Origin of the sequence: Gilliamella sp. B3023 (genome assembly GCF_026536845.1) — a bacterium.
Lineage (GTDB): Bacteria > Pseudomonadota > Gammaproteobacteria > Enterobacterales > Orbaceae > Gilliamella > Gilliamella apicola_E.
On the sequence record NZ_JAFNNH010000008.1, the window covers coordinates 1 to 53960 of the forward strand.

General features: G+C 32.8%; 77 protein-coding genes, 1 tRNA gene and 1 pseudogene (1 of these 79 running past the window's edge). 29 read left to right on the plus strand and 50 right to left on the minus strand.

What is annotated here, in order from left to right:
• Positions 1–39: 39 nt before the first annotated feature.
• The 4 genes from J3U16_RS06205 to J3U16_RS06220 all read right to left on the minus strand — a co-directional run bounded on the left by J3U16_RS06205 (position 40) and on the right by J3U16_RS06220 (position 2690).
• Complete coding sequence (locus tag J3U16_RS06205; protein ID WP_267330257.1) at positions 40–348, minus strand: phage holin family protein; 309 nt, start codon at positions 346–348, stop codon at positions 40–42.
• 363 nt (positions 349–711) lie between these two features.
• Positions 712–1122 (minus strand): antiterminator Q family protein, encoded by a 411-nt coding sequence (locus J3U16_RS06210; RefSeq protein ID WP_141677482.1) that lies wholly within the window; start codon positions 1120–1122, stop codon positions 712–714.
• Between the two features lie 162 nt (positions 1123–1284).
• Positions 1285–1938 (minus strand): hypothetical protein, encoded by a 654-nt coding sequence (locus J3U16_RS06215; protein WP_065563240.1) that lies wholly within the window; start codon positions 1936–1938, stop codon positions 1285–1287.
• A gap of 2 nt (positions 1939–1940) precedes the next feature.
• The gene (locus J3U16_RS06220; RefSeq protein WP_267342645.1) at positions 1941–2690 is read right to left on the minus strand and encodes a hypothetical protein; all 750 of its coding nucleotides are present in this window, start codon (positions 2688–2690) and stop codon (positions 1941–1943) included.
• A 423-nt stretch (positions 2691–3113) separates the two neighbouring features.
• On the opposite strand from J3U16_RS06220, the gene J3U16_RS06225 reads away from it, so the two are divergent.
• The 3 genes from J3U16_RS06225 (at position 3114) to J3U16_RS06235 (ending at position 6604) form a co-directional block, all read left to right on the plus strand.
• On the plus strand, positions 3114–3809 hold the full coding sequence (locus J3U16_RS06225; protein ID WP_065734440.1) for an XRE family transcriptional regulator: 696 nt from the start codon (positions 3114–3116) through the stop codon (positions 3807–3809).
• A gap of 562 nt (positions 3810–4371) precedes the next feature.
• Complete coding sequence (locus J3U16_RS06230) at positions 4372–4644, plus strand: hypothetical protein (RefSeq protein WP_065734446.1); 273 nt, start codon at positions 4372–4374, stop codon at positions 4642–4644.
• A gap of 1234 nt (positions 4645–5878) precedes the next feature.
• A complete protein-coding gene (locus J3U16_RS06235; RefSeq protein ID WP_267330255.1) occupies positions 5879–6604 on the plus strand; it encodes a hypothetical protein in 726 nt (241 codons plus the stop codon).
• A 230-nt stretch (positions 6605–6834) separates the two neighbouring features.
• Here the strand turns inward: J3U16_RS06235 and J3U16_RS06240 are convergent, their stop codons facing one another.
• The 10 genes from J3U16_RS06240 to J3U16_RS06285 form a co-directional block, all read right to left on the minus strand.
• A complete protein-coding gene (locus J3U16_RS06240; protein ID WP_267330254.1) occupies positions 6835–7629 on the minus strand; it encodes a hypothetical protein in 795 nt (264 codons plus the stop codon).
• A 31-nt stretch (positions 7630–7660) separates the two neighbouring features.
• Positions 7661–7837 carry a hypothetical protein gene (locus J3U16_RS06245; RefSeq protein ID WP_267330253.1) on the minus strand — a complete coding sequence of 59 codons (177 nt, stop codon included), beginning with the start codon at positions 7835–7837 and terminating at the stop codon, positions 7661–7663.
• A gap of 83 nt (positions 7838–7920) precedes the next feature.
• Positions 7921–8211, minus strand: a complete 291-nt coding sequence (locus J3U16_RS06250) for a GrlR family regulatory protein (protein ID WP_267330252.1) — start codon at positions 8209–8211, stop codon at positions 7921–7923.
• A 109-nt stretch (positions 8212–8320) separates the two neighbouring features.
• Positions 8321–9022 (minus strand): KilA-N domain-containing protein, encoded by a 702-nt coding sequence (locus J3U16_RS06255; protein ID WP_267330251.1) that lies wholly within the window; start codon positions 9020–9022, stop codon positions 8321–8323.
• Between the two features lie 303 nt (positions 9023–9325).
• The gene (locus J3U16_RS06260; RefSeq protein WP_267338478.1) at positions 9326–9742 is read right to left on the minus strand and encodes a hypothetical protein; all 417 of its coding nucleotides are present in this window, start codon (positions 9740–9742) and stop codon (positions 9326–9328) included.
• A 134-nt stretch (positions 9743–9876) separates the two neighbouring features.
• Positions 9877–10113, minus strand: coding sequence for a hypothetical protein (locus J3U16_RS06265; protein WP_267342647.1), 237 nt, complete (start codon positions 10111–10113; stop codon positions 9877–9879).
• A 122-nt stretch (positions 10114–10235) separates the two neighbouring features.
• The gene (locus J3U16_RS06270) at positions 10236–10589 is read right to left on the minus strand and encodes a hypothetical protein (protein ID WP_065734427.1); all 354 of its coding nucleotides are present in this window, start codon (positions 10587–10589) and stop codon (positions 10236–10238) included.
• Positions 10586–11026, minus strand: a complete 441-nt coding sequence (locus J3U16_RS06275) for a D-Ala-D-Ala carboxypeptidase family metallohydrolase (RefSeq protein ID WP_267342648.1) — start codon at positions 11024–11026, stop codon at positions 10586–10588. The genes J3U16_RS06270 and J3U16_RS06275 overlap by 4 nt, the downstream gene beginning before the upstream one ends.
• Positions 11026–11334 carry a phage holin family protein gene (locus J3U16_RS06280; protein WP_065563004.1) on the minus strand — a complete coding sequence of 103 codons (309 nt, stop codon included), beginning with the start codon at positions 11332–11334 and terminating at the stop codon, positions 11026–11028. Before J3U16_RS06280 ends, J3U16_RS06275 begins: the two co-directional genes overlap by 1 nt.
• A 197-nt stretch (positions 11335–11531) precedes the next feature.
• The gene (locus J3U16_RS06285; RefSeq protein WP_267342649.1) at positions 11532–12374 is read right to left on the minus strand and encodes an endonuclease; all 843 of its coding nucleotides are present in this window, start codon (positions 12372–12374) and stop codon (positions 11532–11534) included.
• A gap of 287 nt (positions 12375–12661) precedes the next feature.
• On the opposite strand from J3U16_RS06285, the gene J3U16_RS06290 reads away from it, so the two are divergent.
• Entirely contained in the window at positions 12662–12868 is a 207-nt protein-coding gene (locus tag J3U16_RS06290) for a hypothetical protein (RefSeq protein ID WP_267342651.1), read from the plus strand.
• Between the two features lie 92 nt (positions 12869–12960).
• On the opposite strand, the gene J3U16_RS06295 is transcribed toward J3U16_RS06290, so the two are convergent.
• The 16 genes and pseudogenes from J3U16_RS06295 to J3U16_RS06370 all read right to left on the minus strand — a co-directional run bounded on the left by J3U16_RS06295 (position 12961) and on the right by J3U16_RS06370 (position 20089).
• A complete protein-coding gene (locus J3U16_RS06295) occupies positions 12961–13506 on the minus strand; it encodes an antiterminator Q family protein (protein ID WP_267342652.1) in 546 nt (181 codons plus the stop codon).
• A gap of 8 nt (positions 13507–13514) precedes the next feature.
• A complete protein-coding gene (locus J3U16_RS06300) occupies positions 13515–13865 on the minus strand; it encodes a RusA family crossover junction endodeoxyribonuclease (protein WP_267342653.1) in 351 nt (116 codons plus the stop codon).
• Positions 13862–14157, minus strand: a pseudogene (locus tag J3U16_RS12105) (hypothetical protein). The gene J3U16_RS06300 and the pseudogene J3U16_RS12105 overlap by 4 nt, the downstream one beginning before the upstream one ends.
• Before the next feature lie 366 nt (positions 14158–14523).
• Positions 14524–14691, minus strand: coding sequence for a hypothetical protein (locus J3U16_RS06310; protein ID WP_267342657.1), 168 nt, complete (start codon positions 14689–14691; stop codon positions 14524–14526).
• Positions 14681–14995 carry a hypothetical protein gene (locus tag J3U16_RS06315; RefSeq protein ID WP_267342658.1) on the minus strand — a complete coding sequence of 105 codons (315 nt, stop codon included), beginning with the start codon at positions 14993–14995 and terminating at the stop codon, positions 14681–14683. Before J3U16_RS06315 ends, J3U16_RS06310 begins: the two co-directional genes overlap by 11 nt.
• The gene (locus tag J3U16_RS06320) at positions 14995–15447 is read right to left on the minus strand and encodes a recombination protein NinB (RefSeq protein ID WP_267342659.1); all 453 of its coding nucleotides are present in this window, start codon (positions 15445–15447) and stop codon (positions 14995–14997) included. The genes J3U16_RS06315 and J3U16_RS06320 overlap by 1 nt, the downstream gene beginning before the upstream one ends.
• Before the next feature lie 66 nt (positions 15448–15513).
• Positions 15514–15873, minus strand: coding sequence for a hypothetical protein (locus tag J3U16_RS06325; protein ID WP_267342660.1), 360 nt, complete (start codon positions 15871–15873; stop codon positions 15514–15516).
• Complete coding sequence (locus J3U16_RS06330; protein ID WP_267342662.1) at positions 15870–16112, minus strand: DUF3310 domain-containing protein; 243 nt, start codon at positions 16110–16112, stop codon at positions 15870–15872. Before J3U16_RS06330 ends, J3U16_RS06325 begins: the two co-directional genes overlap by 4 nt.
• A 2-nt stretch (positions 16113–16114) precedes the next feature.
• Complete coding sequence (locus J3U16_RS06335) at positions 16115–16438, minus strand: helix-turn-helix domain-containing protein (RefSeq protein ID WP_267342663.1); 324 nt, start codon at positions 16436–16438, stop codon at positions 16115–16117.
• 2 nt (positions 16439–16440) lie between these two features.
• The gene (locus tag J3U16_RS06340) at positions 16441–16623 is read right to left on the minus strand and encodes a DUF1187 family protein (protein WP_267342664.1); all 183 of its coding nucleotides are present in this window, start codon (positions 16621–16623) and stop codon (positions 16441–16443) included.
• Positions 16608–16766 (minus strand): hypothetical protein, encoded by a 159-nt coding sequence (locus J3U16_RS06345; protein ID WP_267342666.1) that lies wholly within the window; start codon positions 16764–16766, stop codon positions 16608–16610. Before J3U16_RS06345 ends, J3U16_RS06340 begins: the two co-directional genes overlap by 16 nt.
• A gap of 25 nt (positions 16767–16791) precedes the next feature.
• The gene (locus J3U16_RS06350; RefSeq protein ID WP_267342667.1) at positions 16792–18138 is read right to left on the minus strand and encodes a replicative DNA helicase; all 1347 of its coding nucleotides are present in this window, start codon (positions 18136–18138) and stop codon (positions 16792–16794) included.
• Positions 18138–19283 (minus strand): replication protein, encoded by a 1146-nt coding sequence (locus tag J3U16_RS06355; RefSeq protein WP_267342668.1) that lies wholly within the window; start codon positions 19281–19283, stop codon positions 18138–18140. Before J3U16_RS06355 ends, J3U16_RS06350 begins: the two co-directional genes overlap by 1 nt.
• On the minus strand, positions 19265–19420 hold the full coding sequence (locus J3U16_RS06360) for a hypothetical protein (protein ID WP_267342669.1): 156 nt from the start codon (positions 19418–19420) through the stop codon (positions 19265–19267). The genes J3U16_RS06355 and J3U16_RS06360 overlap by 19 nt, the downstream gene beginning before the upstream one ends.
• Positions 19421–19457: 37 nt before the next feature.
• The gene (locus J3U16_RS06365) at positions 19458–19664 is read right to left on the minus strand and encodes a hypothetical protein (protein WP_267342670.1); all 207 of its coding nucleotides are present in this window, start codon (positions 19662–19664) and stop codon (positions 19458–19460) included.
• Positions 19665–19873: 209 nt separating this feature from the next.
• Positions 19874–20089 carry a hypothetical protein gene (locus J3U16_RS06370; protein WP_187755144.1) on the minus strand — a complete coding sequence of 72 codons (216 nt, stop codon included), beginning with the start codon at positions 20087–20089 and terminating at the stop codon, positions 19874–19876.
• A gap of 148 nt (positions 20090–20237) precedes the next feature.
• Between J3U16_RS06370 and J3U16_RS06375 the strand changes: the two genes are divergently transcribed.
• The 15 genes from J3U16_RS06375 (at position 20238) to J3U16_RS06445 (ending at position 29244) form a co-directional block, all read left to right on the plus strand.
• The gene (locus J3U16_RS06375; protein ID WP_267342671.1) at positions 20238–20930 is read left to right on the plus strand and encodes an XRE family transcriptional regulator; all 693 of its coding nucleotides are present in this window, start codon (positions 20238–20240) and stop codon (positions 20928–20930) included.
• 527 nt (positions 20931–21457) lie between these two features.
• Positions 21458–21673 (plus strand): hypothetical protein, encoded by a 216-nt coding sequence (locus tag J3U16_RS06380; RefSeq protein ID WP_267342673.1) that lies wholly within the window; start codon positions 21458–21460, stop codon positions 21671–21673.
• Positions 21674–21753: 80 nt separating this feature from the next.
• Entirely contained in the window at positions 21754–22770 is a 1017-nt protein-coding gene (locus J3U16_RS06385; protein WP_267342675.1) for a pentapeptide repeat-containing protein, read from the plus strand.
• The gene (locus J3U16_RS06390) at positions 22763–23152 is read left to right on the plus strand and encodes a hypothetical protein (RefSeq protein ID WP_267342676.1); all 390 of its coding nucleotides are present in this window, start codon (positions 22763–22765) and stop codon (positions 23150–23152) included. The genes J3U16_RS06385 and J3U16_RS06390 overlap by 8 nt, the downstream gene beginning before the upstream one ends.
• A gap of 190 nt (positions 23153–23342) precedes the next feature.
• Positions 23343–24038, plus strand: a complete 696-nt coding sequence (locus J3U16_RS06395) for an ERF family protein (RefSeq protein WP_267342678.1) — start codon at positions 23343–23345, stop codon at positions 24036–24038.
• Positions 24022–24627, plus strand: a complete 606-nt coding sequence (locus J3U16_RS06400) for a lambda exonuclease family protein (protein WP_267342680.1) — start codon at positions 24022–24024, stop codon at positions 24625–24627. The genes J3U16_RS06395 and J3U16_RS06400 overlap by 17 nt, the downstream gene beginning before the upstream one ends.
• A 33-nt stretch (positions 24628–24660) precedes the next feature.
• On the plus strand, positions 24661–25191 hold the full coding sequence (locus J3U16_RS06405; RefSeq protein WP_267342682.1) for a DNA N-6-adenine-methyltransferase: 531 nt from the start codon (positions 24661–24663) through the stop codon (positions 25189–25191).
• Positions 25184–25528, plus strand: coding sequence for a hypothetical protein (locus J3U16_RS06410; RefSeq protein ID WP_267342683.1), 345 nt, complete (start codon positions 25184–25186; stop codon positions 25526–25528). Before J3U16_RS06405 ends, J3U16_RS06410 begins: the two co-directional genes overlap by 8 nt.
• Entirely contained in the window at positions 25518–25922 is a 405-nt protein-coding gene (locus J3U16_RS06415) for a single-stranded DNA-binding protein (RefSeq protein WP_267342684.1), read from the plus strand. Before J3U16_RS06410 ends, J3U16_RS06415 begins: the two co-directional genes overlap by 11 nt.
• A 62-nt stretch (positions 25923–25984) precedes the next feature.
• Positions 25985–26350: a hypothetical protein gene (locus J3U16_RS06420; protein WP_267342685.1), complete on the plus strand. Its 366-nt coding sequence runs from the start codon at positions 25985–25987 to the stop codon at positions 26348–26350.
• Between the two features lie 91 nt (positions 26351–26441).
• Entirely contained in the window at positions 26442–27329 is an 888-nt protein-coding gene (locus tag J3U16_RS06425; protein WP_267342686.1) for a DNA cytosine methyltransferase, read from the plus strand.
• 11 nt (positions 27330–27340) lie between these two features.
• Positions 27341–27706 carry a hypothetical protein gene (locus J3U16_RS06430; RefSeq protein WP_267342687.1) on the plus strand — a complete coding sequence of 122 codons (366 nt, stop codon included), beginning with the start codon at positions 27341–27343 and terminating at the stop codon, positions 27704–27706.
• 19 nt (positions 27707–27725) lie between these two features.
• Positions 27726–27977 carry a hypothetical protein gene (locus J3U16_RS06435; protein ID WP_267342689.1) on the plus strand — a complete coding sequence of 84 codons (252 nt, stop codon included), beginning with the start codon at positions 27726–27728 and terminating at the stop codon, positions 27975–27977.
• 39 nt (positions 27978–28016) lie between these two features.
• Positions 28017–28238, plus strand: coding sequence for a DUF4224 domain-containing protein (locus J3U16_RS06440; protein WP_267342691.1), 222 nt, complete (start codon positions 28017–28019; stop codon positions 28236–28238).
• Positions 28222–29244: a tyrosine-type recombinase/integrase gene (locus tag J3U16_RS06445; RefSeq protein WP_267342693.1), complete on the plus strand. Its 1023-nt coding sequence runs from the start codon at positions 28222–28224 to the stop codon at positions 29242–29244. Before J3U16_RS06440 ends, J3U16_RS06445 begins: the two co-directional genes overlap by 17 nt.
• A 93-nt stretch (positions 29245–29337) precedes the next feature.
• On the opposite strand, the gene J3U16_RS06450 is transcribed toward J3U16_RS06445, so the two are convergent.
• From J3U16_RS06450 to hemA, 4 genes are all read right to left on the minus strand, one after another.
• A tRNA-Leu gene (locus J3U16_RS06450) sits at positions 29338–29424 on the minus strand.
• Between the two features lie 99 nt (positions 29425–29523).
• Complete coding sequence (locus tag J3U16_RS06455; protein WP_065563429.1) at positions 29524–29766, minus strand: zinc ribbon domain-containing protein; 243 nt, start codon at positions 29764–29766, stop codon at positions 29524–29526.
• 113 nt (positions 29767–29879) lie between these two features.
• Positions 29880–30128 (minus strand): DUF1289 domain-containing protein, encoded by a 249-nt coding sequence (locus J3U16_RS12110; RefSeq protein ID WP_065563430.1) that lies wholly within the window; start codon positions 30126–30128, stop codon positions 29880–29882.
• A 30-nt stretch (positions 30129–30158) separates the two neighbouring features.
• On the minus strand, positions 30159–31430 hold the full coding sequence (gene hemA / locus J3U16_RS06460) for a glutamyl-tRNA reductase (RefSeq protein WP_267342694.1): 1272 nt from the start codon (positions 31428–31430) through the stop codon (positions 30159–30161).
• Between the two features lie 156 nt (positions 31431–31586).
• On the opposite strand from hemA, the gene lolB reads away from it, so the two are divergent.
• Together lolB and ispE are read left to right on the plus strand one after the other, a co-directional pair.
• On the plus strand, positions 31587–32207 hold the full coding sequence (gene lolB, locus J3U16_RS06465) for a lipoprotein insertase outer membrane protein LolB (RefSeq protein ID WP_267342695.1): 621 nt from the start codon (positions 31587–31589) through the stop codon (positions 32205–32207).
• An 11-nt stretch (positions 32208–32218) separates the two neighbouring features.
• Positions 32219–33058 (plus strand): 4-(cytidine 5'-diphospho)-2-C-methyl-D-erythritol kinase, encoded by an 840-nt coding sequence (gene ispE, locus J3U16_RS06470; RefSeq protein ID WP_267342696.1) that lies wholly within the window; start codon positions 32219–32221, stop codon positions 33056–33058.
• A gap of 75 nt (positions 33059–33133) precedes the next feature.
• Here ispE and J3U16_RS06475 read toward each other — a convergent pair whose 3' ends face one another.
• Complete coding sequence (locus tag J3U16_RS06475; RefSeq protein WP_081299555.1) at positions 33134–33784, minus strand: DUF421 domain-containing protein; 651 nt, start codon at positions 33782–33784, stop codon at positions 33134–33136.
• Positions 33785–34085: 301 nt separating this feature from the next.
• Here J3U16_RS06475 and J3U16_RS06480 point away from each other — a divergent pair, with 301 nt between their 5' ends.
• The gene (locus J3U16_RS06480) at positions 34086–35093 is read left to right on the plus strand and encodes a bifunctional transcriptional activator/DNA repair enzyme AdaA (protein ID WP_267342697.1); all 1008 of its coding nucleotides are present in this window, start codon (positions 34086–34088) and stop codon (positions 35091–35093) included.
• Positions 35094–35362: 269 nt separating this feature from the next.
• On the opposite strand, the gene J3U16_RS06485 is transcribed toward J3U16_RS06480, so the two are convergent.
• The 9 genes from J3U16_RS06485 to J3U16_RS06520 all read right to left on the minus strand — a co-directional run bounded on the left by J3U16_RS06485 (position 35363) and on the right by J3U16_RS06520 (position 40434).
• Positions 35363–35713, minus strand: coding sequence for a hypothetical protein (locus J3U16_RS06485; RefSeq protein WP_267330336.1), 351 nt, complete (start codon positions 35711–35713; stop codon positions 35363–35365).
• Positions 35714–36286: 573 nt separating this feature from the next.
• Positions 36287–36964 carry a hypothetical protein gene (locus J3U16_RS06490; RefSeq protein ID WP_267330335.1) on the minus strand — a complete coding sequence of 226 codons (678 nt, stop codon included), beginning with the start codon at positions 36962–36964 and terminating at the stop codon, positions 36287–36289.
• Positions 36965–37020: 56 nt separating this feature from the next.
• Positions 37021–37257 (minus strand): RHS repeat-associated core domain-containing protein, encoded by a 237-nt coding sequence (locus J3U16_RS06495; protein WP_267338774.1) that lies wholly within the window; start codon positions 37255–37257, stop codon positions 37021–37023.
• 289 nt (positions 37258–37546) lie between these two features.
• Entirely contained in the window at positions 37547–37780 is a 234-nt protein-coding gene (locus J3U16_RS06500) for a hypothetical protein (RefSeq protein ID WP_267342698.1), read from the minus strand.
• Between the two features lie 38 nt (positions 37781–37818).
• Positions 37819–37950 (minus strand): hypothetical protein, encoded by a 132-nt coding sequence (locus tag J3U16_RS06505; protein WP_267330334.1) that lies wholly within the window; start codon positions 37948–37950, stop codon positions 37819–37821.
• Between the two features lie 108 nt (positions 37951–38058).
• Complete coding sequence (locus J3U16_RS06510) at positions 38059–38598, minus strand: hypothetical protein (protein WP_267330333.1); 540 nt, start codon at positions 38596–38598, stop codon at positions 38059–38061.
• On the minus strand, positions 38588–38749 hold the full coding sequence (locus J3U16_RS06515; RefSeq protein ID WP_267330332.1) for a hypothetical protein: 162 nt from the start codon (positions 38747–38749) through the stop codon (positions 38588–38590). The genes J3U16_RS06510 and J3U16_RS06515 overlap by 11 nt, the downstream gene beginning before the upstream one ends.
• 216 nt (positions 38750–38965) lie before the next feature.
• The gene (locus tag J3U16_RS12115) at positions 38966–39121 is read right to left on the minus strand and encodes an RHS repeat-associated core domain-containing protein (protein WP_416379933.1); all 156 of its coding nucleotides are present in this window, start codon (positions 39119–39121) and stop codon (positions 38966–38968) included.
• A 125-nt stretch (positions 39122–39246) separates the two neighbouring features.
• Positions 39247–40434, minus strand: coding sequence for a CHC2 zinc finger domain-containing protein (locus tag J3U16_RS06520; RefSeq protein WP_267330331.1), 1188 nt, complete (start codon positions 40432–40434; stop codon positions 39247–39249).
• Between the two features lie 209 nt (positions 40435–40643).
• Between J3U16_RS06520 and J3U16_RS06525 the strand changes: the two genes are divergently transcribed.
• A complete protein-coding gene (locus J3U16_RS06525) occupies positions 40644–40940 on the plus strand; it encodes a helix-turn-helix domain-containing protein (protein ID WP_267330330.1) in 297 nt (98 codons plus the stop codon).
• A gap of 36 nt (positions 40941–40976) precedes the next feature.
• On the opposite strand, the gene J3U16_RS06530 is transcribed toward J3U16_RS06525, so the two are convergent.
• The 5 genes from J3U16_RS06530 to J3U16_RS06550 form a co-directional block, all read right to left on the minus strand.
• Positions 40977–41504, minus strand: coding sequence for a hypothetical protein (locus J3U16_RS06530; RefSeq protein WP_220215120.1), 528 nt, complete (start codon positions 41502–41504; stop codon positions 40977–40979).
• On the minus strand, positions 41504–42172 hold the full coding sequence (locus J3U16_RS12085; RefSeq protein WP_324169838.1) for an RHS repeat-associated core domain-containing protein: 669 nt from the start codon (positions 42170–42172) through the stop codon (positions 41504–41506). Before J3U16_RS12085 ends, J3U16_RS06530 begins: the two co-directional genes overlap by 1 nt.
• Positions 42173–42321: 149 nt before the next feature.
• The gene (locus J3U16_RS06540; protein ID WP_065734844.1) at positions 42322–43005 is read right to left on the minus strand and encodes a response regulator transcription factor; all 684 of its coding nucleotides are present in this window, start codon (positions 43003–43005) and stop codon (positions 42322–42324) included.
• Positions 42986–44452, minus strand: coding sequence for a sensor histidine kinase (locus J3U16_RS06545; protein WP_267342699.1), 1467 nt, complete (start codon positions 44450–44452; stop codon positions 42986–42988). Before J3U16_RS06545 ends, J3U16_RS06540 begins: the two co-directional genes overlap by 20 nt.
• A 2-nt stretch (positions 44453–44454) precedes the next feature.
• Positions 44455–45807 (minus strand): vWA domain-containing protein, encoded by a 1353-nt coding sequence (locus tag J3U16_RS06550; protein ID WP_267342700.1) that lies wholly within the window; start codon positions 45805–45807, stop codon positions 44455–44457.
• Between the two features lie 250 nt (positions 45808–46057).
• Here J3U16_RS06550 and apt point away from each other — a divergent pair, with 250 nt between their 5' ends.
• From apt to J3U16_RS06580, 6 genes are all read left to right on the plus strand, one after another.
• Positions 46058–46603 (plus strand): adenine phosphoribosyltransferase, encoded by a 546-nt coding sequence (gene apt, locus J3U16_RS06555; protein ID WP_267342701.1) that lies wholly within the window; start codon positions 46058–46060, stop codon positions 46601–46603.
• Positions 46604–46771: 168 nt separating this feature from the next.
• Entirely contained in the window at positions 46772–47605 is an 834-nt protein-coding gene (locus tag J3U16_RS06560; RefSeq protein WP_267330327.1) for a PRD domain-containing protein, read from the plus strand.
• A gap of 329 nt (positions 47606–47934) precedes the next feature.
• A complete protein-coding gene (locus J3U16_RS06565) occupies positions 47935–49383 on the plus strand; it encodes a glycoside hydrolase family 1 protein (RefSeq protein ID WP_267342702.1) in 1449 nt (482 codons plus the stop codon).
• A 4-nt stretch (positions 49384–49387) separates the two neighbouring features.
• Complete coding sequence (locus J3U16_RS06570; RefSeq protein WP_267330325.1) at positions 49388–51259, plus strand: beta-glucoside-specific PTS transporter subunit IIABC; 1872 nt, start codon at positions 49388–49390, stop codon at positions 51257–51259.
• Positions 51260–51515: 256 nt separating this feature from the next.
• A complete protein-coding gene (ddaH, locus tag J3U16_RS06575) occupies positions 51516–52286 on the plus strand; it encodes a dimethylargininase (protein ID WP_267330324.1) in 771 nt (256 codons plus the stop codon).
• Between the two features lie 37 nt (positions 52287–52323).
• A complete protein-coding gene (locus tag J3U16_RS06580) occupies positions 52324–53733 on the plus strand; it encodes a basic amino acid/polyamine antiporter (RefSeq protein ID WP_267342703.1) in 1410 nt (469 codons plus the stop codon).
• Between the two features lie 11 nt (positions 53734–53744).
• Here the strand turns inward: J3U16_RS06580 and J3U16_RS06585 are convergent, their stop codons facing one another.
• Positions 53745–53960, minus strand: partial view of a tRNA1(Val) (adenine(37)-N6)-methyltransferase gene (locus tag J3U16_RS06585; protein WP_267342704.1) — the 3' portion only. 531 nt of this gene lie beyond the right edge of the window; only the last 216 of its 747 coding nucleotides appear in the window; its start codon lies beyond the right edge, outside the window; it ends in the stop codon at positions 53745–53747.

Here is a 53960-nt window from a genome sequence, read left to right on the forward strand (position 1 = left end):
GTGTAAATTCTTCTAGCGTGAAATGTTCAGTTAATTTCATTAATCATCTCCTTTGGCTTTTCTTATTAATCGTTCTTCTAACGCCTTGATTAACGCTGCACCTGACCATCCAGCTAAGCCAGCTATACCTCCTGCTAACTCAAAGTCCCAATTAAAATAACTTGCGGCTAATACAACAAGCGTTCCAGCAAATATCGATATAAATATTTGCGCAAATAGCACCCCAATATTAAATTTATTACCATTTAGGAACTGATAACAATAACTTGATAGAGAACCAAGCAAAGTAACAAAAAATAAATACACAACAACAGTCCAATTGACGTTGTTAGGGTCTTTTATCGGCATATTTAAATCTTCTTATTAGTTATGAGTGGCAGCATACTAGCTGGATGTGAGTTATGGCTGAGTCTAGCGTTGCTATCGATTCAGTGATGAGCAAATAGTCAAAATATTGATATAAAAAATATAGTAAACGGAAATAAATTGAAATAGCTACAACAGAAATAAAATCACAGTTAGTATTTCATTAAATGAGGTTGGCAAAAAAGGAATCAAGCTAATAGCTAGCGTATTGATTATTATTTTTTCTAGAAAAAACAGAATAATATAGATATAAAAAAACCCAACTAATTAGCTGGGTTTAACTATGTGCGTTCTAAACCGCATTTTTACCTTATTATATATGCGCATTTGCGCAAAGTCAAGCGGTTATGCAACTTTTTTAAAATATTGATAAATATTTCCTCTTATAAACATCTCGGCTTGATTCAATAAATTAATGATATCGTGTGGACGCTTCCCAATTGCTTTTGCCTGCGAGTTACACGAAATACCTCGCAGATAATATGCGGTCAATACAATCCATTGAGAATAATTGTCATTTTTTAAAATCAGTACCGCATTATCAACAATTTCAGCTTCATCTTCTGTTAAATATTGGCGATAATCAACATCTGTTGGCGCTCCCAAAAAAACAGCCGATTTTGAAGGATATTCAGTTCCAATTCTTTTCAATATACGCGTATTTTTCCAGGCAGTTAAAATATCTTTAGTTTCTCTCATTACTCTCTCCCTACTTTGCCAATCTTCATTCACTTTTGCCGTTGTTTTGTAATTCATTTCAATATTAACCCCTTCGATTTGCTTACATTGTTCCGAATATTTCGTTTATTGACTTGCTTTACAGATTTATATTTATTTTTTGCTACATTTGCTGTTAATCCTAATACACAGCCTATTACTATTTTGTTAAACATCTAATAAAGTCGCTATTAACAAAGGCTAATCAGTTTTAATACAAGTTCTGCTTTTTTTTAACATCTCTTTAATGTTAGCGATATGCTCCATACTCTTTGCTGAAACTTGATCATCTTTAAACTCAAGCATTGCGATCGTGTTTTCTGGTTTAGGCAAATAGCAATTAGCTTTTTCTGGTGTTAATAAACCAATGAAAACAGCACGATTAATTGCATCAGCACGTTTTGTTTTATCGCTACCAAGTGATACAAACACCTCTACATTTTTGCCATTCATCATTGATGAGTTAACTAAACGTCCATAAGCTTCGATAAAAGTTCTTCTTGCTCCAATTTTGTCGCCATTACGATAAACAAGTTCAGCTTGTGCCCATGCCTTTGCTATTTCCTTAGTCCAAACTAAAGTATTAGTTTCATCACTAGCAAGTATTGCTATTGCCCATGCCTCATCGGGTGATAAATGGTTATTAGGACCACCCATTAAATTAATTAAATCAGCAGGCTTCGGCATAAATTCACTTTTACGCACCCATACATTGGCTGCTCTGCGCAATGAATCAATTGGGTATTGACTAAGTGTTGACCAATAAATATTGATTTTAGTTGTACTCGCTTGCTGTCCGTAGAGTTCAAGAAGTCCACCAATAATTGCTAAAAAACCATCTGAGATTTTTGCCATAATCAGCTCCTCATACTCTCTAAGACAGCTCGATTACGTTCTGCAAGAGTCATAAATCTTGATTGAGAGTGATTCGATTTTTTATAGTTCCCTGCATTACGTAGCCAATTATTAAATGCAGCGTTCCAATCAATATATTTTTTCCCATTAGCCAAGCAATAATCTTTAAACTTAATAAATTCAGTATCCAAATTGACATTTTCATTTAGTGCTATGTTTCGATGATGATCGTTGGGTTTAAAATCATTAGGCAAGTCTCGTTTTTGGGGTTGAGGTTTATCCGCAATAATATTTGTAGTATTCTCTGTAATAGTCTTTGTTGTAATCTCTTGAAATAACGAACTCGACTTTGTAGTCTCCCCGGAATCTACAATGTCTACTTCGGGGTGATTACTTTCTTCATTTCGCGGTAAATGATTAATAGTTTTGGCGAAATTAGCTAAAATTTCATTGACCTTTTTATTGTCAATTTTGTAAAAAGTTTTATGATCTAATCGCTTTTCAGTAATTATCAAAACGCCTTTATCTTGTAGTTTTTTTATAGCTGTTCTTTGTTCGTTGTGAGATAAACCAGTTTCTTCCTCAAGTTCATCGCGCGTTTTATACACCCCTAAATCAGATATAGCTTTATCTTGCCAATAAAATAATTGAGAAAATAAAACAGCTGCATTAACACCACCTAACGGCTTAGCCATTTTTGGATAATAGGCGTTGGGTCTTCCTTTCAATTTCAATATTTCAACTATATTCATTGTTTTACCTCAAAAATATTCAGCAAAATTGCTATCATTTTTATAAATAATTTCAGTCACTATTTGGTAATTTATTAAATCGTGGATACATGCCTTTAATCTAACAATCGGATAAATTTTATGTTTGTGCTGAATTGATTGTTTTATCACTTGCAAGTGTTGTAAGGTTTCGAACGCATTGACTTTAGTTTTTAATGTGTCCATACCCCCTTTTGTGTAATCTAATAGTGATTTTTTATCTCCTTTAACTTCCTAAAATATGGATAGCTTTTGCAGCAGTCTCAATTATTATTCCTTAAATCTAACGATAATATTTATTATCAATAATAACCAAAGTTATTGGATAAATCAATAACTATTGTTATTTGATGAGTGATAACTTGAGTTATATAATTAAAAAATTAACAACCCCGAGAAAAAAGCATGACTACATTTACAGATAGATTAAATTTGGCATTAAAAGAATCTGGGATGTCTCAGCATCAACTAGCCGAAAAAGTAAAAATTAGCCAACCAGCTATTCAAAAATTGCTTTCAGGAAAATCCAGTACATCACGAAAAATATTAGAAATCGCTAACGCATTAAACGTTGATCCTATATGGCTAACAAAAGGTGTTGGTAAAGCCAAAGTAAACAAAAATAAGTCTAATGCGACAGTATTAGGATCTATCGAAGATTGGGATAGTAAAACACCGCTAGATGATGATGAAATTGAAGTTCCATTTTATAAGGATGTACGGCTAGCAGCTGGTGATGGTTTCACTGATGATATTGAAGATTATAACGGATATAAATTACGCCTATCCAAATCAACAATGCGGAAATATGGCATTGATAAAGAATGCACTGTATGTCTAACTGTCTATGGAGACAGCATGGAACCTGTATTTAGAGATGGTTCTACAGTAGCAATCGATCAAGCTGATACATATGTTAGAGATGGCAAAATCTATGCAATCAATCACGATGGATTATTAAGAATAAAAATTTTAGAAAAAATGCCTGGCAATCAAATAAAAATCAAAAGTTATAACATTGGCTATGATGATGAAATAGTGTCTCAAGATGAAATAACTATTTTAGGCCGTGTTTGGTGGCAATCGTCTATATTGGATTGATAATAAAGATATAACAATAACCGCTTCGGCGGTTTTTTCATACCTAAGACTAGTATTAACCTATCAAGATCCCCTCACCCAACAACCTTTGATAACTTTATTTTAGGGTTGATAACTTTTATTATTGACATAACTAATAACCTAAGTTATCATTTATCACATCAAAACCAATCAACTTAACAACAAAGTTAAACAAGACTACGAGTTATTTAACTAGTTAACGAGATTCAAGTAGCTAGCTGGGGCATATGAAAGTACAGCGGTTTTGATAACAATCAATTTGCCGCCTAATATTTCTAGACAATTTTATAAAGAGTGTCTACTAGTATTCAAAGCTCGGAAAGGCGACATTTCAGCTCCTTTGCCTTCTTTTTAGGGCTTTCTCGAGGGAAATATGACTGATAAAGATTTTGTGAATATAAAAATCAAAGATAGATTTCACAAGGATTATGAGTTAACAGACAGCGAAATTAAGTTTGCCCTATTTTGCACATACTTTGTGATTTTAGGTGGATTATTTGGCTTGTTCTACTGGATGCTACAAATTGCTACGAGGTGAGTTATGCAGTTACATAAATTGGTTGAAAATGGTTACGAAAGCGCTTACTGCAATATGTTAAACAATATTGAAATGCAAGATGCCAAGGAAGAATGGATTGAAAGCCGAGCCGAAGAACTAATTAAAAACTTTGGTAACGACAATGACTGGCAAATCATCGAACTACTCAAAATCAAACTGGAAAGTAAAAGTATTGATGATGATATTTATAACCAATTTATCGTTGACATCTGTTATTCGCAAGCTCGCTTTGAATATAATAATCAATCATATTAAGAAATTTAATAAAGATTAATTATCCCATATAAAAAAGTTAAAGCTCCTAAATATTATGCTAATAATTCCGTCGTTAAGGAATTAAATTTGCAATATTTAAATATTAAATAGGGTTAATAAAAAGCGTAAAAAAATCGAACCAAAATTAATAACCAGGCAAATTCAGAACGACGATTTTATAGATGACGGACTTTTATATTAGATTCTTTTTTTATTTTGTTGTATCAATAGGTTTTACGCCTGAACAATCACTTTCTTTTAAGGTAATCATAAACAAATATTTATTCTCTTCGGTGGAGTATAGATATTGAAAAATTGCGCCTCTTTTTAATAATTGTTTTATTTGATCATTAGTACAACCATCATTTTTTATTTGAGAAAACAAAAAATCACGGAATTTATCAAATTCACTTTTATCTATCTAATTAAAATTAATTTTTTCAATAATATATCTATAAGTTAACGTATTGTTTTCTGCATAAGATGTGGTCAACACAGTAAATTGATCTAGACGAATTGGAGTGCGTTCATTCAGTGACTAAGAAATCTTAAAGAGTTGGCCACGAATAGACCTTTTATTAAATAGATCAAACTGGTTAACAAAAAAATAGCAAACAACTGAAACAATAATACTTAAGATAATGTTTCGAATTTTTTTAATACTCAATTAATACTCACTCATAAATTCTAATAATTTTGAAAATGATAATATGGATAAACGAATATTATAGAATTATCAATACCGTTTATAACATTCATTTTATAATATTGATTTAATTAAATTAATGCAATTATTAGTTATTACAATTTATTATGATATAAACACTTTGAATAGTGTGATTAAGTATGAGAGATATTAAGGATTAAACTTATGACTCGTTGATTATATATAGCTTCAATGGCGTCCCCTACAGGATTCGCGATAATTACAAATTCAATTGATTTATAATGATTTATTAAAAACAAATTAAATAAGTAAAGTCACATATACCGTTAAAGTATATTGTAGACAATATTTATAATTTGATTTGATATGAATTAATCATTCTAACTCTTTTGCTTCCCACATCCCAACTTTTACTTCAATTTTAGCTTTTAAAAAAATTGATAACATTAATACTAATAATAGTGTTTTTGATAACTTGATACATTTAACGAAATGATGGATTTTAATCTATTATTTTCGTAAAAATTGGCATATTATAAAATTAAAAAAACTAGGAATATAGCATGTATGACATGGACTATTATAAGAATTGATTTTACTGAGAAATGCATATGTATTTTTGGTAATAAAAAACATTATATTACTTGCGGCAAAGGCTATGTTGTTGTCAATAATGAAGGAAATGAAGCTTTCTGCGGTCCTCAATGTGCAAAGAACCCTAAGTATGTTGTAAATCCCAATGAAAGAGTTCCTGACCTTACGAAAGGTTGTTTAGAGATTGATGTGAAAGAACAAACCACATCAAAGCATATTACTACAAGTAATAATCAATTGCCTTCACAAATAAATAACCAAGAACTCGATCGTGAGAAAGCTATTGCATATCTATTATTACGAGTTGAAAAATTAAATCATTATCCCAAAATTAAATATAATAAACTTAATGATATTTATAAAAGATATCTCTCTAATACGCTCACAAGCACCGATATTCGATTTTTATCAAAATTAGTAATATCGCCAGATTACCCTGAATATTCATACCAAAATTTACAAGCTATTTATGCTTGTGATTTCTGGATAAACCAATTTTTAAATCAAAATATCAACAAAGATTTATTATTTATGAAAAATATTAAAAACTATTTGCGCAAAAAATTGGCATTAACAACGGAACAAATAAAGGGGTTAAATAGCTGGTTTGACAATACAAAAGGCAACAAAATAGTAAATATTAAACTAAATGCATTTGCTATAGACCCGAAGACGTACTGGTTAAAAAAACTAACATAAATACTATATCCCTAAGTTATGATCACAGTAAAATACGCAATATTAATTTATATTAGAATGACGCCTGAAGACCTAGAAATATAGCTACGTCTGGATTGAAATACCATAGACTGCGACGAAGATCATAACTATGTTTCGTATCAAACGCAAACTACTATCTAAGATATAGCTGATTTTGTGATGCTAGATAATTCTGTAGAGCCTGTAAAGTTGAAGATTGATAATATGAATTAGATAAAATTTTTTATAGCCAAGAGAAAAATAAGCAAAATTACTAATATCTCAACTATTCTTACAAAACTATATTTTATATTACGAACAAGATACTGAAATATATTTTCTTTTAAATAATATTCAACACTTTCTGAAAGCAATTTATTACCCTTAGATAAATCTCTAATTTCACTTCTTTGATCCTTAATTGTTTCGGCCATATCAGTAATGCAATCAATTATCATTTCTTCCCTTATGTTCTTCTTCCATGTTTCCACTGTATTAAGTCGATTTATTTTAATTGGACAAGATATTCCTTCTTCTTTTTTATCATTACTGTAATTGAATTTTATTCCGAATTGCTCATAAAAATGATTTCTTCGTTCTTTGTTTTCTGGGGTAGCTTGTGGTTGATAAAGAAATATAGTTTCAAGTTTTGCGCTTGAATAATTGTGTTTAGCCCATGATATTATCTGGTTCATAATATATGTTCCAATTCTATATCCTCTTATATTTTGTGGATCTAGGAATATTGCTCCTTCAAACGAAGATTCAGAAGTAATAGAAACACGATCTGTTCGTTTATTGTAACTAGCTCCGAACCTTCCACTACCATACATATTTAATACAGAATAAGAAATTGTTAATGTATCTAATGTAAAATTATCTAAAGTTTTAACTTCTTTTTTTTCAAGAAGAATCATAAAAGACGGGTCTTCATCTGTTATTTCATCTTTGTATACGTTTAAAAGCAATATGTTGGGGCTTAGGATATTTTCATTTTTATTTATTGAAGGTAATAATTTACTCATTTTTTTGCCATTATATTTTTTATTACAATATTTATCTCTCATCATTACACAAAATAAAGAGCTTATAAAGATAACAAGCTAACCTTGCAACGCTTAGAACTACATCGCCAAATGTTTCATAGTCTCCAAGCAAATACTCTTCGACCTTATCAAGACAATCAGCAAGCTCACCTAGGCAAGCTATTTTTTTCTTTTCGCCCTTTATCATATAATTTCCTTTAGACAGAAAAAAGCCACTTAATTTCGGTCTTTATACAACCGATTGATATCAAAATAAATCAGATAAAAATTTTAATTGAATTTGAATTTTAACTGTGGCTGACCAACCACTTTACCATCTGCCTCCAAATTTGACCCGATTTCTTTGATATCCAAATCAAACTCTTTTAAATCACCAAATACTGAAGTATTTTGTACACTATGCTGGGTTAAATGAAGAATTATCTTAGACTCTTTAATTTCACCTCGATAGAAACAACCAAAATCACCACCATTCACTTTATTCTCTCGAATTGTGATAATCCCATTCCCCCAATCAGACATATTGCTATCAAATTTCGCAAAATAAATGCCATTTTTCATACTTCACATCCTGTTTTTATGCACATACATGTAATTACATACAGTGTTCTGTTTTTAATCAATATTTTTAAGTTAAATGGAATTTTTTGATTTTGATATTAAAGCCGCACTAGGCGGCTATATGATGCTGTTCATCAAACAATGAAATAATATGGTTTCGTTTGAATAGCTCCATTAGCTTAACTTTTCGATCTTCAAACTCCATACATAATTGAATAAATGCTGTATTAGCTCTTTGAAGGTCAGTAATGCATTTAATTTGGCACGGAGTTAAATAATCTCGAATTGATTCTGTTTTTCCTATTTCGTGAAATACTTTAAATTTCGCTGATGTCATCCCTAAAGCTATACGGTTGATTAAATCAGCTTCATTACTAAAGTGGTAATACTTAACTTCTTTGCCTTGATGCTCCTTCTCAAATTTTATTGCATCAGTCATTGGCTTATATTCAACTTTTGCCAATTCTCTTAATCGTTGTCGTTGAAAATCTTGCTCGATTACTTCATCAAAGGTTCGAATTACATAAAGATGAAACCTTGCATTAATCCACATAGCATAAGCATAAACTAATTCTTTGCATACATATGTACCTCGATAATTACCACCATTTATAACCTCAATTGCTTTTTGTCCAGTCCTCATATCTGAGGAGTGCTCCAATTCTTGGATTAGTTCTTGAGTAGAATCAAGGAGTAACCAGTTTGATGGCTGCTTGCTTTTATCATTTCCACTAGCTTTATGTATATCATTGATACAAAATAGTCCTTTTTTATTTTGTTTTATTGCAGTATTTAAAATTGTAATATTCATGGTGTTCTCCATTAGAAATGAGTTTTAGTCACACAGGGAACCAGTCCAAGAGAGGTAACCATGAAAACCATCTGGTGCCATCTAAAACTCATTCCTAAGTGGCTCTTGTTATTAATTGCCGTGTGTTGGCATTATGATTGATTGAAAAATGATTTGAATTTATTCGACTTGTAGATATCGATTTTACAAGTCAGGGGTAATTATGATTAATTAAAAGTTGAATTGGGTTTGTGATGTTTCAAAAAAAATAGGTACAAAAAAACCGCAATTAAGCGGTTCTTGTGGATTCTATTATGTATTGCTTTACTTATTTTCTTCAGGGCATGGATGATAATATCTCACAGTAAGTCTAACAAAAAAATATAAATCCCCATCACCAAATTTCTTGATTGGTTCACCATTAAATAAGTTTGCATATTGGTTCATCAACTTTTTAACTTCAGGTAATTGTAATGCCGATTTTGCACAGTAAATTTTAGGTAACCCTTTTTGTTCACGTGCTATATTTTCCCAATTAAATGTATTAACAATCCCAGACAAATAAGCTGTACCAAATGATTGAGCTCTCTCGTCTTTAGAGGATATAAAATTATTAAAATCATTGTAAGAAATATAACCTTTTATAAGATATGGATTTATCCAATCATCTTTTTTAGCGTTATCTGCAAATACAATAAAAGGGAATAAAGTTAATATAAAGCAATATAATATTTTTTTCATAAACAACCATCCAAACAATAAGATGATTTATTATACCATTACCATTCAAAGAATAACTATAACTTAGAGTTAGTGTCATTTCTAAGTGTAACTGATTAAATATGCAGTTATTCTTTATAGCTGCTCGTGATTTTTTATACTTTATGCGGTAAAAGTGAATAGTTATTTAAATAACTATCAATTTCATCATTAACATTTCTGTATTGGATTGTTTTATATTCAAGCAAAATGTCTCTAATTTGCTCGAAGAGTTGCTTTATAGCATCATTAGATAACTCTAAGGGTAAAGACGCAGTTTTAACAGGTCCATGAAAATTAAACTCAGACTCATCTTGTTTCAAAATTTCTTTAAAAAATTCACTGTAATCCATTGCTAATCTCCCTTATTGCCCTTTTATCTGCATTACACTTCTCAATGACATTTAATAAATGCTCGTTATATCGGAGGCTATCACCAAAAGTCATGGGATTAGGTGGTAAATTTGGTAAACAGTCACTTAATAGATTGGGTGGTATCGGTCGATTCACGTATGCCTTTCGCTCGGTTGTACAAGCTTGCAGAAACAGGCATAGGCACAAACTGCTTAGCACAATCATTATCTTTGAGTTGCTCATTAATTTGCTCCTGCCGTTCTAGTGATTGTTTTTCTAGTTCACGTTTTGATAATTCGTTATCTGCGATGATTTGGTTGTTTCTAGATATGGTTTGCTCTAACTGATTTATTTGATTAGTTAGCTCAGCATTAGCGTCTTTTAATCGTTTTTTTTCTTCAAAATTGTTATAACAAAAATAAATAGCAAAAGTGATAATGATTAATGATATGCTCAATATCTTTTCATTATTCATAGCAAACCGCTCCTATAAATAGTTTTACCACCTTGCTTTACGGCTGTTAATACTATTTGCCGGTTATTGCTAGGACTAAATCCTATGTGTACCCATTGATTATGCTCTTGTATAAGTTTGTCGAATTGAACACCAGCATCAATCAATCTTTGACATATTTCTTTAGGGGTACCATACGGTGAATGAAAATCGACAGCTAACCCCTGTGTATGCGCACTGGTTGACACTCCGCCTACTCTTGCATTTAATGCGGGGCAACGATAACCAGAGGTAATAATTATCGGCTTACCCAGTGCTTTTCTAACCATCTCTAATTTGATAGCGGTCAGTTGCACATTTGGCATTAAATTTTGGGGTACTGAATTATCAATTTTTAAACGACTAGCAGTTAATGAATGTGTAAATTCTTCTAGCGTGAAATGTTCAGTTAATTTCATTAATCATCTCCTTTGGCTTTTCTTATTAATCGTTCTTCTAACGCCTTGATTAACGCTGCACCTGACCATCCAGCTAAGCCAGCTATACCTCCTGCTAACTCAAAGTCCCAATTAAAATAACTTGCGGCTAATACAACAAGCGTTCCAGCAAATATCGATATAAATATTTGCGCAAATAACACCCAGATATTGAATTTATTGCCATTTAGAAACTGATAGCAATAACTTGATAGAGAACCAAGCAAAGTGACGAAAAATAAATAAACAACAACTGTCCAATTGACGTTGTTAGGGTCTTTTATTGGCATGTTTAAATCTTCTTATTAAATGAGGGGTAGCGTACTAGCTAATGTTTAGTTATGTGTGTGTCTAGCATTGCTACCGATTCTGTGATGAGTGAATACTCAATATTGATAATAAAAAATACAATCAGCGTAAATATAGTGTTTTGATGTGTGTTAATGCTGATTGCAAAACAGGCATAAAAAAACCGACTTCCGTCGGCTTAATTACATTGTTGAGTAACGAACTTATTATCGTTACCCTGAATTTGTTTGATTTGGCGGTTACGCTCGCATTCCCAACTTTCAGGCGGATGTTCTTTGTTCCACACTGTCATCAGTTTGTGCTCCGAATCAGATAAATTGATATTGTATCTATCTGACATGTAGAAATATGTGCGAGCTATTGTGCCCCTGATTTCTTCCCTTGGCTGAAATTTACGAGTTTGAAAATCTACAGCGCTTTTACATTGTCCGTACTGAGTGAACTCTTTTGTAAATTGCGAATATCTGAAATTTGACCTATCACCATTTACCTCTCCAATGGACGGCTGAAGGTTGTGTAAGTCGCCTTCCATTTCATTGAATCGAGAATCTTTTTTACACTCTTTTCGCCCGCCGTTTCGCCAGCATTGTAGATGTCGGCCGAAGTTTTCGGCTGGCATAACATGCTCCCATTCAATGCGTTTAGCCCTTGTTAGATTCTTCCTTGGCTCGTACCCACATTGACTGAAATCAACTACACCTGATTTATTGCTAAATGAGAAATCGCAACCACAATAAAAAGTTGGTTGCTCTGGATTTGATTTATATAACTGAACCAGTTTTGTTTTTGCCGTATTAAAGTTTTGCTTACTAATCGCAACTTGTGTAGCTGTTGGTGTTATTGGGGTTGTTTTTGGTTTCGATGTTGGAGCTGCTGAGTATGTACCTATTCGACAAGTCTTAGTGGCTGAAATACATGAATTACCACAGGGGATGCCTTTTTTGCAATTTTTTGCATATGCGGTTGATGATGCAAATAAAATAAACAGAGAAACCAGAACTACTTTTTTTATGAAATCCATTTCAAACACCAAATAACAGTAAAAAATACCTAACTTTTTTAATAAATGATATTGACTTTTATTGTAGGGTACCTTACAATAATAATCATCAAGCAAGGGGCTTGATAAGGTAAACCCCCGACCTAAGACGAGGGCTTAAGGAGAAGTAAAATGAAACTCAAAATACTCATTTTAATTCTACTACTTTTGATAAGCTCCCCAGCATTCTAAAGTAGTTCAAAGGAGAGGGAAACCTCTCCGGCGACCTTAAATATAACAATTTAGCGATTTAAAATCAAGGTGATTGCATGGCATTAAGCAGAGCTGAAATAAATGAACGTAGTAATGAAAAACGTGGCATCAAAAACAAAGCTTTTAAGTTAAATATAGATGATATTGCAATGATTAAGCAAACAGCTATAGATTTTGGTTTATCTGAAGCAAAACTTGTTGTTGAAGCAATAAAATTTTACCGAGATAACAAAAAAAGCCTCTTAATTGAGGCTTTCCTTTGAATAATAAAAAAGCCCGCATTTGCGAGCTTTATATACAATTATTTCATGTTGACATATTTATACTACTTTTTGCGTACGCAGTCAACCCCTCATTACTTAAATAAATTTAATTTTTTAAATAATTCTAATTCCATCCCCGTTTGCTGGGTTTGTTGAGCTAGCGCACCTATAATATGACTTTCGCCTGAGCTTTTAATTTTCCTAATACTTGCTTCACTGCAACCAAATTCCATTGCTATTTCTCTTAAAGTTCTTGGTCTAATAATAATAGAGCAAGATTCTTTTACTTTGTAGCGTTCAGTAAAAACATAATCATCATCTAATATTTCGTCGCCATAATATGATTTTATTATAACAAGAGCTTCTTCTTTGGTCTTTTGGAATCTAATACTCTTCATGCTTGAAATGATGCCATCTATAATCAATCCGTCGTTATCTGAACATAATTCCTTATATTCAGGCTCTTGAGATTGATACAAATTGAGTGTACCTTGCTTTTCATAAGCATCTTTCCTCGACCAATTCCCCCAAAGTCTAAGCACGTCCGTAATATCATAATCAGCTTTAAACCTAACCGACGCAACGGGCTTGACAATTTCTTTCGGCTCATCTTCAACATATTTATATTCTGCTAGCACTATTTACCTCAGTTTAATTCACTAATAATAACGTCAACTTTACCTTGCTTTACTGGTTCTAGTTTTTTAATATTCAATTCATAAATGATACTATCATCTATATATACTCCGCCCTCTGTTAATACATCCAATACAGCCTTACTATAATTGTCTATATCTCTTTTTGCTTTTGTTGGCGGATATAAATTAAGCTCAACCTTAATCCTTTTGGCGTCAATTAATTTAATTTTATTTTGTTTAATAATAGATAACGCCAAACTACGATACGCCCGCCCCCGTTTTGATGTAATTTTTCTACCTCTCGCAACGGTCGTTATCATGTTGACACTGGGAGGAAAAGGTAAAGTTAATCGAATCATGCTTTCATTACCCCTATTTTTCCACACCTTGCTAATTGAATAACCGTTAATACAATAGCTTTATCTAATAAAGTTCGCCTTTCTTCTCTTGTTAGCTCTTTACCGTTATCAATTTGATAATGACATTGATTACACAATGCAGCGCACAATCATCCACTTTAATCCCCATTCCCTTACCTTCATTTCTATGTGCTGGCTGAGTTTGACAATAACACCCACATAAGACGCAAAATTCAATTGATTTAACAGCGTCAAGCCATTTCTTATTGCGGTAAACTTGCTGCTTTAGCATTATTTGAATCTCTCTCCATTGTCATAAAACTTACCACAAGAGCCTTTAACATCGCCGTTTGCAGTCATTAGCGGACGATTGCAAACAAATAAATCTAAACCAACGTTGTATAAGCATTCGCCCTTGCATTCTGGGCATTTAAAACTTGTTTTAATTAGTTTGTGTTTTTTTGGCATTTTTAATCCACATAGTCGTTATAAAAATCGAAAATACTCGGCGAGAATATCAAACTAGAAAGGAAGGAAATGCCTCCAGTAAATCCCACTTCTTTATTAAGAAAATATCCACCACAACCAACGTACGCCATGAACATAAACCCCGCTGTAATAAAAATAATCATAAAAAATGTAAAAAATAATGCTTTCATCATGTGCCCCTTAAATAATTTTTAATATCCTGCTCATCATCAACCTTATTTAAATCATGCTGATTTATGTATTCTCTGCGTTGCTCTCTTACTATTTCGAGCTTCCTATCTAATTCTTGTTCGGTTTCATCATATTTTTTTAGCTGCTCTTTGTGTTTATCTTTCATTGTTTTCAGCCTCTTTTATCATTTGCTTAATTTCCTCAACGGTTGATGTACAAAAGAAATGGTCACGACCTATGTTAAACAATATATCTGACTTAACGATTGAATTTGGATAATCTACCAGTGCTACAATGCTAGCTATGCAAATTGAAACTAAACCTGTCTTTGGCGGTTGTTGGTTTATATCTCCAAAAACAGCAGTCACATCAATAAATTTTTTCTTACCGTTATCTATTTTGCGAACAGCCTCTTTTATCAACTCAGTTTGTAATTGTTCAAATTGTTTGTCTGTTAATTTGATTTCCATCATGCCACCTTAGATAATTGGTCTTTGTACCAGTCAAATATTAATAAATCTGACTTAGACTGCTCGCTCCAATTAACGCCTTTCTCAGCTCCAAATGCATATGCTAACTCCAATAAATTACTCAATTCTTTTTTACTCATTCTTCTTGTTGATTGACCTAAAACAATAAAGCCCGTACCATCCAAATTGGGTACCGTTTTTTGTCCTTTTAGTGTTGCAGTAAAAACGTGCTTCCATTCTTCTGGAGTTAACATTAATCCGTGCCAATTAACTTGTTTCGATATATCCGTTAATGTTGCCCACATACGAGCGTTTTGCTCTAACGTTCTAGTCATTTCTTGAATGCAAACTACTAGCGGGTTTTTACTATCTGTCGGTAATGAACGGACAAAATCAATCAAATTGTTTTTTACTGTTTCGCTAACTAATTTAAAAACCTTCTTTTTTTCCATTACTTAGTGGCTCTCCAAATCACAAATCCCCAAAAAAGAAATGTAACTATCATTACAATCGCTTCATCACTCATCTGCTAACTCCTTATTCGCAACCATTTGGTTTAACTTGATTAATGTTGTTAGACCAAAAATCTGAGCTGGAATGTAAAAACATAAAAGGACAAACCATCCTTCAAACGCAATAAAAAAGGTCGATAAAATGGCATAAATCAAGTTCCAAGCTATATGAAAATTGGTTAAATAATCCCAGTTTTTAATAAGCTTTTCAGAAGAAATGAGAGTAGCCAAATACAAAATGAAACATTCAAACCAAAACACAATTTTTGGTATAACTATAAAGTTTTCGCTAATCAATTTAGACATAAGAATGGCTATGACTATGATTGACGTGTATGAAATTTTTATTAAAAATTTACTACTCATGCATTTATACCCCTAACACACATATGTTTTTTATTTTCAAAAATCTTCTTGTACTCGTTTGCTTTTGCGATATCTTGCTCTAACGCATCTTTTTTACCTGCCCTGATTCGATATTTCAGAATGTTACCGAGGCAAAACCCTCTGAACTGCTCTACAGTCATGCTACGCGCTATGATGTCGATAGATTCGATTCCCTCGATTATTTGATAGTGTTTTGGATTTTTTACGTTGTCGTTCATAATCAACCTCTACGTATTATTTTCTTTATAGTTTTTTCTGCGTATATTGCTACGTTATTCGTCACAGCTAGCTGAATAAAATTAGTTCGCTCACCAGCATCAAGATTCACAGCATTAAAAAATGCCTCAATTAACTCTGCGCTAATTGGCTTTTTTCGTTTTTCAATCATTGATATTGTTGTGCTGCTCACACCCATTTTTTTCGCCAGTTGAGCCTGAGTAAACCCTAAATCAATTCTAGTTTTAGCAATAAATTTTCCGAGTTCTCCAGCTCGTTCCGCTGGTGGTACGATAACTACGCCACCTATTACAACTAAATCACTCATCTCTAAACCCTCTCACACGCAAAATTACGCACCTGCACATCAACTTTAGATTTACCGAATTGCGTTTTAACTGTAGATAGTTTTTTAATTAATGATTTTTCAGTTATCTTAGAATCACGATGTAAAACAATTGATCCCCAGCTTTGCCAACCTTTTTTAATTTCTGCTGTTATTTTGTAAGCCATTTTTGTATCAACCCCCTCAATTTTTCTTTATCTTCTTTCGGATATTTTTTAACTTGTTCGGCTAGTTCATGTTTAATTTTTGCTACGTTTGCCCCTCGTTTCCTCAGCGCTGTAACATAGTCATATGCCATTTTGTCTAGCATGTGATAGTGTCCCTGTGGGCATAAATTAGAACGGCACTTTATTTCTCGCATTTTTTGTATCTGTCTTTGCCGTTGCTAATTGATGAGCTATCGCTTGATCCGTATTATGAAAATGCCCATTAATAAAACTCATATATACAGTGCCTACTTCACCATTTCGAGCCTTACCAATAATGATTTCCGCTATCCCTTTTTGATTAAAATTTTCTTTGTTGTAATATTCGTCACGATAAAGAAACAATGTAATATCTGCATCTTGTTCAATTTCACCCGAATTGCGTAAATCGCTATTCATTGGTCGTTTATTTGGTCTTTCTTCAACTTTTCGTGACAATTGACTCAATGCAAAAACAGGGGTTCTAAGCTCTTTTGCCATTGATTTAAGTTCACGAGAAATAATGCCAATGGAAATATCAAATCTTTCAGCTTTAGGAGGTTTAATTAACCCTAAGTAATCAATAAAAATAGCAGTTAGTTCTGGATGTTTTCTTTTGTGTCGTCTTGCAATATTTCGAATTTTTTCAATTGTTAAATCTGAAATATCAACCATCCAAATTGGTAAATTAGTTAATTGACTAATACCCATACTGATTTTTCCCCATTCGCTATCGTCTAGTTCTTCAGGGCTTCTAAATTTACTTGTAGCTAAATTTGTTGATGATGCAACTTGCCGTTGTGCTAACTGATTGGCAGACATTTCAAGAGAGAAAACTAAAACCCCCTGCCCTTTCATAGCCATTTGCTTAATCGCTTCTAATGCAAACTCAGTTTTCCCCATTGAAGGTCTACCTGCAATAATGACAAAATCGCTAGGCTCCAGCCCGCCTATTTTTTTATCTAAATCAGGTAAGCCAAGATTGATTATTTTTTCTTTGCCATTCATTCTATTTTCAAGCGTATCAAACATATTTAACAGCACATCGTTAATGTGAATTGGCTCTACATCATCAACTTCTGTGGACAAATCATTAACTTGTTTAATCAGATCTCCTATAATCACTTTAGTGTTTTCAAAGTTATTGGCTTGAGCTATATCGTTACTGGCTTGCTTAACAAGATAGCTTATTCTTTTGGTTTGATAATTTTCTACCAACATCCGAGCATAGCCTTTAACATTAGCGGCACTATGGCACATCTTCATGGTTTCAAACATGTTAGCCGAATCGTTACCAGATAATTTTTCACTGATAATCAACGGATCTATTAAGTTTTTAGATAAAGCGTGCTGTTTTATTTCCTGGTAAAGTGTTCGATACAATCCTATAGAAAAAACCTCATCACAAAGCATATTTAAAACATCAAAGGAATTTTGATTAGCTCCATTTAGTAAAAGCCCTCCAATAACCGCACCTTCTAATTGCTGATTATTCATTACTGGCAACCCCCTTGTAATTTCATATATTTCGAACGCGTGTTATCTAATTTTTCAACTGTCATAACATTGTCAAAATTCATAGCCCAATTGGTTTTAGGATTGCAAATATCAAGGTCAGACGAAGTTTCCATCAAAATTTCAAAGTAGGATCGGATCGCTTGCAAGAAATCATTATTGCGTTTAGAAACCACTTTGACGATAGAATCGATTTTTTCAATACGCTTAGGTGTTATTTCATCAACGCATCCCAATTTTTCACCACAAATTTCATTGAATGTATCAATAACATTTTGATAAGTTTGTAACGATTCCTGTCGCTTAATTGCATCTGATAAATAACCATCAAAGTAAGTTATACGGCAGATGTTTTGTGGCTTAGCTTTTGCTTTACCCATAGCATCAAACCAATCAATAACAAGCTTGATTTCATCCAGATTGTATTTATCCAAAACTTTCAAGAACGGACTGTAATCTTGACAACGTGCATTACGTGATTGGTTGTAATATGCCAAAAGTTCTTTCGCTAAATTTTCAGCACTCGATTTTTCCCCTTTAGGGGATATAGGGGTATTATTTTTATTATTACTTTCTTGTTCTAATACTTTATTGTTCTGTTGGTCATTCTTTTGGTCATTTGATTGGTCATAAGGTTGGTCATTAACATCGTTTAAAGCGTTGCTATTATTAACTTTGTTTTGGTCATGAGGTTGGTCATTCTTTTGGTCATTTGATTGGTCAAAAAAATATGACTGATAAACATCATAATTTGTGATAGTTATAACCGTGCCTAAACGGTTGCCATACTTGGAAATCATGCCTTTTTTTTCAAAAAACTCTAACGCTCTGCGTATGATTAATGCGCTAATTGGTTTACCTCCAATTTCGATTTGACTAGCTAAAATTTCCCTAGTTGTAACTAGTTGTCCGCGAGATAAATTCCAGTCAACACCTTTAAAATTTACAACTCTGCTTTTGTAGCTAGCATCAATTAATAGATTTTCCCACAGAGTTCGTTTTACTGCGTCCTTAGCCCATTCTGCACGCTTTATGCTTCGAGTTAATGCAATATAGCCCTTTTTTAAATTATCCATGTTTACGCCTTGTTTAGCGTGATAGAAACTAATTACTTTTGCTGTGGACATGGCAACTTCCTTTTCAACTTTTTAAACTCATCAATGAGTCGTTTACCAAAATCAGGATGATCTAAAGCAATCATCGTTAATTCATCTGGTTTTTCTGCCCGTTGACATGCCTTTTGATATGATTTATTCTGTTTCATGTATTATTTCTCAATCGTTATGCTCATTAGGTGCGAACTAATGAGCTGACTTAATCAATTCTTTTGCGTGTTTCCTTGCGGCTTTTAAACAATCATCAAAGATTTTGCCGTTTTGTGATGCGCAAGATCTTCTTTTGTACTCAGCGACACCTTTGTTTGCAGAGCTTGACGCAATTAGTTCACTAAAACCGTCTTGAATTAATAATTGATTTATATTTTTATAAATAAAATCAGTTGGATTCATTGTTAATCCTCTTTAGCGTGTAGTAAAAACAAGGTTTTTTAGTTTTTGGGTTTATGATTTTATTTACTTTTTTTACAAAAACATGTTTCAAAAGTTTGCTTTTTTCTCTCAACCTTGCGCTTATAGCTGTTTCAGTATCAGATTTATTAAATCTTGTTGTGATTTTGGGTTGATTATTTGCATACATATTCCCTGCTAATTTATTGTGATTACGAATAGAGATCAGGAAATAACTCTTTTTTACTTAATCCTGTAACGCTTAGCCATTTGTCACGAATTTCTTTATTCCTACACGGGATTTTTCCTCCTCGCGCTTTTATGTTCGTGATATTAGATGGACTGCATCCGACTAGACGTGCTAATTCTGATTTATTTCCGCCAATAGCTCTAATTGCCTTATCAATTGGTGATAACTCACCTGTCATAATAAACACCTCTTAAACATATATTACACATTATTACACATAATATAAACATAAAAATTTATTTTTGCAACATATACATGTATTTTTGTTTATTGAACGATTACACGGATTGTGTAAAATTATAAACATAAATCGCAGGAGACCCCCGATGAGCTCAGTAACTCAACGCATTCAAAAAATAATGAATGATCATTCAATAAATAAAAGTGAATTAGCAAAAATAGCATGTACTACCCCACAAAATGTAACCAATTGGGAAAGCAGAGGGGCAATTAGTCGTAAAAAAGCGCAATTAATTGCGGATAAACTTGGATACAATATTAATTGGCTACTTTATGGAGAAGATGAAAATCTACAAGATAGCAAATTAAACCCAATAGAATGGGAATCATTGTCAAAAGAAGAACAAACAGGCGGAAAATTTGTAACCATACCAGTATTAGATGTTGAGTTATCAGCTGGCTATGGAACATGCCACAGCATGGAGCAGGAAATGTATACATTACCATTTAGAGCAACAACGCTTAAACAAAGAAACATACCCATAAACATGGCTAAAGTTGTAAAAGTTTCAGGTGACAGTATGGAGCCTCGATTATTTGATAAAGACATAATATCAATTAATATGGCTGACACTCGAATTAGAGACGGAAAAATTTATGCTGTAAGAGTTTACGATCTGCAGAAAGTTAAAGTTTTGATTAGAAATGCTGACGGGTCAATAACATTAAGATCATTCAATCAAGCATATCCCGACGAGATAGTTAGTAAAGAACAAATAGAAAATGGTGATTTTCAGGTGTTAGGGCGGATGTGGTGGCACTCTTCTCTAGATGATTAATAAAAATTAACCGATATTATTTTAAAGCCCGGAAGGGCTTTTTTTATACCCAGCCCCTTGATTGTTTAAAAAACAACCAACCAATCATTAATCGATTTATTAAATATCAATAACTTATCTTATTTACACAAAAAAATAAACAAAATAATTAAACATTCTTAAACAAATGTGTTGACACTATTTGTGTAAAAGTGTTTAATATTAAACATAGAAATTAAACATGATTAAACGCATTTAATTTCAAGCTCTTTAAAAATTAGAAAAGTCGAATTGATTAGTAATAAAGATGCTTAGACCCTAGCGAGCAAAATTCGCACGGACTTATCGGGGAGACCTGTCGATAACTCACGTAACAAGGCAACACTGGCTGAGGCTAATTGATTCGCAACACCTACTGGGGTATGTACCAGTGATCAAATCAAAGCCCATTCAGTGAGTGGGCTTGAGTTTGAAATGAATGTAAGGGATTGATTATGAATAACTTATTTAGATGTGTTGAAAATTCATATGAGCAAGCATACAGCAAAATGATGAATAACATTGAAGCGCAAGACGCTAAAGAAGAATGGATTGAAAACCGAGCTGAAGAACTAATCAAAAACTTTGGTAATGACAATGATTGGCAAATCATCGAACTACTCAAAATCAAACTGGAAAGCAAGAGCATTGATGCTGATATATATAACCAATTTATCGTTGATATCTGCTACTCACAAGCAAAAGCTGAATACATGAAAAGATAATGACAGCTCGGAAAGACGGCACATTGCTACATCCTATTGCCCTCACCTGAGGGCTTTTTTACAGAATCAAGTAATAAACAATGAATATTAAAGAAATTTTAGAACAACATAATTTATGGCTAGACACCCTGCATGTGAACGGAAAATATGCAAACTTGCAAGGCAATGATTTACGAGGTGCTGATTTAGAAAATGCCGTTTTACGGGGTGCTAATTTGCAACGCACCAATTTAATAGAGGTCAACCTGAAAAATGCTAATTTGTGGAGAGCACTAATGCAAGGGGCTAGCCTACCATACGCTGATTTGCATAAAGCGAATCTGGGAGAAGCTAAATTGTGCGGTGCTGATTTGGAGGGAGCTTATTTAAAAGAATGTAAATTACAATACGCGGATTTAGAACGCGCAAACTTGAAATATGTTGATTTGAGAGGTAGTGACATGTGGGGAGCTAATTTACAGGGAGCTAATTTACATGGAGCTGTTCTAAGACGAGCTAACCTACAAAACGCAAATTTACAGGGAGCTAACTTACGGGGGGCTGATTTGGACGGAGCTAATTTACAGGGTGCTGATTTTAGCGATGCTGATTTGAGTAGTGCTGATTTGCGAGGTGCTGATTTTAGTGACGCTATTTTGATCGACGCTAATTTAAGTGATGCTAATTTTAACGGTGCTAATTTGAACTGTGCCAATTTGATCGGTGCTAATTTGAGCGACGCTAGTTTGCGCGGTGCTGATTTGCGAGGTGCTGATTTTAGCGACGCTAATTTGCGCAATGCTGATTTGAGTGATGCTGATTTGCGCGGTGCTGATTTGAGTGGCGCTGATTTGCACGGTGCTAATTTGCCAGAATCAACATTCATTATGCTAGGTGAACCATATTTCATATCAATAGCAAATGGTGATTACGTTCGCGCTGGATGTCAATGTCACCTTGCAGAAAATTGGCGTCAATTTTCAAAAAAAAGAATTACCCAGATGGATGGTAAAAAAGCTCTACAATTTTACCCACGCTTGCTAGATATTATCGATTTTTATTGCGGTAAGGGCGAGCGTCCAGATTGGTTAAAAGAGAGGGAAAAAAACAATGGATAAATTAACACCACAAAATGCACAGCAGGAACACATGGTTCAGATTTTATTAGCAAAAATGCAGGGGGTTGAGGTTGAACTTTATGATCGCTTCGGCAAAGGGTGGATAACATCTGCCACTAGTGCTGTTTATTTGAATACAAACTACCGTATCAAATCCCACGAATTACCGATCACCAGAGAAATGTGGGCGATGATTGATAAAGAATGGAAATGGGCGGCAAAAGATAGCGATGGTGAGGTGTCTTTTTATAAAAAAGAGCCACTCATTATCGGTCGCTATTGGTGTCCAATTTCTGATGATCACGCCTTAAATGTTCTAACTCTAAACACAGACGGTATCGACTGGAGAAAGTCTCTCACGAGACGTCCTGAGGGGGTATAAATGAACACAATACCGATTGACCATGTCGGCTGTAACGTACATGAAACAGACCGATTTAAAAATGATTATAGACTAAACAAGGGTGAACAAATGTACGCCCTTTTTTGTACATGTGTACTAACAATCGGCATGTTGTTTATGCTGTTTCACAGTATGTTACAGGTGGCAACTAATTAAAGGAAATATAAAAATGGCAACAGAAATTATTCAAGCAAATACTGATTTTTTACCAATAAATTTAATTGACAAAGCAATTACAAAAGGCACGGACATAGCAAGCCTTGAAAAGCTGATGGACTTGCAAGAGCGTTGGGAAAAATCACAGGCACAAAAAGCATTTAATCACGCACTAGCCAAGTTTCAGCAACAGTGTCCAACTCTCATAAAAAAGAAAGATGGACATCATTATAAATATACACCGCTTGGAGATATTATCGCTCAAATTAAAGACGTTTTATTTAATAACGGGTTGAGCATTAGATTTGAGCAAGACCATAGCAACGGAATAACTGTATCTTGCATCGTCAGCCATTTAGACGGTCATAAAGAATCTACTACAATGAACGCATCACCTGATAAAACAGGTAGTAAAAATGACGTTCAAGCTATCGGTTCAACTGTTACCTATTTGCAAAGGTACACATTAATTGGCGCTTTAGGAATCACAACAGCCGATGACGACATGGATGGAAGAATAAATGGTAACACCGTCGATCCTGAATATTTAAATCTACTTTTATCATTATGCGAACAACATATTGTTAATGGTCTTGATTTGTTCCGTAATTTTTGGAAGTCACTGACGAAAAAACAACGTGACATAATCGGGACAGATAAAATGAATGAATTTGTAAACAAGGCAAAAGAACATGGAGCAACGAACTGATGAGTGGTTTCAGGCTAGGCTTGGTAAAGTAACAGCAAGCAAAATTAGCGATGTGATGACAAAAATAAAAAACGGCTATGCAGCTAGCCGTCAAAATTACATGACTCAGCTAATTTGCGAGAGACTAACAGAAAAACCGACCGAATCATACTCTAACGCAGCAATGCAACGAGGCACTGAATTAGAACCTGAAGCCAGACGTTGCTACGAGCTTGAAAACCTTTGCAAGGTAAGCGAGGTTGGCTTTATACCCCATCCCACAATCGAAAACGCAGGCGCTAGTCCTGACGGGCTAGTAAATGATGACGGACTAATCGAAATAAAATGCCCTAACACATGGACACATTTAGAATTCATTCAGTCACTGAAACCCAAACGAGAATACATATTACAAATGCAATGGCAAATGATTTGTACAGGTCGGAAATGGTGTGATTTTGTGAGTTATGACGATAGATTGCCAGACAATTTAAGTTACAAATGTGTTCGAATTTATTATGACGAAAATTTAGCTCAAGAAATCGAAATAGAGGTTATTAAATTTCTACAAGAACTTGATGAAAGAATCAAACAAATAGAAGCAGTTTAGTCGTCTAAATGACGGCTTTTTATTGGGGTAATTATGGCAATAACACACAAATCACAAACAGAGAAGCAGAACAAAGATTATTGGCGAACAAGTCCAGAACTTATCAATGATGCATTAAAATTACTGGGCGTTACAAGCTTTGATACAGATGTCTGCTGTTCTGTTGAAAGTATCAAAATTAATAAATCGTTTGCTTATATATCTGAAACTCAAAATGCGCTCAATAATGAGTGGTTTACATTGCAAAATAGCACTCCCTCTTTTTGTAATCCGCCATTTTCCAAAAAATGGGATTTTTTTAAGAAAGCGGTTGAACAATCTAAAAAATGGGGGAAATCAGTATTGATGGTTCTGCCCTACACCCCTGCAACCAAGCAATGGCATGAAAATGTACACGGTCAAGACTGCATTATTTATGTTCCTGATGGACGCTATCAGTATTTATTACCTGACGGCACAAAACCAGTTAATAGCTGTAACTTTGAAACGTGCCTAATTTTGATTGTGCCGTTCAAATGCGGAAATGTAATAGTTAATTATGAGAGAGGCTTAAATAATGTCTAAATTTATTGAGGTAACAGAAAAAGGCAAAAAAATAGTAATTTGCGTGGCTAGATTTACAGGCACTTTTTTAATAACTTCAGAAGCAAAATACCAATTTGAAATTGAAGCCGAAACTCAAGAATCGGCATTGTATCAGTTAGAAAACGAACCGTTTAGTTGTTTATCCTCGCCAAAACCTATCGACGAAATGACATTCGGAGTAAGCGAGGTTGAACTTAAGGTGAGCGCCCACGATGATGAATTGAAAGAATCGCTCCTCTTAGTGCTTGAAGAGATGCACAAGGTGATGGCGTTAGAAAATGCTAAAAACCAATTGGAGAGAGAAAATGGCAATTAATACAATGACAGCAACAGGTAACGTCGGTCAGGATGCTGAATTACGGTATTTACAAAACGGCACAGCAGTTAGTGAATTTAGTTTACCAGTTAAAGCTGGTTACGGAGATAATCAAAAAACAGCATGGATCAAGTGTGTTATATGGGGCAAAGTGGCAGAAATTTTTGCTCCAAATATTAAAAAAGGTGATTTGGTAGCTGTAAGTGGTGAATTTTATGTTGAAGAATGGGAAAAGAACGGCGTGACAGTCACAAAGCCATGCTTGCGTGTAAATCAAATTCAACCAACTAAAAAATTGGATGGACAAGTTCAACCTAGCCAGCAACAATCGCAACAACAAAACAATTCACAATCAACACAAGAAACGGATTTTGACGACAATATCCCGTTCTGATGCTGATTAGTTATTAATATAACCGCTCATGTAGCGGTTTTTTGTTAACTTTGGAGTGAATGATGAAAATTCCAAGCAGAAAAACCATTACTTTACTAAATAATGTTAGTGTGAGCTGTTTGTTTGATTATTACTTTAACCCTAATGATCTGTCTCAGTGTGCTATTACTAAATATAGCTCATATGAACACGGCACAAAAGAACTTTATAAAAGCGTTTTGTCGTTAATTCGATGGCAACTTCATTGTAACGGCGAAAGCCTTGAATCAATAAAAATGCAAAATTATTTAAGAGCATCAAATAACACTCAAAGAAAATGGGTTGTATATTGGATTAACTTATATAAAGAGCTTTCAAACTCAAAATTTATCACGTTTGATGAATTAGATAATAAAATTAGCGAATTAATCCCCCGAATCTGTTCATAACTCGTTTGATATCCACCCTATCCTATTAATTTAAATTAAATTCTCACGCTGATTATTTAGTGTGCGATTTCTATTATCTAAAGGTTTTAAAATGAATATTACCGTCAATAGCTATTTTTGTGGCGCAGGTCTAATGGATTCAGGATTAATTAAGTCTGGCATAACAATTAATCAAGCCTTTGAATTAGACAAAGATGCGTGTAAAACATATCGAGCTAATATTGGAAATCATGTAAAAGAATGCGACCTAACAAGTGAATTAGTGCTTGAGCAAGACAGTTGTCACGGAATGGTTTTTACATATCCGTGTACTAAATATAGCACGGCGGCAAACCTGAACGGTACAAGAACTGGTGATGAGTTATTTCTACATGCTCTACGTCACTTAGCTATCGCTCGACCTGAGTTTTATGTTGTTGAGAATGTACCAGGAATGAAAGCCTTTCCTGTGGTAATTGAAGCAATGACAAAAATGCCCGATTATTATGTTCAGGTGTTTTGTCCCATTAAATCTGAAATGTGGTTACCTCAACGGCGCGACAGATTAATTATCATCGGCACAAAACGACATTTTAGTATCAGACCTCCAGAAAATACACGTCCGATTAAATTATCTGAAATATTGGAAGATGAGCCACAAGTAAGCATCACTCAATCTGTCTATGCACGTCTCAGCGGTAAGTATAGAGACAAACCAATTATATCTAATCCCGATAATGGCGATATAGCTCCAACGTGTGTAGCTCATTATGCTAAAGATAAAAGCACTCGCCTAGTAGTAGATAAGCATTATCCGCACGGTGTTCGTCCTTACTCTGTTCGTGAGTATGCGCGTTTACAAGGTGTGGACGATAACTTTACTTTCCCAGTTTCAGATAATTCGGCTTACAAGCAAATAGGCAATGGAGTATCCGTTCCGGTTGCAAAATGGGTTGGCTCTGAAATGATTCGTTACATGAAACAATTAACTATTATCTAAAGGAAATGATTATGACTAAACAATTAAAACCCTGCCCGTTTTGTGGCGGTAAATGTGATGTAGTTACTGGTTTAGGCATGATTGATCAGTCGTTAGCGTTTTCAAAACAGGACGAATGGGTTAGCGTCAAGGATATTAATGAAAAACTAAAAAATCTTAAATTCATAAGGTTTGCTGAAATTAAAAATCAGGTAGGAACAAGGTTTATGCAACAATTCTATGATGATAAATATATTATAGCACACAATCAAACGACAAATGAAAACATCATAATCAACATCAACAAATCATTAGCATTTGGTGTAAATGCTATCAGCGATGATACGCTCGTAGAGGTGATCAATGAAACCACGTCAAATAATGTCGGGGACAGGTGAAAGTAGGGGTACGGTTTAAATGAAAAAGAAATTTAAACAACGCAAGCAACACTATTTCTTATTTGCATATAAATTTCAATGCACAAATGGTAGAGACGGCTACGGGTGTAAAACTGTATCACAGAATACTTTCAACGTAACACAATCAACATTTGATTATGTTTCAGAATTAGCGAGAAACAGTATTGATAGTTATGTCGATAGCATACTTATAACCTCAGCTAGTTACCTCGGTTATATGACTGAAAAGGAATTTTACGATAAACCATGATGCAAAAAAATTAAAATGATTGATTTAGGAGGTATAAGTATGAACGAGTCAATTATATTAACTGATGATGAGTTACAATTATTGACAGGTAGAAAAAATAAAAGTCTTCAAATAAAATGGTTAAAAGAAAACAATTTTTACTTTCATGTCAACTTGCTTGGTAAGCCAATCATTCTACGTGCATCATTAAATCAAAAAGTAATAATCGAGAATAAGCAACAAGAACCAGATTTTGGAGCTTTAAATGGCAAGGAACCGTAAAGACAAAAAAGATAACATACTCCCCCCTCGTGTATCTAAAAACAAATATTCCTACTATTTAAAAACAAGAGAAAACAAAACAATTACGCTAGGCTCTATAAACATGAGTATGGTCGAATTATGGGCAAAGTATGATGGGGTAATTGCAGAACAACAGAAAGTGATGACGTTTAGTAAATTATGGAACATGTATTTAAAAAGCGCAGGGTTTAATAAACTAGCGTCACGCTCACAAAAAGATAAGCTAAAAGGAGCTAAAAAAATATTACCTGTGTTTGGAAATATAAACGTTGATAATATTAGACCAGAACATATACGTCGTTACATGGATATCAGAGGGGAGCAAAGCGAAGTGCAAGCAAATCATGAGCTATCCTATATGTCTGTTACATTTGGTTGGGGATATGAACGTGGATATTGTAAAATTAATCCATGCACAGGGATTAAGAATTTTACGATCACACCAAGAGATAAATATATCGACGATATCGAATACTACACTATCTATGATGAAGCTATAGATATTATTAAAGTCGCAATGGAAATATCATATTTATGTGCTGCTCGACAAGGTGATATACTTAATCTAAAACATAACCAGATTCTAAAAGAAGGCTTGTATATCAAACAAGGAAAAACAGGTAAAAAACAAATCAAGCAGTGGACAGAAAGGCTAAAAAAAGCTATTGATTTAGCCACAAAACTATTTCCGCCCTCTTCATCCGATTCATTGGTTTTACTTAACCGGTCAGGAGAAGCATTGATTCAAAAAACATTTAATTCATATTGGCTGGATGCAAAACGAAAAGCAGAAGAAAAATTAGGTAGAGAAATCGATTGCACATTTCATGACATTAAAGCTAAAGCTATTTCAGACTACGAGGGTGCGACCAAAGATAAACAGCTATTTAGTGGTCACAAAACTGAAGCACAAGTTAATACTTATGACCGAAAAGTTAAAGTTACACCAACCTTAAATCCAACCAAAAAAGAAAATTTATTCTAACTGTATATTCTAAGTGAATTCCAAGCATGTATTTTGTTTAGCTGTAAAGCAGCAAACAAATAATATAACAAATTGATTTAATTGGTGTTTATGTGGTGCCAGTGGTCGGACTCGAACCGACACGCTTTTAAGGGCGGCGGATTTTGAATCCGCTGCGTCTACCAATTTCGCCACACTGGCATCTGAAGTGTAAATAAGTAAACGTTGGCAATTATACTAAGCTTTGTGATATCTGCAACAGATATTATTATAAACGCAGTTAGTTGCCTAAAATTTCTACTACCATTTACGTTTCCAAGCAGGTAATTTTTTTAAAATAGTATAAGCGGTCTCTTTTGCCACTAAATAATCAACATTATGGTTATTTGAATATTTAAGAGTAACTTCTTGCCATTTTTCATCAAAGGTTTTCATTGAACCATCTGAATGAGCGCAATGTTTACAGTAGTTTTTCGACAAATCATGTAAAGGATAATCAGCAATAGCTGTCATTGGCATACCACAAGCAATACACATTTTCATATTTTAAATTCCAATTAATTTGCAGGTAATTAAAATAAATCGACTTAACCTGAATAAAAATGCTACTCCGAGTTTAGATTGAATACAAGATATATAAGAATGGCTATTTTTTATTAGAAAGTGAAATCGATTTGTGCAGTATTTATTTGATTATTATTTTGTTGTTGTAATAATTGATAGCGGCGTCTTAATGCCCTTTGCTTACATAATCGCAAAATTTCTTGTTTTTGAACATCTGAAAATTTTAACCAATTGAATCTTTCCTCCCTGGAACGAAAGCATTTGATGCAATAACCTTGCTTATCTGTCTCACATACTCGTCTACATGGGCTTTGTATGTCAAAAAATTCAATTTGATCCAATCTATCTCTTCCTATGAAGATCAACAACTATTAAAGCTCTTTTAAGCCTAATCCTTTACTTAATATTTTAAAACAATCATCACAATCATGTGTTGCCGCTTCAAGCAAAGTTTGTGTTGGTGCATGAATCAATTTATTAGTCAATTTATGTGAAAACTCAAAAAATACATCATCAATATTGGCACCTTGCTTAATTGCTTTTAACGCTTTTAATTCTAATTCACGCTTAATAACTTGTGCATTATGGCGATATTGCTTTACATATTCAACAGCATGTCTGGTTTTTAGCCAATCGATATACAACTCAGCTTGCTCATGAATAATATATTCAGCTTCATTGGCGGCAATAATCCGTTGTTCTAGATTGTTCTGAACGGTTTGTTGCAGATCATCAACAGTATAAAGATAAACATTTTCGAGTTGACTAATTTCTGACTCAACATCACGAGGAACGGCTAAATCGATAAATAACATTGGATTATTATTTCGTTCATGTAGTGTCCGTTCAACCATCCCTTTGCCAATAATAGGTAAAGGACTAGCAGTTGAACTAATGACAATATCAACCTCTTTGAGTCGATTAGCAATATCGGGTAAAGAGATGATCTCAGCATCAATAATAGATGCTAATTTTAGCGCTTTATCTCTTGTTCGATTAGCAACAATAACATTTTTAAATCCATGATGTTTTAAGTAGCGAGAAATAAGTTCAATTGTCTCACCCGCTCCAACTAACATTACACTTAACTCAGACGCATCAGAGAAAAGATCACGCGCAACTAAGCACGCCGCATAAGCTACCGAAGCGGTATTTGCTCCAATATTAGTTTCAGTCCGAACAATTTTGGCTACATGAAAGATAGATTGAAAGAGTTTTTCAAGCTGAACTGACAAACAATTATTTTGTTGAGCAAAATTATAAGCTTGTTTTACTTGGCCAAGAATTTGAGGCTCACCAATAATTAACGAATCAATACCACAAGCAACAGACATAAGATGTTCGACAGCTTTCAGGCCTTCATAGCAATATAGTGACTTATTAAAAACATCCAAATCAACGTGATGAAATTGTCCTAACCAATTTTCAACAGATTGCTTTACTCGAAAAAAATCTGCCTCATCCTCATAACTTAGGTAAATTTCTGTGCGATTACAAGTTGATAAAATGACGCACCCAGTAATTAAAGGATGCTGATATAGACTGTATAATGCCTTATCAATAATCTCATTAGAAAAAGCAATTTTTTCTCTTAAAGCGACTGACGCACTTTTATGGTTTACACCCAATACTGTAATAGACATTGCATTGATTCTTTTATAATAGTTTATAAAGCGTCTAAATTTAAATATTATAGCTAAAAAAATAATAAAGGTTAATTACAGTTACTTTTTCTTATTCGCAAAATTATCAGCTATAATATGCCCTACTTTTGACCATAACTACTTAAGAGTTATTTTATGACAAAAATCAAATTTGCATTACTTTTTATATTGCCATTAATGATTACTGCATGTCAAACAACAAAATACCAATCTAATGCATCAATCGAGCAACAATGGCAAAGCCATAAACAGATACTTGAACAAATTAATTCTTTTAAGGTTAATGGTAGTATTGCTCATACTGGAACAAAAACGAAAAACTATGGTCGTTTCCTTATTATTCAACAATCACAAGATAATTATGAGGTCAAATTAACGACACCTGTAGGCACCAATATTTTAACACTAAAGTCGGAACCAAACTATGCCGAATTAGTGGATAAAAATGGTGGACGTTATAATGATGTTAATATTGAAAGATTAATGAAAAAAGTTTCTAACATCAACATTCCTCTTAACTCTTTACATAATTGGTTAAAAGGATTTTCTGATGATAACCAAACAGATAAATTAGATAACTCAGGTAGGCTTGCATCAACATCTTTTATGCAAAATAACAATAAATGGACATTAAAGATTTTGAGCTATGCAACTTATACTTTCAAAAATAAAAAAGTTGATTTACCCACCATCATTGAACTTTCACATGATGATGAACTTATTCGCTTAAAAATTAGCAACTGGACGTTAAACTAACGGAACAGAATATGAAACATTGGTTATCGCCAGCTAAATTAAATTTATTTTTATACATTACTGGACGTCGTCCAGACAATTATCACAATTTACAGACATTATTCCAGTTTATTGATCTTTGCGACAAACTGACTTTTAATGTTCACAATGATGGTAAAATAAGATTATTAACTCAATTTGAACAAGTCCCTGAAGATAAAAATCTAATCACTATTGCAGCTCAGCGGTTAAAATCCTATGCAAATAATAGTGAACTCGGTGTGGATATTGCTATAGAGAAAATGATCCCAATGGGAGGAGGACTTGGCGGTGCGTCTTCCAATGCTGCAACAGTTCTTGTTGCTTTAAACCAATTATGGAATTTAAATATTGAGCAACAAACTTTAATAACAATAGGCAGTTCAATTGGAGCCGATGTGCCTATTTTCATTTATGGTCACTCAGCATTTGCTGAAGGTATCGGCGATCAGTTTCAACAAGTTGATATTCCTCAATATTGGTATTTAGTTAGTTGTCCTAATATTGAAATTTCAACAGTTAAAGTATTTAACGATCCTAAATTACAGCGTGACACACCTAAACGAACTATTGAACAATTAATGTCATTTCCTTTTGATAAGTTTACTAACGATTGTGAACCTATTGTGCGTGAACGTTATCCTCAAGTCGATCAGCTTATATCGTATTTGTCCCAATTTGCTCCAACAAGGCTAACTGGGACAGGAGCATGTGTTTTCACTCGTTGTGATTCTAAAGAACAAGCATTGTCGATACAAAATGAACTGAAATCCCTCTCAGTGAAAAACTTTATAACTAAATCACTAAACTTATCACCACTGTATGCAGATTAATTAATTTTGCTTAATATGATTAACCATATAACTAATTTGTATGGTTAATCATCTAAAATCGACAAAGTCGCAACCTTAATGTATAGCATCATTTGGTATAACAAAAAGATGATGATCATAATACTCAACGCAATAAAGCCCTTCAAAACTTTTATAACCTTGATCAGCTAACGCGGATTTTAACCATTTTTCATCCTTACCTAGTTGCTCTAAAACATTATCAACGGGTTGTTCGTTTTCTAATACAATGACGGATATGTCCTTATCCCCTTTTTTAACTATTGATAATTGCCCATTAGGCTCCAAAATAGCTTTTTCAACACAATGAATGTTGAAAACATTCTTCATTCTGAGTAGTACTGCAAAACTAGCCAAATCTAAATTAATCGAGGTGAAAGCATCCAATTTTAATTTTCCATGATCCATTAATATAATTGGATTACCAACAATAAAGGCTTTAGCATTTTGACTTCGTTTTTTTAAATAATTAGAGGTATACATGATTGCTGTCCACATCAACAAGACAACAATAAAATCATATATGGTCAATTTAGGATTATAGATAATTCCACCTGCAATCCCACCTAATATCATATTCCCTATAAAATCAATGCTCGACATTTGCGATAGTGATGTTTTACCTGTTATTTTTAAGAATAAAACGATACATATAAAAACAACCAATAACTTTAAAGCAATAATAATAAAATCCAGATAGTTAAGCATAGTACTCTCCAAATGTTAAAGACCTAAGCTAGTAAAACAATAAATATTAAAGTTAATACTGAAAACCTATAAAATTTTAGAAGAGATTTTAATAAATTAGAAAATTTGATTATATAAATCGTGTGTAATTGAGTGACGCTTTAATATTAGATTGATATTGATTAATTTATCAATCTATTTTTTTCATATCGATAAAAAATATAATAAAAGATTAAATAAAAATAGTTGTCAATTTTGCGAAACAAAAGCTTTTTTTAATAAGCTTGATCCATCATTTAACAGTTAAAAATTAAGATATAAAATGCTTAATCAAAAAAAAATTTATTACAAAGCGTTACTTGAAAAAGATGAAAGTTATGTTGGAGTTTTCTATGCTGGAGTTAAAACCACTTCAGTTTTTTGTATTGCTACATGCCGAGCCAGAAAACCAAAATTTGAAAATGTTGAATTTTTCTCTTCATTCAAATCAGCTCTTGATGCGGGTTATCGACCTTGCAAAATATGTAGACCCACTGAAAACGCTGCACCAGGCGCAATAATTAAAGCAATATCATTAATTAGCAATAATCCTAAAAATAAGATTACCGATTATCAATTAAGACAAAATCAATTAAGCCCTGAAATTATTCGCAGATGGTTCAAAAAACACTATGGGATCACCTTCCATGCTTATCAACGAATGTATCGAATTAACAATGCTTTCCAAGAATTAAAATCAGGAAAAAATGTGATTAATACTGCAATGGATAGTGGCTACAACTCCTTAAGTGGATTTGGTTACACCTACAAAAAAATCATGAAAAAATCACCTTCAACTAGCAATCAACAAGACATCATTTTAATTGACCGTTTTACTACCCCGCTCGGCCCAATGTTTGTTTGCGCAACTAGTCTCGGAGTTTGTCTACTAGAATTTGTAGATCGAAGAATGCTAGAAACCGAATTTGAACAACTACAATCTCTACTAAAAATGAAGATTATATTTGGTGAAAATGAACATATTAAACAAACTAAAGTTCAAATTGCCGAATATTTTAAGGGAACAAGAAAAGATTTTACCATTGCCTTACATACCCCAGGTACGTTATTTCAACAAACCGTTTGGGATTGCTTAAAGCAAATTCCTTATGGCGAATTAACCACCTATAAAAAACAAGCGCAAAAGATTAATAAACCACAAGCAATCCGAGCCGTAGCCAGCGCAAATGGCTATAACCGAGTTGCGATCATTATACCTTGCCATCGAGTAATCGGCACAAATGGCGAACTTATTGGCTATGGTGGTGGATTAGAAAGAAAAAATGGTTAATTGAACATGAAAATAGAATCATAAAATCAGATACACACTCAAATTAATAACTATTTTTATCTAAAAAATAGATTAAGTTAACAAAGTTAAAAGAGTATATTAAAAGGATTGATGAGAACAGCAGGATTGAGGATTCTTAACCATGAAAATAATAGTTTCCTTCAAGTTTTATCGGGTCTTGGCTAATATATAAGCTGGTTGCAGAATTATAATATCGTAACTAATTATGATAAAGCCCCGTTTCATGTTCCAATGTTATAATTTAATTATTAACTTTCATCTTCTATTTCCTCTAAAAATATATCCTGTAGATTTCCATTAAGTTTTTTTCCTTTATATGAAAATTGGAAATCTTCCTCTTGCCCTTTCAGATAACTGACACCGTCAATAATACCTAATAAATTAGAAATTGTATCTGTAATTGATAATTTTAAAAAAGATATAAATTTATCTTTGTCTTTTACATCTAACTTATTATAAAGAGATACTCCATATTTCCATTCCCCTTCTGGTAATTCATCTTGTTTATTATCCAAATTACTTAAATTGTCTTTATAATGATCTAAATTATTTTTTAATACTTCTATAATTATATTATTTACAAATTCTACATCGTTCATATTTATTTACATTTTATTTTAGATTTTTTAAACGCTTCAGGACACACTTCTTTATTAAGCTCTATGAGCTCTTTTAGCTTTGAATTTGGAATATCTGGATATACTCTTTTAAGTTCCCTAATTTCTCTAGCTAATAAATTTTTGCCGTATTAATTCCTTTTATACTCTTTTAAACTACAGTGTTTGTTATAAGATTTTTTATTGTATAACCCTGCTTTAGGAACTAATTTTTAGCTGGTGCTTTTTCTAAATCGTATTTAGGTATAAATTTACTCATTAATCCTCAAGAATTCTTAACTAATTTACCAAAATCTTATTGATTCCTGATGACAAGAATTTAGGTTTTATGCTTAACTCTATTTGTATTATCGAGTAAACAGACCTTTTAGCGGAAACGGAGTGTAAAGGGCTTACGCTCTGCCATTCTACGTTAGATTTTTATAACCTTTTTTTGCTTGTTAAATCCTTACTCCCTAATTCGGAATGAGAACTTTTAGACCAGTTGAATAATATTCTAAATTTAAAAAGCCGACTCATTGAGTAGGCTTTTTTATTTAGTTATTAATGTATTATCTAATTTTCTAAAATAATTTCTCTAATTTCAAAACCAATAATATTATTTTCTTTTAATGCATAAATTAGGTCTTCTGAAAAAAACATACCTTTTCCTTGTATATTAATAATATCATAATGATACTTATTAAGTAGAAATAGATTCAATGCTACTAGATTAAAATTTATCTCGTTATAATCTTGATAACTTTTGAAGTTAACTTTTTCATTTCTTTGTGTGTCATAAAAAATGGATTTTTTTAAATCTATTTCGGTATCAGGAATCATCGGAAAACCTATCAAATAAAATTTATCATTTTCCCATCCTTCAATACCTATATTAATTTTATTTAATAATGATGGGATTTTATACATTTTAATTACATCATAAGCCTTTTCTGAAATTATATAATTTAATCCAAATTCATAAGGCAAATAACTTATAAAATCTGTTCTTTTTATTTTTTTTCGCGTTGGATAATATTTTATTGAAGATATTTGTTCCTCATTAATAGATTTGAAAGTTTTTAAAAAAACTCTGTCTCTATTATTTAAATTCTCATCAATATATTTGTTAAATTTATTTTTTTCCTCTTTAGAGATGAAAGATTTATTTTCTTTTAATTCTAATTGTGCTCCACCATTATTAATTCCAGTAATTACTGGATCATAAGAAACATCGAATTTTTTATATTTCATTTTTTTCTATATTATTTAAATCTTGTGCTTTTTTAGATACATTTTGTATATAACAACTACCATTCTAAATTTTTTCTAAATTCTTTAAATATCAGATTGGGTATAATATGATGTAAATCCAACCCCAGAGGATCAACCATCGTATTCGAATCATACACATTTGCATAAAAATTTGGATTGTTTCCTTCAAGTTTTATGGGGTCTTCGCTTATATAAGTTCCTGTATTACTGTCGTAATATCGGAAGCGGTTATAATAAAGCCCCGTTTCAACATCCTCATACTGCCCTAATATTTACTAAGCCAACTTTTATGAGTTGGCTTTTATTTCAATATTGTTAATCAACAATTTCAAAATTTATATTTTCAGGAATTTCTGAATTAATGGAAAAATCATCTACTTTCTTTAATTCAAAGCCAAGCCCATAGTCTTCATCATCATTTACAGGTTCGTTATGTTTTATCCTTTTGTATCCATGTAGCGTAACAAGATATTTTCCTGAAGCAAAATTTATTTTTTGAGCTTCATAATAAAACGACTCTTTGCCTTCTACTCCATTTTTTGTAGTATAACCTAAAATATTTTAAGTAAATTTATTTATATCCCATGCATTAAGAACATCCATGCTACATATCCAAAGTTCATTTTCATTTATGTCTAAATTAAAAATCTCTTTTTCAGCTATTTTAGTCCAATTATTAGCTAAAAAATAAGTTTGTTTTTTATTTTCTGTTATAAAGTCAAAATAAAATTGATTAAAGGACATTGTATTTATAGGTAAGATAATTCCCTTTTCAACAGTATCATCACTTAACAATTTATTTTTATTAAAAAAGTTAATTAATGATTTACTTTTTATCTTTTTTTTATTTCTTCTAAGGCTTCTAATGGAGTAAGGTTCTTTTGTACAATTCGTCCATTTTTTCCTGGAAATTTTAAGACACCTTTTGTATCAATATCTTTATATGCCTCTTTTGCGGCTTTCATAAAATCATCTAAATTCCCAGTGAATTTACTACCCTGCCAAGGAATTATTTTTAACTCATTACAGTAGTTCAAATATAAGCAAATGCACAAATTTATTTATAGGGTCAATTAATGCTGACTTTTAATTTTTTTAATTAATGTTTTTGCAGTATTATTTAAATCTTCATAAGGTGAGTCTAAATATTTTTCTATGATATTTAGAGTTTCATTATCAATTCCTATTTTGTATAGATCCCAAAGACATTTCTTCCATATGGGGACCATAAATGTCTCTATATTATTAGTATCATTCTTATCAAACTTGTTAATATTTAGTATTTCTGAAAAATACTTTTTATTTTTTACACTTATTTCTATTGAATCTAATAGTCTTTCTAAAAAAGAATAGGATATCCAATCTTTTGTTATTAACTCTTTATAAATTCTATCAAGTTTATTTTTAATATACTCATCATCATGCAAATATTCTTCTATATCCAGATATACTTCTATCTTATCTAAGTCTTTTAAATTAATAGATTCCAATAGTTTTCTATAAAAATAATCTCTATTTTCGTTCAGATTTACTGGATATTTCTTATAAAATGATTTTAAATCTATTTTATTAGTCAATAAATTATAAATTAAACTTTCCTCTTTAGATACCATGATTATTTACTTTTATGCTTATATTATCGATACTTACGTCATCAAATGATATAATATTTTCATTAAATATATCAAGTTTTTTGCCTAGTCCAATATTAATTTTGACATTCTTACCAACTTTTTCTTGCTTAAAATATGCAGAAGTTCCCATTCTATCCAGATTTTACTAACTTTGATTGATCTCTAACACCTATGTTTTCTAATACCTCTGTAGTTTCATCTATCATGGTAAATTTATAAATTCCCCCCTGTAATTATAAGAAAAATCCTGAGTTTGAAAGGTAAATTTTTTTTGTTGGAGATAACTTCTTTATTCTTTCCAGTATTTAAGCATGTTATTTAAAGATAGCTCTGTAAAATATTTAATCTAATCTGACGGGTCAACCATTGTGTTCGAGTTATAGGTATAGGCATAAAAATTCGGGTTGTATCCTTCAAGTTTTATCGGGTCTTGGCTTATATAAGTTCCTGTATTACTATCGTAATACCTAAACCGATTGTAATAAAGCCCGTCTAAATAGATTTTAAAACAACTTAAATATCAGATTAAGCAAATAACACTATAGTTAAACTATTAAAAAAAAAGAAATTCCAATTCGTTAATATTTATGTTGATTTTTTAATTGCGAGTTTTTTCATTTATAAATATTATTGTGAAATAGTTAAAATTTTTACTTCTCCAATTATTATGCTTGTTCCTTCATCAAATGTTATTATTTCTCCTTTGTGTATATCTAAATCATCAGTCAGAAATTCAATAATTACATTCACTTTCTCTCCAGGAAATAACTGTTCTTTGTTTTCTAATTTAATTCTTCCTGAAAATTTATTATTTTTAATATTAAATAAAGGACGGTAGCCATTTGAAAATGGGGATTTTCTTCCTTGTTTGCCTGCTGCATCATTGTCGAGCATAAAAATGATTTCATCCAGTTGCTGTAATTGGCTCACCGCTTCGGTGTGTTCGTCCGTTAAGCCGTTGGTTCCGTATAGGGCAAGGACTTCGACAAGCTCAGTCTGACAAGCATTTTGCACAGTTTCTTTTATCTGTATTAGCGAAGCTGCATCTATAATGCTTTCAGTCAGTATCAGCTTGGTAGTTTCCGGTTTGGGATAATTCGGATATAAGCCCCTGCGGTTCTTTAAGTAAAAATGTTTGCTCTCGCTGTTGTTGTGGATGCTCCGTCCGTAAAGACTTACAGGGTTTCCGGTTTTGTCCCGGAGCATAAAGGTAAGGCAGTGCTTTGCAAATACTTTATAGCTTACGTTTTCGCCTGTTTGGTTATTGGTTCTTTGCAATGGTTGCAGCATCCCTATGTTTACGCATTGTGCTATCAGGCTTTGGTCTTTTCTGCTGCTGTGGTCGAACTGCCCGCTATTGAAGCCGATAAAGCCTTTCAGCTTTTCTATGTTCAAGGCTCTTTGCTTGCAGTACTGCTTCGCCGGTTCGCTGTGCCATACCGATGAAGCAAAGGTTTTTTCTAAGTGCTGTAAGATGCTTGGGTCTGTTGGTGGTTCTTCTTTTGGTGCTGTTCCTTGCTTTACATTATTCAATATTAACCCGCTATTTATCATTGTTTTTGCTTTTTCTATGGCTTCGTGCTTGGTGCAGCTTTCTTTGTACAGGATAAAATCTATTACGTCTATTGCTTTGCCGTGTGTTTTGCAATTGCTACTAAAACAATATACTGTACCTGTCTTTTCATACACCTGCATACTGGGCGTTTTGTCGTTATGGAACGGACAGTTTAATCTTTGGTTCTTATCCGTTCTCAACCCGTAATGTGCCAGTACTGCCGTTATGCTTAAACCCTGTCTTATCGCTGATATGTCCATTGGAAAATTATTTTAAAAATATTTTTTAGACCGTTTACGGCTCAAAGATACTCTATTCGGATTTATCAACAAAATTTATACGGCTTTTTTAGTCCGTAAAAGAGTTTTATATTTGTACTATTAAGTTAAATCAGGAGTTTTATAACCCTTTTAAGTGTTTTTGTTATGGATAGTTTCGGTAAAAGAGTGGCTGCATTACGCAAAGAAAGATGACACAGGACGAGCTGGCTAAGCTCCTCAATACTTCTATCTCGGTAATAGGCAGGTATGAACGTGACGAGATGATACCGGGTATCGAAGTGGCTAAAAAAATTGCAGGTTTCTTAAATACTACGGTGGGTTATCTGCTGGGAGAAACGGACAAAGCTGACCTGTTTAAAGACCCCGTAATGCTGCAACGGCTGGCGGAACTGGACAATATGCAAAGCGAAGATAAAAACCATATCCTGCACGTGCTGGACGGTTTTATAAAATCTGTAAAACTTAAAAATATCGCTGCGCTGTAAAATATTAAAGCCACTCTTTTTGAGTGGCTTTAATTGTTATTCAATAATAGGGCGAATTGGAACAACTCCGCCATTATTATATAATTTATCCAAATAATTTTTCACTTCATCAGACCAATAATACTTGGCGAAAGTCTTATTTAGTAATGTATACCGACTGTCTTCAGTGTGCATACCATAATTAAAATGTTTTTTAATTTCTTTTTGTAAAATAGAACCATAATGCTTAGCATTTGGACTACGGTTAGGATACCATAAAAATGAAGTATTTGTTATCTTAACTTCATTCTTTGTCCAAAAGTTTGTCATATAAATAAAGTCGTTTTTGTCATCAACAAGTGGACGATGATTTAGTAATTTTATTTTTGCTTCATAATCTTCCTTAGTACCAATATTGATAAGGATATTACTATCAACAAAATCCAACATACTGATACTACTTGATACAACTATACCACTTTTCTCAAAGTTTTTATCATTAAAAAAGACAAGGTTATTATTTTCTAAAAAATTATTTACAAATTCAATTATGCATTTTCTGGATGCAACTATATTTAGTTCCATTAGTGACAACTTGTTTTTGGTTTCGGCTTCTTATTTGTTTCTGGATGAGTATAGGAGCGAAAATGCACCCTTTCAGGAACACCATTGGCTTGTCTGATTTTATTCAAATCCTGCATAGCTAAAATCTCTCTGGTAACAGGCTTTCCTTTTACATTAGTCTTTCCTACATTACTCCAATGTGTTTTACCGTCAGCATCTTGCCAAACAATATCAGGACGTATTCCTGATTTATGCCCTCCAGGAGTTTCAAATAATTTTTCTTTTTCGTATCCACCTCCGTATATAATCGTACCTCCATCGGATATTATTTCATCTGCCCAGGATTTGATTGTTTGATTATGAGGTCCTTTTCCTCCCGTTTTAGGTCCACGTTTTGCAAGCCCGAACGGGTCTATCCACGCATTCGTGTCATGGCCGTAGCCGTAGAGCTGTATGCCTCCGTGTAATCCAATCGGGTCTTGGCTTATATAAGTTCCTGTATTACTGTCGTAGTATCTAAACCGATTGTAATAAAGTCCCGTTTCAACATCCTCATACTGCCCCAGTTGCCTGAACGGAATAAATAACTTATTGTTAAAGATATCTTCCCGTATTCTGCCATAGATGTCAAATTCTACCTGCCAAACCAATTCACCTTTATCATCATAGGCCTGAGCGGGTCTGCCCAAATAATCCGATACAATTGAGTAGGACTTGTTCTAGCATAGCTGATAGACACCTATAAAAAACGGGTAACTGTCTAATCAGGTTTAAGCTAATACATCTAAGATGTTACTTGCATAAAATAAAATTGAACTTCATCAAATTCATATTAAATTTAATGTTTATAACCAATCCCATGAACAGTTTTAATTAAAGTTGGTGTGGATGGATTAATTTCTATTTGTTTTCTGAGTTTTGAAATATGTTGATCGAGCGTTCTGCTATTAGGTAAAAAATCATATCCCCAAACATAATCAAAAAGCATATCTCGAGTAACAACCTGATTTTTAAATTGATATAAACACTCTAAAATCTTAATTTCTCTTAAGGTTAATTCAATAACCTGATCGTTTCTTTTTGCATACAATTCGGAAGAATAGACATTTAAATCACCAAATTGAAAATAGTCTTCTTTAGAGCTATTTGAATATTTTGATTTTAAGTAACGTTTGGCTATTGCCTTGATTCTTGCCCTCAGTTCATGAATACCAAATGGCTTATTCATATAATCATCAGCACCAAGCTCCAATCCAATTACTCGGTCGATCTCTTCATCTTTAGCAGATAAAAATAGAATTGGCACATCTTCATTTAATTTACGGATTTCACGACAAACAGAATAACCGTCAAGTTCAGGCATCATAATATCTAAAATAATAAAATCGGGTTGATGTTGATTAAACATTTCAAGTGCAACTTTACCATCATTTGCTTTGATAATCGTATAACCTTCTTTTTCTAGAAGATCTGACATACCATTAAGAATATGCTTATCGTCTTCAGCAATTAAAATCTTCATTTTCTAACTCCATTAAAATAAGTGAAAACGCAATTCCTGGATTTTGATTCATAACTTTAATTTCACCATTGATCTGATTAGCTAACTGATTGGCAATGGTCAACCCTATTCCTGTACCTGAAACCCCTTCGGTTATGGATGAGCTAACCCGATAAAAAGGATCAAAAATCTGTTTTAATAAATGATTAGCAATGCCCTCACCATAATCTCGAACCGTAATTATCACCTGTTTTCCCGATTTACTTAAAGATAAATCAACTTGCTTGCCCTTAGACGCATATTTTTCAGCATTACTCAGAAAATTATTGAGAATTTGCATTACACTGTCTTCATCCGTATTAACAATACAATCACTTGCAATATTAGTGATATTAAGATGTAACGATTTTGCCTCTAAAATAGGACTAAAGGTATGATATATCTGGTTGATTAGCTCGGTTAAATTAACTGGTTTTATATTGATACTAAGTGGTTTATTAAAACTTAAAACATTTTGAACTAGCCTAGTTAATCTCTTACTTTCAGCACTGATTACATGCAAATAATCAGGAATGGGCGCAGGCTCATCTTCTAGATACTCAGATAACATTTCAGAGTATAGTGTGATATTGGTTAGAGGTGTTTTAAATTCATGGGAAACTTGTCCAACAAAACTAACCTGCTGCTTTGCTAAGCGCAATGTTCGAGTATATTCTCGATAGCTATAGAAAATCAATCCAAGTATTACGGTAATGAAAAGACCAATAACAACAGAACCTAATAAATACAAATTAACAACATTTGGGGAGGAATAATAATAGGTTAAATGCCAATTTTGTAAAGGATAGTCAAGCGATATCAAAATTTCATTATCAGATTTTTCACCATTGGTATAAATCTGTTTATCGCCATCTGATAATTTAAAATTATCATCAAAAGCTTGCTTATCTAATAAATTGATCATATCAAAAGAAAGCTTGATGTTAGAAAGCTCAAAACCAATAATATTATCCGATTGAATTGACCAGTAAATTAAGTGGTTATACATTTGATACCAACCAGAACTTGGTTGAAACTGTTCAGTATGATCTTGTTGATTGAATAAAACAGAATTATCTAAAGCGATGGATTCTACTATCTTATGCCATTGCGAATCATACACATCACTTACAAATAAAATTTTATTTTTATTGATGATAAAAATATTTTTAATATCAGTTTCTGATCCTAATAAATCTTCCGCTTTATCGTTGTCGTCATTAATTTGAAGTGTCAAACTACTCAAATAAGATAGACGCTGATTTAGCAACGATTCAATCGATAACTTGATATTATTTATACGGCTTTTGGCGAGTAAGATTTGGTTGCTTTCTCGTAATAACACTTCGTGTTCTACACTTCGCCAACCTAAATAGCTTATAAACGCTATTAACATCATTAAAGATAAAATCGTTGCTAATCTTTTCATAATTATTTCTTAATTACATTGCTTTTTGACTCAAACTGCTTTTCAGCTGAAATTTTGTTGAAAACGTCTTTATCAGCTTTAGCAGCATCAGCCATAATATTATTTTTTTCAATTTGGCCTCTTAATCTTTCTTTTGCCTCTTCTGAGGATACTGAATTTGAAATTGAGCTAAGTTTTTTACTATTTTCCATAAGAATATCTTCTGCTTCTTGGAACCTACCTAGATTGTAATACTCTAAGGCTTTTTCATTCTCAATGGTTACCTTCTGGATCTCTGATTCAGCTAAAACTTCTTGAATCATTGAATCCTTGACCAACTTTTTATCATCGGTATACGCTACGCTTACAAATTGAGTTTCGTGTTCAGCTTTATTTCTCAATAAATTGTCATATGATAAATCAATTTGAGCTAACGTTTTACTTTGGCCAACTTTTCCTTCCTCAGGGATGACTTCTAACAGTACATATTTTTCTTGATTTGAAAACAATTGATTCATTTTAATCGTGACTTGATTACCTTTGATTACACCATCTCGACCAAGTAAACGCACCGGTTTAACGCCATCTTTCAATTGGATAGTAATCACAACATTTTGAGCAACCGTGGACATCACGTCAGTAAACTCGTGAACAAACATTTTTTCAAGATCAAAAGTATTATTAACAAATACATGATTACCATCACTATAACTTGCGATAGATGACATTAATATTTCATTATAATCAGAACCGATCCCCATTGTGGTAATAGCAATATTCTTTTTAGCCGCAATAATAGCTAATTGAGAAAGTTCAGCTACTGAACTAGGACCTATATTGGCTTGACCATCAGATAACAAAATAATACGATTAACTTTATCTTTCGTAAGTTGGCTTTCAACTTGTTTTATTCCCTTACTCAATCCTGCAAATAAGGCTGTTCCTCCACCTGCAACTAAATTTTTATTGATTAGTTTAATAATTTGTTCTTTATTCTTTACTTTAGTTGCTGGAACAATAACTTTCGCATCATAATCATAAGTAACAATAGATAAGGTATCTTCTTCATTTAGCATATTAACCGCAAAAATAGCAGCTTCTCTCGCTTTTACTATGCGATCGCCTTGCATTGAACCTGATTTATCAATAACAAGCGCTAAATTGATCGGCACATGTTTATTAGAGTTCGCTTTTTCACCAGTTAATGAAACTTTTAAATAATTGGTTTCTTCACTTCCTGCCATAATAATAGGTGAAGACAATTCTGAACGGACGTTAATTTGTGAAACTTGTGAACTTGGTAGAATTGTCGTGGCATAGCTAAATAAACTAGACAAGACAAAACCTAACATGACAAATATTTTAATAAATTTCATAGTATTTTCCTTCCTATATAAAGTTTATTCAATTATTCATCAATCGCCAAATAAATTGTCTAAATAATGTATTTAATTGTAAAAAGTTGTAAAAAGTAAAACCGTGATAAAAAACACCTATTAGTACTTAAACTAACCAATCTCTCTATTTTACGGTGCGTTAACTGTTTGTTTATTGCCAGTCTAAAGTGCAAAGGTATATAATAAAAAATTAGTCGCTCTTGAAGAGAATAGTTAGAGAACATTTAAAATGACTCAATCAAAACTTGAACTTATTAAAAATAGCATTATCACAATACCAAATTATCCTAAACAAGGTATCTTATTTCGTGATATCACCAGTCTACTTGAAAACCCTATTGCATTTAAAACATCTGTCGATCTTTTAATTGAGCATTATAAAGATAAAAAAATCGACAAAGTGGTTGGCACCGAAGCTAGAGGTTTTATCTTTGCAGCGCCACTCGCGTTAGCATTAGGCGTTGGTTTTGTACCGGTAAGAAAACCAAATAAACTACCGCGTAAGGTATTTAAAGAAGAGTATCAACTTGAATACGGTACAGATACCTTAGAAATGCATTGCGATGCGATCAAACCTAATGAACGAGTGTTAATTATTGACGATTTACTCGCAACTGGAGGCACCGTTGCAGCTACCGCAAAATTAATCCAAAAAGCAGGTGGTATTGCTCAAGATGCGGCATTTGTAATTAATTTACCTGATTTACACGGGAAAACAAAATTAACTGATTTAGGCATTAATTGTTTCACTCTTATTGATTTTGAAGGTGAATAATAAATAGGGCAAATTATTGCCCTTTTCCCCTACTGTTCTAATTTACGATTTAAAACTAACCTTTTATTACTTCTTGTAACTAAGTAGATATATACTTATTGCATTATCATTGTTACTATAATTAAGAATAAGCAATACCTGTTAAATTATAGTTATTTAGGTAAAGTAATGATTATATTAAAAAAGTTTAACAACAATGCTGTCATGGTGAATAAAAACGGACATGAAGTTGTTTTAATGGGCAATGGACTGGGATTTGGCGTCAGTAAAGGCGATAGTGTTGATGAAAAACGAATCGAAAAAACATTTGTCTTAAATGATATGAATCATCAAATTCTAGTTAACACACTATCCGAAGTACCTGATAACTACATAAAATTGACCGAAAAAATAGTAAGATTTGCGGCAAAAAATCTCGATTGCCAGTTCAATGAATATTTTTATCTTACTTTAGCCGATCATCTTTACCACGCTATATTACGAAACAAATTAGGTAAAAATGTTATCAATCCATTGAAAAATGAAATCAAAAAAATCTACCCAAAAGAATATTCAACAGCGAAAAAAATCATTGACCTAATATTTGAAACGGAAAACATCATTTTTGATGATGAAGAAGCCACCTTTATTACCCTACACTTAGTCAATGGTCAACATAGTTTGTTATCATGTGAATTTGAAGCACAAAATATACCGAGAATGGTAAAAGAAATTGTAAAAATTGTAGAGTTTCATTTTTCTGTTGAACTGAAAAAAGATAGTGTTTATTATGATAGATTCATATCTCATTTGAAAACTTTTATTGAACGAATATTTAACGATAATCAATATATAGAGCACACTAATGATCTCGTTTTTTTCGAGGATCTGAAACAAAAAGATATTAAATGCTATGAGTGTGTAAATAAAATAGTAAATTATATTGAAAAGAAACAAAATATTCATGTAGCAGAGGATGAGAGGTTTTACTTATTTGTATACCTTTATAGAATAACACATTGATAGGATTGTTACTGTCGATAAGACAGGCGATACCAAAATCAATGTTGATAGGATTGTGACTATAGAAAAAAATAGGCGATACCTAAAGCAGATGTAATTTTACATCATGGTTTAGGTATTTTTTTTGATTTAAGGAAACTTAAAAGCTCTAAAATTAAATAAAAGCGCGATATAAATCTCATCTCGCTAAAGCGTTGAGATAAATTACCGATAGCAACGATCAAACTTATTAGGATTGTGACTATATAAAATAGGCGATACCTAAAGTGGATGCAATTATGCATTCTACTTTAGGTATTTTTTTTGCAAAGATAAAAAGGAAAAATAACATGAAAAAAACAGTATTTCCAAATGACTTCTTATGGGGTGGCGCTATTGCCGCAAATCAAATTGAAGGGGCATGGAACGAAGATGGTAAAACGATTGGATTATCTGATTTATTTATTTATAACAAAGATAAGGACAACACAAAATTACATGCAAGTGATATGACCTCACAACAAGTTGAATTTGCTAAAAATGATAAACATGGTTATTACCCAAAACGACATGGTATCGATTTTTATCATACTTATAAAAGTGATTTAAAATATTTAAAAGAAATGGGATTTAAAACACTTCGCATATCAATCAACTGGGCTAGAATCTACCCCACTATCGACACAACAAAACCCAATGAATTAGGATTGAAATTTTATGATAATTTGATTAATGAAATAATAAAAAATGGAATGGAGCCAATTATAACCATTCTGCATTATGAAATCCCCTTATATATCACTGAACAACTTGGTGGTTGGGAAAACAAAAAAACGATTGCACTATATGAAGTCTTTGCAAAAACCATTCTCGACAGATATCACGACAGAGTTCGATACTGGATACCAATAAATCAGATTAACTTAGTCCATATAGAACCTTTTATTTCAATTGGAACCTGCATTGATAAAACCGATAATTATGAATTATCAAAATTTCAAGGTGTCCATAACCAAATGGTCGCAAGTGCATTAGTAAAAAAATATGCTAAGCAACAAAAATTCAACATCCAGATTGGTTCTATGTTAGCCGATTTAACCGCATATCCAGAAAATGCACACCCTGATAACATACTATTAGCTTTAAAACATAATAGGCTGAACTACTTCTATACCGATGTACAATTCAGAGGAGAATATCCCGGATATATTAACCGATATTTTGCTGATAATGACTTAACAATTGAAGTGTCTGAACAGGAAAAAACATTATTAAAAGATAATACATTAGATTTTTTAGCTGTCTCTTACTATTTTTCACAAATGGTATCAGTCGATCAATCAAGAGAATTCTCGACATCTTATGCATCATCAAAGAAAAATCCATTCATTGATGCAACTCCATGGGGATGGGCTATTGACTCAAAAGGATTATACAACTGTTTATCTTGTTACTGGGATAGATACCAAAAACCTATATTAATTGCGGAAAATGGTTTAGGAATGCATGACAAATTAATCAATGAAACCGTAAATGACGATTATCGAATTACTTATTTAAAAGCCCATCTCATTGCCATTAACGAATGCTTAAAAGATGGTGTTGATGTATTTGGATTCTGCGCCTGGGGACCTATTGATTTAGTTAGTGCATCCACTCAAGAAATGGAAAAACGCTATGGCTTTGTTTTCGTCGATATTAATAATACTGGTGAAGGAAGCAAAAAACGCTATCGTAAACAATCATTTCACTGGTACAAAAAAGTCATAGCTACCAATGGGAAGAGTTTAGGAGAATAAAGCAATGGATAATAAAAAACTAGCAGAACAAATTATCGAATTTGTTGGCGGTAAAAATAATATAATCCGAGTTTGGAATTGCATGACACGAATTCGATTTAACTTAAATGATGAAAAGCTAGTTCAAATAGATAATATAAAAAATTTAAACATCGTTATTAATATACAAACAACGCCCTCACAGTTTCAAATAATTATCGGAAAAAATGTAGATGTAATTACAAAAGAAATCAACACCATTTTAGGAAATATAACTAAAGAAAACTACATTTCAAAACCTCAACATAACAAACCTAAAATAACCTTAAAAGGGGTATTTAATAACATTATCGAAACTATTACTTCAATTTTCTCCCCGATTTTACCCGCTATCATCGGTGCCGGAATGATGAAAGTAATATTCTCACTCATCACAATATTCAATTGTTTTCCGCCTACAAGCGGAGTATTTCAAATTTGTAAATGGATTGGTGATTCAGCTTTCTATTTTCTTCCCTTTTTACTAGCGGTTTCAAGTGCAAGAAAATTCAATGTCAACGAATTTGTCGCTCTGTGTTTAGCGGGCGTGCTAATGGCGCCAAATCTACTCGCTGGTGCTGAAAACAATTTGCCATCATTAAATTTTATAGGACTAGCTGTACCCTATATGAACTATAGCGCATCAATCATACCAATTATTCTTTCGGTTTTTCTCATGCGCTACATTGACAAATTTGTAACCCTCTTTTTGCCAAAAATTTTAACGCCTATTTTTCAATCATTAATTGTTTTAATTATCACGGTACCAATAATGCTTATTATATTGGCTCCTTTAGGTTTTTATATTGGCGAATTTTTATCTAAAGGTCTAATTAACCTATTTAACTTTTCCGGTCCCATTGCTGGGGGATTACTTGCCGGCTTTAATCCATTAATTGTGATGACAGGTATGCATTATGCTTTTATGCCAGCAGCCATTCAAAGCATTGAAACTAATGGATTTGATAATTTTTGGCTACCATTTGCGCTAATCAGTAACTTAGCACAAACTGGTGCAATCATGGCAGTGATGTTGAAATACAAAATCAAACAAAATAAATCTATTGCCTTATCCACTGGCATTTCAGCATTCTTTGGAATATCTGAACCTGGATTATATGGTATTACCTTAAAGTTAAAAAAACCTTTATATGCAGCAATGATTGGTGGAGCTGTAGGCGGAATTATTGCAGCATTTTTGAATGTCAAAACCTATGCTTTTACCGCACCAAGTATTTTTGCTCTACCAACTTACTTATCAGAACAAGGGAGTAAACAAGCATTTTATGCTATTTTAATTAGTGGAATAATAACTTTAATTGTCAGTTTTGCATTAACATTAATCTTCAAATTCGATTTGCAGGAAAGACGAGATAACATTAATGAAGAAGAAGCATCTGAAACTTCGCTAGATATCTATGCACCACTAAATGGCAAAGTTGAAACAATAAAAAATGTACCAGACACCACATTTGCAGAAGAAATAATCGGAAAAGGCGTTGCCATTTATCCAACCCAAGGTATTGTTTACGCACCTTTTGATGGTGAGGTTAGTGTCTTATTTCATACCAAACATGCGATTGGATTAACATCACAATCAGGTATTGAACTCCTGATACATATAGGACTTGAGACAGTTGAATTAGAAGGAAAATATTTTGAAGCTTTTGTTAAAGCTGGAGATAAAATTTATAAAGGTGATAAACTTATTGAATTCGATATCACTAATTTAAAAAATCACGGCTATAATTTACTCACTCCAATTGTTATCACTAATCACAAAGAGTACAAATCAATTGAAATAACTGATATGTCAGAAATAACAAATCAAGATAAATTATTAACAGTAATAAAATAACTCTTAATTTTATTATCTCAATTGATGCAAATTTATTACATAATAGACATGTCATAAAGCGAACAACTTAATGACATGTCTATAAAACACAAAGTTAAAACCTTTAAAGTTTCTCAATTCCTTCAATTCGAACATTACCCTACCCAACCAAAAATGAATAATGAATAATAAATCAAAATTACTGCTTGATTAACCATTTAATGTGAATTATTATTCATAAATAAAGCATAAATATTAAAAAGAGAAATAAATAAAAATGAAAAAATTTAACCATATCATCACCAGAACACCTGCAAAATCCCTAATAAATGGATTAACCTCTGCCAATTTAGGAAAACCAGACTATCAAAAAGCGCTTGATCAACATAACAACTACATTCGAGCATTACAGCAATGCGATGTCGATATCACAATATTACCTGCCGATGAACGATTTCCAGATTCTGTTTTTGTCGAAGATGCCGTGTTATGTACGCCCTGTTGCGCCATTATTACTCGCCCTGGCGCGGTAAGCCGTCGTGCAGAAACAGAAATCATCGTTGATACTATTGAACGATTTTATCCTAATAATGTTGAACACATTACCGCCCCTGGCACTGTTGAAGCGGGAGATATTATGATGGTTGAGAATCACTATTACATTGGTTTATCCGCTCGTACCAATCAAGAAGGTGCCAACCAAATGATTGCTATTTTAGAAAAATACGGACTATCGGGTTCAGTGGTGACTTTAGAGAAAGTATTACATCTAAAAACCGGACTTGCCTATTTGGAACACAATAATTTATTAGCTGCGGGTGAATTTATCACTAAACCAGAATTTCAACATCTCAATATTATTGAAATACCAGAAGAAGAGAGTTATGCCGCTAACTGTATCTGGGTTAATGAGCGAGTCATCATGCCGGCTGGTTATCCAATTACTAAAGCTAAAATTGAAGCGCTTGGCTATCAAGTCATCGAAGTTGATACCTCAGAATATCGCAAAATTGATGGTGGAGTTAGTTGTATGTCATTGCGATTTTAATTAAAACTTAACTGAACAATTAAAATAAGAAAACGATATGAATATGCCAGTAAGAAAAAAGCTTGGCATACTCCCACTTACATTAATGGTAGTGGGTAGTATTGTCGGTAGTGGTATTTTTAGCCTTCCTCAAAACATGGCCGAAGGGGCTGGTGCAGGTGCAATTTTAATTGCATGGGTAATAACCTTATTTGGCATGTTTATGCTTACGAGAATTTTTCAGTATCTTTCAATTCGTTTTTACAAAATCAATGAAGGATTATATGGCTATGTTCGTGAAGGATTTGGTGATTATATTGGTTTTAATGCCGCTTGGGGCTATTGGATATCGGCATGGATGTCATGTGGCAGCTATTTAGTTATCCTATTTAGCGCATTAGGTTCATTTGAGTGCTTCAATTATTTTGGTAATGGCACAACTATTCCCGCTGTGATTGCTGGACTTATATTCTTATGGATTATCCATTTTTTTGTCATAAAAGGCATCTATCAAGCATTCTTACTTAATTGTTTAGTCACATTAGCTAAAATTGTGCCTATTTGTTTATTTATTGTTTGTGTCGTTTTAGCGTTTAAAGTTGATACTTTCAATATGGACTTTTGGGGGACACCTCAATTAGGAACCATCCTCAGTCAAGTAAAACATACCATGCTTTATACCGTATGGGTTTATTTAGGGATTGAAAGTGCTACAGTTTATGCCGCTCGAGCTAAAAATATAATTAGTATAAGTCGAGCCACCTTTTTTGGTTTTGCTATTACCAGTCTATTATTAGTCTGTGTTTCGGTGCTATCTTTAGGGATCGTACCACAACACGAACTAGCACAAATGAAAAATCCATCCATGGCCTTAGTGATTGAACATGTTGTAGGTAGTTGGGGAGCTAAATGTATCAACATTGGTTTGATTGTGTCGGTCAGTGGTGGATTATTGTCTTGGTTAATGTTAGCGGCTGAAATGTTGTTTCTAACAGGTCAAGGAAATCAACATACCGTACCTAGTTGCTTCGGTAAACTCAATAAAAATAGCACACCCGCTAATGCATTGTGGCTAACAACGAGTTTAATTAGTGTACTTATGATTTTGGCACATTTTTATCAATCGGGTTACAACACCTTAATTCAGCTATCAACTTCAATGGTACTCATCCCCTATCTACTATCAGCACTATTCGTGTTTAAACTATCTATAAGGCAACGAAAAAAATATCTATTATTCATCGGTACACTGGGTTCAATTTATGGATTCTGGTTAATCTATGCTGGAGGAGTGTCTTATTTATTACTATCCATGATCTTATATAGTGTCGGATTATTGTTCTACCTTTATGCAAGAAAACAAAGGCATCTATCATCTTTCAGTTATTTGCATGACAAAATTTATGCCATAACCATAGTTATACTAGCTATTATAGCGATAGTATACTTCTACATTATTCCGCAATAACCAAAAAGGCATTATTTACGAAACAGATAAAAATCAGCCAATAATTCTCTAAATGGTTGAGAATACCTCCCATGGTCATCACGCATACACAATGATTGACTAAGGAAATTATCATTTTGATGAAATGAAAAGGCCATCAGTGCCAACGAAAAATCCTTATCAGCTGAATATTTTACTTGCATTTCACTGCATAAAAATAACCTATTTAACTCGCATAACTGTTTAAA

What these genes read in the sequence shown, in the direction of transcription:
- J3U16_RS06205 (WP_267330257.1), bottom strand. Translation starts at nt 348, where the DNA reads ATGCCGATAAAAGACCCTAACAACGTCAATTGGACTGTTGTTGTGTAT.
- J3U16_RS06210 (WP_141677482.1), bottom strand. Translation starts at nt 1,122, where the DNA reads ATGAATTACAAAACAACGGCAAAAGTGAATGAAGATTGGCAAAGTAGG.
- J3U16_RS06215 (WP_065563240.1), bottom strand. Translation starts at nt 1,938, where the DNA reads ATGGCAAAAATCTCAGATGGTTTTTTAGCAATTATTGGTGGACTTCTT.
- J3U16_RS06220 (WP_267342645.1), bottom strand. Translation starts at nt 2,690, where the DNA reads ATGAATATAGTTGAAATATTGAAATTGAAAGGAAGACCCAACGCCTAT.
- J3U16_RS06225 (WP_065734440.1), top strand. Translation starts at nt 3,114, where the DNA reads ATGACTACATTTACAGATAGATTAAATTTGGCATTAAAAGAATCTGGG.
- J3U16_RS06230 (WP_065734446.1), top strand. Translation starts at nt 4,372, where the DNA reads ATGCAGTTACATAAATTGGTTGAAAATGGTTACGAAAGCGCTTACTGC.
- J3U16_RS06235 (WP_267330255.1), top strand. Translation starts at nt 5,879, where the DNA reads ATGACATGGACTATTATAAGAATTGATTTTACTGAGAAATGCATATGT.
- J3U16_RS06240 (WP_267330254.1), bottom strand. Translation starts at nt 7,629, where the DNA reads ATGAGTAAATTATTACCTTCAATAAATAAAAATGAAAATATCCTAAGC.
- J3U16_RS06245 (WP_267330253.1), bottom strand. Translation starts at nt 7,837, where the DNA reads ATGATAAAGGGCGAAAAGAAAAAAATAGCTTGCCTAGGTGAGCTTGCT.
- J3U16_RS06250 (WP_267330252.1), bottom strand. Translation starts at nt 8,211, where the DNA reads ATGAAAAATGGCATTTATTTTGCGAAATTTGATAGCAATATGTCTGAT.
- J3U16_RS06255 (WP_267330251.1), bottom strand. Translation starts at nt 9,022, where the DNA reads ATGAATATTACAATTTTAAATACTGCAATAAAACAAAATAAAAAAGGA.
- J3U16_RS06260 (WP_267338478.1), bottom strand. Translation starts at nt 9,742, where the DNA reads ATGAAAAAAATATTATATTGCTTTATATTAACTTTATTCCCTTTTATT.
- J3U16_RS06265 (WP_267342647.1), bottom strand. Translation starts at nt 10,113, where the DNA reads ATGGATTACAGTGAATTTTTTAAAGAAATTTTGAAACAAGATGAGTCT.
- J3U16_RS06270 (WP_065734427.1), bottom strand. Translation starts at nt 10,589, where the DNA reads ATGAATAATGAAAAGATATTGAGCATATCATTAATCATTATCACTTTT.
- J3U16_RS06275 (WP_267342648.1), bottom strand. Translation starts at nt 11,026, where the DNA reads ATGAAATTAACTGAACATTTCACGCTAGAAGAATTTACACATTCATTA.
- J3U16_RS06280 (WP_065563004.1), bottom strand. Translation starts at nt 11,334, where the DNA reads ATGCCAATAAAAGACCCTAACAACGTCAATTGGACAGTTGTTGTTTAT.
- J3U16_RS06285 (WP_267342649.1), bottom strand. Translation starts at nt 12,374, where the DNA reads ATGGATTTCATAAAAAAAGTAGTTCTGGTTTCTCTGTTTATTTTATTT.
- J3U16_RS06290 (WP_267342651.1), top strand. Translation starts at nt 12,662, where the DNA reads ATGGCATTAAGCAGAGCTGAAATAAATGAACGTAGTAATGAAAAACGT.
- J3U16_RS06300 (WP_267342653.1), bottom strand. Translation starts at nt 13,865, where the DNA reads ATGATTCGATTAACTTTACCTTTTCCTCCCAGTGTCAACATGATAACG.
- J3U16_RS06310 (WP_267342657.1), bottom strand. Translation starts at nt 14,691, where the DNA reads ATGAAAGATAAACACAAAGAGCAGCTAAAAAAATATGATGAAACCGAA.
- J3U16_RS06315 (WP_267342658.1), bottom strand. Translation starts at nt 14,995, where the DNA reads ATGGAAATCAAATTAACAGACAAACAATTTGAACAATTACAAACTGAG.
- J3U16_RS06320 (WP_267342659.1), bottom strand. Translation starts at nt 15,447, where the DNA reads ATGGAAAAAAAGAAGGTTTTTAAATTAGTTAGCGAAACAGTAAAAAAC.
- J3U16_RS06325 (WP_267342660.1), bottom strand. Translation starts at nt 15,873, where the DNA reads ATGAGTAGTAAATTTTTAATAAAAATTTCATACACGTCAATCATAGTC.
- J3U16_RS06330 (WP_267342662.1), bottom strand. Translation starts at nt 16,112, where the DNA reads ATGAACGACAACGTAAAAAATCCAAAACACTATCAAATAATCGAGGGA.
- J3U16_RS06335 (WP_267342663.1), bottom strand. Translation starts at nt 16,438, where the DNA reads ATGAGTGATTTAGTTGTAATAGGTGGCGTAGTTATCGTACCACCAGCG.
- J3U16_RS06340 (WP_267342664.1), bottom strand. Translation starts at nt 16,623, where the DNA reads ATGGCTTACAAAATAACAGCAGAAATTAAAAAAGGTTGGCAAAGCTGG.
- J3U16_RS06345 (WP_267342666.1), bottom strand. Translation starts at nt 16,766, where the DNA reads ATGCTAGACAAAATGGCATATGACTATGTTACAGCGCTGAGGAAACGA.
- J3U16_RS06350 (WP_267342667.1), bottom strand. Translation starts at nt 18,138, where the DNA reads ATGAATAATCAGCAATTAGAAGGTGCGGTTATTGGAGGGCTTTTACTA.
- J3U16_RS06355 (WP_267342668.1), bottom strand. Translation starts at nt 19,283, where the DNA reads ATGTCCACAGCAAAAGTAATTAGTTTCTATCACGCTAAACAAGGCGTA.
- J3U16_RS06360 (WP_267342669.1), bottom strand. Translation starts at nt 19,420, where the DNA reads ATGAAACAGAATAAATCATATCAAAAGGCATGTCAACGGGCAGAAAAA.
- J3U16_RS06365 (WP_267342670.1), bottom strand. Translation starts at nt 19,664, where the DNA reads ATGAATCCAACTGATTTTATTTATAAAAATATAAATCAATTATTAATT.
- J3U16_RS06370 (WP_187755144.1), bottom strand. Translation starts at nt 20,089, where the DNA reads ATGACAGGTGAGTTATCACCAATTGATAAGGCAATTAGAGCTATTGGC.
- J3U16_RS06375 (WP_267342671.1), top strand. Translation starts at nt 20,238, where the DNA reads ATGAGCTCAGTAACTCAACGCATTCAAAAAATAATGAATGATCATTCA.
- J3U16_RS06380 (WP_267342673.1), top strand. Translation starts at nt 21,458, where the DNA reads ATGATGAATAACATTGAAGCGCAAGACGCTAAAGAAGAATGGATTGAA.
- J3U16_RS06385 (WP_267342675.1), top strand. Translation starts at nt 21,754, where the DNA reads ATGAATATTAAAGAAATTTTAGAACAACATAATTTATGGCTAGACACC.
- J3U16_RS06390 (WP_267342676.1), top strand. Translation starts at nt 22,763, where the DNA reads ATGGATAAATTAACACCACAAAATGCACAGCAGGAACACATGGTTCAG.
- J3U16_RS06395 (WP_267342678.1), top strand. Translation starts at nt 23,343, where the DNA reads ATGGCAACAGAAATTATTCAAGCAAATACTGATTTTTTACCAATAAAT.
- J3U16_RS06400 (WP_267342680.1), top strand. Translation starts at nt 24,022, where the DNA reads ATGGAGCAACGAACTGATGAGTGGTTTCAGGCTAGGCTTGGTAAAGTA.
- J3U16_RS06405 (WP_267342682.1), top strand. Translation starts at nt 24,661, where the DNA reads ATGGCAATAACACACAAATCACAAACAGAGAAGCAGAACAAAGATTAT.
- J3U16_RS06410 (WP_267342683.1), top strand. Translation starts at nt 25,184, where the DNA reads ATGTCTAAATTTATTGAGGTAACAGAAAAAGGCAAAAAAATAGTAATT.
- J3U16_RS06415 (WP_267342684.1), top strand. Translation starts at nt 25,518, where the DNA reads ATGGCAATTAATACAATGACAGCAACAGGTAACGTCGGTCAGGATGCT.
- J3U16_RS06420 (WP_267342685.1), top strand. Translation starts at nt 25,985, where the DNA reads ATGAAAATTCCAAGCAGAAAAACCATTACTTTACTAAATAATGTTAGT.
- J3U16_RS06425 (WP_267342686.1), top strand. Translation starts at nt 26,442, where the DNA reads ATGAATATTACCGTCAATAGCTATTTTTGTGGCGCAGGTCTAATGGAT.
- J3U16_RS06430 (WP_267342687.1), top strand. Translation starts at nt 27,341, where the DNA reads ATGACTAAACAATTAAAACCCTGCCCGTTTTGTGGCGGTAAATGTGAT.
- J3U16_RS06435 (WP_267342689.1), top strand. Translation starts at nt 27,726, where the DNA reads ATGAAAAAGAAATTTAAACAACGCAAGCAACACTATTTCTTATTTGCA.
- J3U16_RS06440 (WP_267342691.1), top strand. Translation starts at nt 28,017, where the DNA reads ATGAACGAGTCAATTATATTAACTGATGATGAGTTACAATTATTGACA.
- J3U16_RS06445 (WP_267342693.1), top strand. Translation starts at nt 28,222, where the DNA reads ATGGCAAGGAACCGTAAAGACAAAAAAGATAACATACTCCCCCCTCGT.
- J3U16_RS06455 (WP_065563429.1), bottom strand. Translation starts at nt 29,766, where the DNA reads ATGAAAATGTGTATTGCTTGTGGTATGCCAATGACAGCTATTGCTGAT.
- hemA (WP_267342694.1), bottom strand. Translation starts at nt 31,430, where the DNA reads ATGTCTATTACAGTATTGGGTGTAAACCATAAAAGTGCGTCAGTCGCT.
- lolB (WP_267342695.1), top strand. Translation starts at nt 31,587, where the DNA reads ATGACAAAAATCAAATTTGCATTACTTTTTATATTGCCATTAATGATT.
- ispE (WP_267342696.1), top strand. Translation starts at nt 32,219, where the DNA reads ATGAAACATTGGTTATCGCCAGCTAAATTAAATTTATTTTTATACATT.
- J3U16_RS06475 (WP_081299555.1), bottom strand. Translation starts at nt 33,784, where the DNA reads ATGCTTAACTATCTGGATTTTATTATTATTGCTTTAAAGTTATTGGTT.
- J3U16_RS06480 (WP_267342697.1), top strand. Translation starts at nt 34,086, where the DNA reads ATGCTTAATCAAAAAAAAATTTATTACAAAGCGTTACTTGAAAAAGAT.
- J3U16_RS06485 (WP_267330336.1), bottom strand. Translation starts at nt 35,713, where the DNA reads ATGAACGATGTAGAATTTGTAAATAATATAATTATAGAAGTATTAAAA.
- J3U16_RS06490 (WP_267330335.1), bottom strand. Translation starts at nt 36,964, where the DNA reads ATGAAATATAAAAAATTCGATGTTTCTTATGATCCAGTAATTACTGGA.
- J3U16_RS06505 (WP_267330334.1), bottom strand. Translation starts at nt 37,950, where the DNA reads ATGAAAGCCGCAAAAGAGGCATATAAAGATATTGATACAAAAGGTGTC.
- J3U16_RS06510 (WP_267330333.1), bottom strand. Translation starts at nt 38,598, where the DNA reads ATGGTATCTAAAGAGGAAAGTTTAATTTATAATTTATTGACTAATAAA.
- J3U16_RS06515 (WP_267330332.1), bottom strand. Translation starts at nt 38,749, where the DNA reads ATGGGAACTTCTGCATATTTTAAGCAAGAAAAAGTTGGTAAGAATGTC.
- J3U16_RS06520 (WP_267330331.1), bottom strand. Translation starts at nt 40,434, where the DNA reads ATGGACATATCAGCGATAAGACAGGGTTTAAGCATAACGGCAGTACTG.
- J3U16_RS06525 (WP_267330330.1), top strand. Translation starts at nt 40,644, where the DNA reads ATGACACAGGACGAGCTGGCTAAGCTCCTCAATACTTCTATCTCGGTA.
- J3U16_RS06530 (WP_220215120.1), bottom strand. Translation starts at nt 41,504, where the DNA reads ATGGAACTAAATATAGTTGCATCCAGAAAATGCATAATTGAATTTGTA.
- J3U16_RS06540 (WP_065734844.1), bottom strand. Translation starts at nt 43,005, where the DNA reads ATGAAGATTTTAATTGCTGAAGACGATAAGCATATTCTTAATGGTATG.
- J3U16_RS06545 (WP_267342699.1), bottom strand. Translation starts at nt 44,452, where the DNA reads ATGAAAAGATTAGCAACGATTTTATCTTTAATGATGTTAATAGCGTTT.
- J3U16_RS06550 (WP_267342700.1), bottom strand. Translation starts at nt 45,807, where the DNA reads ATGAAATTTATTAAAATATTTGTCATGTTAGGTTTTGTCTTGTCTAGT.
- apt (WP_267342701.1), top strand. Translation starts at nt 46,058, where the DNA reads ATGACTCAATCAAAACTTGAACTTATTAAAAATAGCATTATCACAATA.
- J3U16_RS06560 (WP_267330327.1), top strand. Translation starts at nt 46,772, where the DNA reads ATGATTATATTAAAAAAGTTTAACAACAATGCTGTCATGGTGAATAAA.
- J3U16_RS06565 (WP_267342702.1), top strand. Translation starts at nt 47,935, where the DNA reads ATGAAAAAAACAGTATTTCCAAATGACTTCTTATGGGGTGGCGCTATT.
- J3U16_RS06570 (WP_267330325.1), top strand. Translation starts at nt 49,388, where the DNA reads ATGGATAATAAAAAACTAGCAGAACAAATTATCGAATTTGTTGGCGGT.
- ddaH (WP_267330324.1), top strand. Translation starts at nt 51,516, where the DNA reads ATGAAAAAATTTAACCATATCATCACCAGAACACCTGCAAAATCCCTA.
- J3U16_RS06580 (WP_267342703.1), top strand. Translation starts at nt 52,324, where the DNA reads ATGAATATGCCAGTAAGAAAAAAGCTTGGCATACTCCCACTTACATTA.